Origin of the sequence: Streptomyces sp. NPDC046716 (assembly GCF_040645755.1) — a bacterium.
Lineage (GTDB): Bacteria > Actinomycetota > Actinomycetes > Streptomycetales > Streptomycetaceae > Streptomyces.
In genome coordinates this window covers 1-56,149 of the sequence record NZ_JBEYYU010000007.1, presented here as the reverse complement: position 1 = coordinate 56,149, position 56,149 = coordinate 1, and the positions used below count along the sequence as shown (strand labels likewise).

54 protein-coding genes and 6 pseudogenes (1 of these 60 cut by a window edge) are annotated in these 56,149 nt (G+C 68.1%); 33 read left to right on the top strand and 27 right to left on the bottom strand.

The genetic code is table 11. The features are described from left to right. The 7 genes from ABZ930_RS07590 to ABZ930_RS07560 form a co-directional block, all read right to left on the bottom strand. Positions 1–648, bottom strand: partial view of an SDR family oxidoreductase gene (locus ABZ930_RS07590; RefSeq protein WP_361543051.1) — the 5' portion only. The gene continues 111 nt to the left of window position 1, outside the view; the window shows 648 of its 759 coding nt (coding positions 1–648); the start codon lies at positions 646–648; the stop codon falls past the left edge of the window. Further along, on the bottom strand, positions 645–1,616 hold the full coding sequence (locus tag ABZ930_RS07585) for a fumarylacetoacetate hydrolase family protein (RefSeq protein WP_361543048.1): 972 nt from the start codon (positions 1,614–1,616) through the stop codon (positions 645–647). The genes ABZ930_RS07590 and ABZ930_RS07585 overlap by 4 nt, the downstream gene beginning before the upstream one ends. Before the next feature lie 92 nt (positions 1,617–1,708). Next, positions 1,709–2,647 carry a VOC family protein gene (locus ABZ930_RS07580; protein WP_361543045.1) on the bottom strand — a complete coding sequence of 313 codons (939 nt, stop codon included), beginning with the start codon at positions 2,645–2,647 and terminating at the stop codon, positions 1,709–1,711. A gap of 12 nt (positions 2,648–2,659) precedes the next feature. After that, entirely contained in the window at positions 2,660–3,655 is a 996-nt protein-coding gene (locus tag ABZ930_RS07575) for an amidohydrolase family protein (RefSeq protein ID WP_361543042.1), read from the bottom strand. Beyond that, positions 3,652–4,782 (bottom strand): FAD-dependent oxidoreductase, encoded by a 1,131-nt coding sequence (locus ABZ930_RS07570; protein ID WP_361543039.1) that lies wholly within the window; start codon positions 4,780–4,782, stop codon positions 3,652–3,654. The genes ABZ930_RS07575 and ABZ930_RS07570 overlap by 4 nt, the downstream gene beginning before the upstream one ends. 23 nt (positions 4,783–4,805) lie before the next feature. Next, the gene (locus tag ABZ930_RS07565) at positions 4,806–5,768 is read right to left on the bottom strand and encodes a cyclase family protein (protein ID WP_361543036.1); all 963 of its coding nucleotides are present in this window, start codon (positions 5,766–5,768) and stop codon (positions 4,806–4,808) included. Then, a complete protein-coding gene (locus tag ABZ930_RS07560; protein WP_361543033.1) occupies positions 5,765–6,766 on the bottom strand; it encodes a fumarylacetoacetate hydrolase family protein in 1,002 nt (333 codons plus the stop codon). Before ABZ930_RS07560 ends, ABZ930_RS07565 begins: the two co-directional genes overlap by 4 nt. 121 nt (positions 6,767–6,887) lie before the next feature. Here ABZ930_RS07560 and ABZ930_RS07555 point away from each other — a divergent pair, with 121 nt between their 5' ends. The 3 genes from ABZ930_RS07555 (at position 6,888) to ABZ930_RS07545 (ending at position 12,536) form a co-directional block, all read left to right on the top strand. Further along, on the top strand, positions 6,888–7,805 hold the full coding sequence (locus ABZ930_RS07555) for a LysR family transcriptional regulator (RefSeq protein WP_361543030.1): 918 nt from the start codon (positions 6,888–6,890) through the stop codon (positions 7,803–7,805). Between the two features lie 888 nt (positions 7,806–8,693). After that, a complete protein-coding gene (locus ABZ930_RS07550) occupies positions 8,694–11,165 on the top strand; it encodes a glycoside hydrolase family 3 C-terminal domain-containing protein (RefSeq protein ID WP_361543027.1) in 2,472 nt (823 codons plus the stop codon). Between the two features lie 111 nt (positions 11,166–11,276). Next, a complete protein-coding gene (locus ABZ930_RS07545) occupies positions 11,277–12,536 on the top strand; it encodes an ABC transporter substrate-binding protein (RefSeq protein WP_361543024.1) in 1,260 nt (419 codons plus the stop codon). 63 nt (positions 12,537–12,599) lie between these two features. On the opposite strand, the gene ABZ930_RS07540 is transcribed toward ABZ930_RS07545, so the two are convergent. The 8 genes and pseudogenes from ABZ930_RS07540 to ABZ930_RS07505 all read right to left on the bottom strand — a co-directional run bounded on the left by ABZ930_RS07540 (position 12,600) and on the right by ABZ930_RS07505 (position 20,760). After that, positions 12,600–13,949, bottom strand: a complete 1,350-nt coding sequence (locus ABZ930_RS07540) for an MFS transporter (protein WP_361543021.1) — start codon at positions 13,947–13,949, stop codon at positions 12,600–12,602. 202 nt (positions 13,950–14,151) lie between these two features. Beyond that, positions 14,152–14,868 (bottom strand): IclR family transcriptional regulator, encoded by a 717-nt coding sequence (locus ABZ930_RS07535; RefSeq protein WP_361543463.1) that lies wholly within the window; start codon positions 14,866–14,868, stop codon positions 14,152–14,154. Positions 14,869–15,056: 188 nt separating this feature from the next. Next, a complete protein-coding gene (locus ABZ930_RS07530; RefSeq protein ID WP_361543019.1) occupies positions 15,057–15,503 on the bottom strand; it encodes a MarR family transcriptional regulator in 447 nt (148 codons plus the stop codon). 93 nt (positions 15,504–15,596) lie between these two features. Next, a complete protein-coding gene (locus ABZ930_RS07525; protein WP_361543016.1) occupies positions 15,597–16,451 on the bottom strand; it encodes a fumarylacetoacetate hydrolase family protein in 855 nt (284 codons plus the stop codon). A 41-nt stretch (positions 16,452–16,492) separates the two neighbouring features. Beyond that, a complete protein-coding gene (locus tag ABZ930_RS07520) occupies positions 16,493–17,530 on the bottom strand; it encodes a cupin domain-containing protein (RefSeq protein WP_361543013.1) in 1,038 nt (345 codons plus the stop codon). A 20-nt stretch (positions 17,531–17,550) separates the two neighbouring features. Then, positions 17,551–18,762, bottom strand: coding sequence for an FAD-dependent monooxygenase (locus ABZ930_RS07515; RefSeq protein ID WP_361543010.1), 1,212 nt, complete (start codon positions 18,760–18,762; stop codon positions 17,551–17,553). 474 nt (positions 18,763–19,236) lie between these two features. Then, positions 19,237–19,509 (bottom strand): annotated as a pseudogene (locus ABZ930_RS07510) (gfo/Idh/MocA family oxidoreductase); the annotation flags it as partial. Between the two features lie 144 nt (positions 19,510–19,653). Then, positions 19,654–20,760, bottom strand: a complete 1,107-nt coding sequence (locus ABZ930_RS07505; protein ID WP_361543007.1) for an alkene reductase — start codon at positions 20,758–20,760, stop codon at positions 19,654–19,656. A gap of 61 nt (positions 20,761–20,821) precedes the next feature. On the opposite strand from ABZ930_RS07505, the gene ABZ930_RS07500 reads away from it, so the two are divergent. The 3 genes from ABZ930_RS07500 to ABZ930_RS07490 all read left to right on the top strand — a co-directional run bounded on the left by ABZ930_RS07500 (position 20,822) and on the right by ABZ930_RS07490 (position 23,086). Continuing rightward, complete coding sequence (locus tag ABZ930_RS07500) at positions 20,822–21,211, top strand: MerR family transcriptional regulator (RefSeq protein WP_361543004.1); 390 nt, start codon at positions 20,822–20,824, stop codon at positions 21,209–21,211. Positions 21,212–21,436: 225 nt separating this feature from the next. Then, on the top strand, positions 21,437–21,769 hold the full coding sequence (locus ABZ930_RS07495; RefSeq protein WP_361543002.1) for a hypothetical protein: 333 nt from the start codon (positions 21,437–21,439) through the stop codon (positions 21,767–21,769). 873 nt (positions 21,770–22,642) lie between these two features. After that, positions 22,643–23,086 (top strand): hypothetical protein, encoded by a 444-nt coding sequence (locus tag ABZ930_RS07490; RefSeq protein WP_361542999.1) that lies wholly within the window; start codon positions 22,643–22,645, stop codon positions 23,084–23,086. Between the two features lie 178 nt (positions 23,087–23,264). Here the strand turns inward: ABZ930_RS07490 and ABZ930_RS07485 are convergent, their stop codons facing one another. The 3 genes from ABZ930_RS07485 to ABZ930_RS07475 form a co-directional block, all read right to left on the bottom strand. Continuing rightward, positions 23,265–23,897, bottom strand: a complete 633-nt coding sequence (locus ABZ930_RS07485) for a hypothetical protein (RefSeq protein ID WP_361542996.1) — start codon at positions 23,895–23,897, stop codon at positions 23,265–23,267. Positions 23,898–24,556: 659 nt separating this feature from the next. Beyond that, entirely contained in the window at positions 24,557–24,949 is a 393-nt protein-coding gene (locus tag ABZ930_RS07480; protein WP_361542993.1) for a hypothetical protein, read from the bottom strand. Further along, positions 24,946–25,785, bottom strand: a complete 840-nt coding sequence (locus tag ABZ930_RS07475; RefSeq protein ID WP_361542990.1) for a hypothetical protein — start codon at positions 25,783–25,785, stop codon at positions 24,946–24,948. Before ABZ930_RS07475 ends, ABZ930_RS07480 begins: the two co-directional genes overlap by 4 nt. Positions 25,786–26,968: 1,183 nt before the next feature. Here ABZ930_RS07475 and ABZ930_RS07470 point away from each other — a divergent pair. The 5 genes from ABZ930_RS07470 to ABZ930_RS07450 all read left to right on the top strand — a co-directional run bounded on the left by ABZ930_RS07470 (position 26,969) and on the right by ABZ930_RS07450 (position 31,790). Continuing rightward, positions 26,969–27,850: a helix-turn-helix domain-containing protein gene (locus ABZ930_RS07470; RefSeq protein WP_361542987.1), complete on the top strand. Its 882-nt coding sequence runs from the start codon at positions 26,969–26,971 to the stop codon at positions 27,848–27,850. Positions 27,851–27,879: 29 nt separating this feature from the next. Then, positions 27,880–28,050: a hypothetical protein gene (locus tag ABZ930_RS07465; protein ID WP_361542984.1), complete on the top strand. Its 171-nt coding sequence runs from the start codon at positions 27,880–27,882 to the stop codon at positions 28,048–28,050. 1 nt (position 28,051) lies between these two features. Continuing rightward, positions 28,052–29,050, top strand: a complete 999-nt coding sequence (locus ABZ930_RS07460; protein ID WP_361542981.1) for a peptidoglycan-binding protein — start codon at positions 28,052–28,054, stop codon at positions 29,048–29,050. 996 nt (positions 29,051–30,046) lie between these two features. Then, a complete protein-coding gene (locus ABZ930_RS07455; protein WP_361542978.1) occupies positions 30,047–30,505 on the top strand; it encodes a hypothetical protein in 459 nt (152 codons plus the stop codon). A gap of 55 nt (positions 30,506–30,560) precedes the next feature. Then, positions 30,561–31,790 carry an endo-1,4-beta-xylanase gene (locus tag ABZ930_RS07450; protein ID WP_361542975.1) on the top strand — a complete coding sequence of 410 codons (1,230 nt, stop codon included), beginning with the start codon at positions 30,561–30,563 and terminating at the stop codon, positions 31,788–31,790. A gap of 359 nt (positions 31,791–32,149) precedes the next feature. Here the strand turns inward: ABZ930_RS07450 and ABZ930_RS07445 are convergent. After that, positions 32,150–32,374 (bottom strand): annotated as a pseudogene (locus tag ABZ930_RS07445) (transposase); the annotation flags it as partial. 177 nt (positions 32,375–32,551) lie between these two features. Between ABZ930_RS07445 and ABZ930_RS07440 the strand changes: the two are divergent. After that, a complete protein-coding gene (locus tag ABZ930_RS07440; protein WP_361542972.1) occupies positions 32,552–33,379 on the top strand; it encodes an MBL fold metallo-hydrolase in 828 nt (275 codons plus the stop codon). Between the two features lie 105 nt (positions 33,380–33,484). Here ABZ930_RS07440 and ABZ930_RS07435 read toward each other — a convergent pair. From ABZ930_RS07435 to ABZ930_RS07425, 3 genes and pseudogenes are all read right to left on the bottom strand, one after another. After that, positions 33,485–34,665, bottom strand: a pseudogene (locus tag ABZ930_RS07435) (IS701 family transposase). A 51-nt stretch (positions 34,666–34,716) separates the two neighbouring features. Next, positions 34,717–36,141: a cytosine permease gene (locus ABZ930_RS07430; RefSeq protein WP_361542969.1), complete on the bottom strand. Its 1,425-nt coding sequence runs from the start codon at positions 36,139–36,141 to the stop codon at positions 34,717–34,719. A 62-nt stretch (positions 36,142–36,203) separates the two neighbouring features. Further along, positions 36,204–37,130 carry a flavin reductase gene (locus tag ABZ930_RS07425; RefSeq protein ID WP_361542966.1) on the bottom strand — a complete coding sequence of 309 codons (927 nt, stop codon included), beginning with the start codon at positions 37,128–37,130 and terminating at the stop codon, positions 36,204–36,206. 182 nt (positions 37,131–37,312) lie between these two features. Here ABZ930_RS07425 and ABZ930_RS07420 point away from each other — a divergent pair, with 182 nt between their 5' ends. The 8 genes from ABZ930_RS07420 to ABZ930_RS07385 all read left to right on the top strand — a co-directional run bounded on the left by ABZ930_RS07420 (position 37,313) and on the right by ABZ930_RS07385 (position 43,708). Further along, on the top strand, positions 37,313–37,933 hold the full coding sequence (locus tag ABZ930_RS07420) for an amino acid synthesis family protein (RefSeq protein ID WP_361542963.1): 621 nt from the start codon (positions 37,313–37,315) through the stop codon (positions 37,931–37,933). After that, positions 37,930–38,481, top strand: coding sequence for an amino acid synthesis family protein (locus tag ABZ930_RS07415; protein WP_361542960.1), 552 nt, complete (start codon positions 37,930–37,932; stop codon positions 38,479–38,481). The genes ABZ930_RS07420 and ABZ930_RS07415 overlap by 4 nt, the downstream gene beginning before the upstream one ends. Positions 38,482–38,491: 10 nt before the next feature. Continuing rightward, complete coding sequence (locus ABZ930_RS07410) at positions 38,492–39,238, top strand: alpha/beta fold hydrolase (protein WP_361542957.1); 747 nt, start codon at positions 38,492–38,494, stop codon at positions 39,236–39,238. After that, positions 39,231–40,718, top strand: a complete 1,488-nt coding sequence (locus ABZ930_RS07405) for an aldehyde dehydrogenase (protein WP_361542954.1) — start codon at positions 39,231–39,233, stop codon at positions 40,716–40,718. The genes ABZ930_RS07410 and ABZ930_RS07405 overlap by 8 nt, the downstream gene beginning before the upstream one ends. Positions 40,719–40,723: 5 nt before the next feature. Then, complete coding sequence (locus ABZ930_RS07400; RefSeq protein WP_361542951.1) at positions 40,724–40,954, top strand: tautomerase family protein; 231 nt, start codon at positions 40,724–40,726, stop codon at positions 40,952–40,954. Next, entirely contained in the window at positions 40,951–41,994 is a 1,044-nt protein-coding gene (locus ABZ930_RS07395; protein ID WP_361542948.1) for an LLM class flavin-dependent oxidoreductase, read from the top strand. Before ABZ930_RS07400 ends, ABZ930_RS07395 begins: the two co-directional genes overlap by 4 nt. A 145-nt stretch (positions 41,995–42,139) precedes the next feature. Next, positions 42,140–42,793: a GntR family transcriptional regulator gene (locus ABZ930_RS07390; protein ID WP_361542945.1), complete on the top strand. Its 654-nt coding sequence runs from the start codon at positions 42,140–42,142 to the stop codon at positions 42,791–42,793. 456 nt (positions 42,794–43,249) lie between these two features. Beyond that, positions 43,250–43,708 carry a hypothetical protein gene (locus ABZ930_RS07385; protein ID WP_361542942.1) on the top strand — a complete coding sequence of 153 codons (459 nt, stop codon included), beginning with the start codon at positions 43,250–43,252 and terminating at the stop codon, positions 43,706–43,708. A 6-nt stretch (positions 43,709–43,714) separates the two neighbouring features. Here ABZ930_RS07385 and ABZ930_RS07380 read toward each other — a convergent pair. Continuing rightward, positions 43,715–43,840, bottom strand: a pseudogene (locus ABZ930_RS07380) (IS110 family transposase); the annotation flags it as partial. Between the two features lie 138 nt (positions 43,841–43,978). Between ABZ930_RS07380 and ABZ930_RS07375 the strand changes: the two are divergent. Further along, positions 43,979–44,599, top strand: a complete 621-nt coding sequence (locus tag ABZ930_RS07375) for a dihydrofolate reductase family protein (RefSeq protein WP_361542940.1) — start codon at positions 43,979–43,981, stop codon at positions 44,597–44,599. 325 nt (positions 44,600–44,924) lie between these two features. On the opposite strand, the gene ABZ930_RS07370 is transcribed toward ABZ930_RS07375, so the two are convergent. Continuing rightward, positions 44,925–45,704: a hypothetical protein gene (locus ABZ930_RS07370; RefSeq protein ID WP_361542937.1), complete on the bottom strand. Its 780-nt coding sequence runs from the start codon at positions 45,702–45,704 to the stop codon at positions 44,925–44,927. Between the two features lie 266 nt (positions 45,705–45,970). On the opposite strand from ABZ930_RS07370, the pseudogene ABZ930_RS07365 reads away from it, so the two are divergent. From ABZ930_RS07365 to ABZ930_RS07350, 4 genes and pseudogenes are all read left to right on the top strand, one after another. Further along, positions 45,971–46,190, top strand: a pseudogene (locus tag ABZ930_RS07365) (IS5/IS1182 family transposase); the annotation flags it as partial. 79 nt (positions 46,191–46,269) lie between these two features. After that, complete coding sequence (locus tag ABZ930_RS07360) at positions 46,270–46,773, top strand: hypothetical protein (RefSeq protein ID WP_361542934.1); 504 nt, start codon at positions 46,270–46,272, stop codon at positions 46,771–46,773. After that, positions 46,700–47,239, top strand: coding sequence for a helix-turn-helix transcriptional regulator (locus ABZ930_RS07355; RefSeq protein ID WP_361543460.1), 540 nt, complete (start codon positions 46,700–46,702; stop codon positions 47,237–47,239). Before ABZ930_RS07360 ends, ABZ930_RS07355 begins: the two co-directional genes overlap by 74 nt. A 1,636-nt stretch (positions 47,240–48,875) precedes the next feature. After that, entirely contained in the window at positions 48,876–49,133 is a 258-nt protein-coding gene (locus ABZ930_RS07350) for a hypothetical protein (RefSeq protein ID WP_361542931.1), read from the top strand. Here the strand turns inward: ABZ930_RS07350 and ABZ930_RS07345 are convergent. After that, a complete protein-coding gene (locus ABZ930_RS07345; protein WP_361542928.1) occupies positions 49,103–49,504 on the bottom strand; it encodes an NUDIX domain-containing protein in 402 nt (133 codons plus the stop codon). The genes ABZ930_RS07350 and ABZ930_RS07345 overlap by 31 nt on opposite strands. A gap of 402 nt (positions 49,505–49,906) precedes the next feature. Continuing rightward, positions 49,907–50,518, bottom strand: coding sequence for a TetR/AcrR family transcriptional regulator (locus ABZ930_RS07340; RefSeq protein ID WP_361542925.1), 612 nt, complete (start codon positions 50,516–50,518; stop codon positions 49,907–49,909). A gap of 124 nt (positions 50,519–50,642) precedes the next feature. Here ABZ930_RS07340 and ABZ930_RS07335 point away from each other — a divergent pair, with 124 nt between their 5' ends. Then, a complete protein-coding gene (locus tag ABZ930_RS07335) occupies positions 50,643–51,389 on the top strand; it encodes an SDR family oxidoreductase (protein WP_361542922.1) in 747 nt (248 codons plus the stop codon). A gap of 109 nt (positions 51,390–51,498) precedes the next feature. Then, a complete protein-coding gene (locus tag ABZ930_RS07330; protein ID WP_361542920.1) occupies positions 51,499–51,852 on the top strand; it encodes a nuclear transport factor 2 family protein in 354 nt (117 codons plus the stop codon). Between the two features lie 605 nt (positions 51,853–52,457). Here the strand turns inward: ABZ930_RS07330 and ABZ930_RS07325 are convergent. Further along, positions 52,458–53,081, bottom strand: a complete 624-nt coding sequence (locus ABZ930_RS07325) for a TetR/AcrR family transcriptional regulator (protein WP_361542917.1) — start codon at positions 53,079–53,081, stop codon at positions 52,458–52,460. A 105-nt stretch (positions 53,082–53,186) separates the two neighbouring features. On the opposite strand from ABZ930_RS07325, the gene ABZ930_RS07320 reads away from it, so the two are divergent. From ABZ930_RS07320 to ABZ930_RS07295, 6 genes and pseudogenes are all read left to right on the top strand, one after another. After that, positions 53,187–53,966: a glucose 1-dehydrogenase gene (locus tag ABZ930_RS07320; protein ID WP_361542914.1), complete on the top strand. Its 780-nt coding sequence runs from the start codon at positions 53,187–53,189 to the stop codon at positions 53,964–53,966. 194 nt (positions 53,967–54,160) lie between these two features. Beyond that, on the top strand, positions 54,161–54,625 hold the full coding sequence (locus tag ABZ930_RS07315) for a hypothetical protein (protein ID WP_361542911.1): 465 nt from the start codon (positions 54,161–54,163) through the stop codon (positions 54,623–54,625). Continuing rightward, positions 54,609–54,869: pseudogene (locus tag ABZ930_RS07310) on the top strand (transposase); the annotation flags it as partial. The gene ABZ930_RS07315 and the pseudogene ABZ930_RS07310, both read left to right, overlap by 17 nt. Then, complete coding sequence (locus ABZ930_RS07305; RefSeq protein WP_361542908.1) at positions 54,862–55,455, top strand: cyclase family protein; 594 nt, start codon at positions 54,862–54,864, stop codon at positions 55,453–55,455. The pseudogene ABZ930_RS07310 and the gene ABZ930_RS07305, both read left to right, overlap by 8 nt. Positions 55,456–55,492: 37 nt before the next feature. Beyond that, positions 55,493–55,666 (top strand): hypothetical protein, encoded by a 174-nt coding sequence (locus ABZ930_RS07300; RefSeq protein ID WP_361542905.1) that lies wholly within the window; start codon positions 55,493–55,495, stop codon positions 55,664–55,666. Between the two features lie 210 nt (positions 55,667–55,876). Continuing rightward, positions 55,877–56,149, top strand: a 273-nt coding sequence (locus ABZ930_RS07295) for a class I SAM-dependent methyltransferase (protein WP_361542902.1), incomplete at its 3' end; no start/stop codon positions are given.

Sequence of the window (56,149 nt, the reverse complement as noted above, 5' to 3'; positions counted from 1 at the left end):
GTCCGAGAGCAGGAACGCGACCAGAGCCGCGACGTCGTCGACGTGCCCGGTGCGGCCCAGCGGGGTTTCGCGCACGTTGGCCTCCCGGAAGGCGGGCGCTGCCGAGGCGGTCATCTCGGTCTCGATGAAGCCGGGGTGGACGGTGTTCACCCGGATTCCACGCGGGCCGAGCTCCAGAGCGGCGGTTCGGGCGAGCCCGCGCAGCGCCCATTTGCTGGAGGTGTAGGCGACCGGGTAGTGCGCGGTGAGCGCGGCGGAGGAGCCCACGTTCACGATGGCGGCGCCGGAGCGCATGAGCGGCGCGAGGTGCTGCATACCCAGCAGAGGCCCGGTGACATTGACCCGATGTACGCGCTCGAAGTCGTCCGCCTGCACGTCACCCAGCCGGGCCCGCCAGGTGATGCCGGCGTTGTTGACCAGGCCGTGAACCTGCCCGTAGGCGTCGCCGAGTTCTTCCGCCAGGGCCTGCCATGCCTGCTGGTCGGTGACGTCGAGCAGACGACAGCCCTCGCCCTCGGTCACGTCGACGGCGACGACCCGTGCGCCCTGCGCGGTCAGAATGCGGGCCTGGGCGGCACCCTGACCGCGGGCGGCGCCGGTGACGACGACGACCTTGCCCCGCAGCGGCTTGGGATCCAGGGCGTTCACGGCCGCTCCCTCTCACGGCGCCGACCCACGGGCAGGGGGATGGGCTCTGTGCCCGTCACCACGGGCACGGACAGCGTCCCGATGCCTTCCACGGTGAGCGTGACGGTGTCTCCGGGCTTGAGGGGCGGTGGCGTCTGTTCTCCGCGCACACCCCACAGTTCGGCGAGGCAGCCGCCGTTGCCGCAGGTGCCCGAACCCAGCAGGTCGCCGGGCATCACCCGGGTCCCGCGCGAGGCGTAGGCGACCATCTCCTCGAACGTCCAGCTCATGTTGGACAGCAGATCCCGGCCGACCACCTGGCCGTTGACCTCGGCGGTCAGGGCCAGGCGCAGCAGGCCCTCGCTGTCGCGGTAGGGCTCTAGCTCATCGGCGGTCACCAGACACGGGCCGATGCTGTTGGCGGTGTCCTTGCCCTTGCACGGGCCGAGTCCGACGTTCATCTCGGCGGACTGCAGGTCGCGGGCGGACCAGTCGTTGAGGATCGTGTAGCCGATGATGTGCTCACGCGCCTGCTCAGGGGTGAGGTCGCGGCCCTCACGGCCGATGACGGCTGCGACCTCCAGCTCGAAGTCCAGGGCGGCCGACCCGGGCGGCATCGGCACCGGGTCGTGCGGCCCGAACACGGCTTGGTGGTTGCTGAAGTAGAAGGTCGGCGCCGCGTACCACTGCTCGGGCACGCCGCTGGCGCCGCTCACCGAGCGCCGCACTCCCTCGACGTGCTCCTCGAAGGTCACGAAGTCGCGCAGTGACGTGGGTTGCAACGGAGGCAGCAGCCGCACGTCGGACACGTGCGGGCCGGGCGGCACATCCAGGGCCACAGCGCCTAGGTCGAGCAGCGCGCGCAGGCCGCCGCCGGCCGCGATGACATCGGTCAGGGAGCGCACGCCGGGAAGCGGGAACAGCGTGCCGTCCGCTTCGAGGACGGCGACCCGGACGGACTGACGGTGCTGGTAGGTGACAAATCGCATAAGGAGGGGTGCTCCCTTCACAAGGGCCCGGGAACGCGCCCGCGTTGAGCAGGGCACCACTGGAGCGGGCGCGCTCCCGGGAGTGGGATCGGTCAGACCGGCGGGGCGATGAACACACCGCGGTCGACGTCGTTGAAGGACTCCTTGGCGACCATCTCGTTCATCGCGTTGGCGGTGCCCCACTGGTCGGTGACCTCGGGCTGGGAGAAGTCGTAGACGTGCGGGTGCCAGGTGTCCTCGTCCAGGAGCTCCAGCTCGGTGGTGTACTCCACCGTGTTGCCGTGCGGGTCGAGGAAGTAGGTGAAGGTGTTGTCACCGGCCAGGTGGCGGCCGGGCCCCCACAGCTTGGTGAACCCTGCGCGCATCACGCGGCCGGAGCCGCGCATGTACTCGTCCAGGCCGCGCATCTCGAAGGAGATGTGGTGCAGGGCGGTGTGCGGGCCCTTGGCCAGGGCCATGGAGTGGTGCTGGTTGGAGATCCGCATGAAGTGCATGACCTCGCCCATGTGCGGCGAGGACAGCGTGTCGGACAGGCGGAAGCCCAGGTGCTGTTCGTACCACTGCCGGGTGCGGTCCAGGTCGGGGGAGTTGAGGACGACGTGGGAGAGCTTGACCGGGATGGCCTCCTTCTCCTCGATCTTGCGGTGCCGGCGCACCTCGACGTCGGCCGAGACCTCGATGGTGCGGCCGTCGACGTCGAAGAACCGGAAGCCGTAACCGCCGCCGGGTGTGTCGACCGCGCCGGGCTGCGTGATCAGCTGCACGCCGCCGGCCAGCAACCGCTCGGCGAGAGTGTCGACATCCGTCGGCGATGCGGCGCCGTAGGAGATGAGATCCAGGCGCTTCTCCTCGGCCTTGCGCAGCCGCACCACGTACTGCTCGGGCGAGCCTTCGGCGGCCAGGAACGAAATCCCGGAATCCTCCGCGACCTTGGTCAGGCCCCAGACCCCGGAGTAGAAGTCGAGCTGCTTGTCGTAGTCGGGCACGGCGAGGTCGACGTGCCGCAGATGGGTCAGCAGGCGGGAAGTCATGAGGGTCCTCCTTCAGGAGAGGTCGAGGAGCGCGGAAGCGGTGACGCCGCGGACGGCTTCGAAGTCGGTGGCGCTCAGGCGGGCGGCCCGCAGTGCCCCGAGGGGGTCCGCGGAGCCCATGTCGAAGGGGAAATCGGAGCCGAGCAGGACGCGGTCGGCGCCTGCCACGCGTACCAGCTCGCGCAGCACGTGCGGGTCGTGGACGAGGGAGTCGAAGTACAGGCGTTTGAGGTAGCTGCTGGGCAGGTGGGCGCAGTCGGCGCCGGCGTCCGTGCGGGTCTGCCAGGCGTGGTCGGCGCGGCCGATGTGGGTGGGCAGGTATCCGCCGCCGTGCGCGGCGATGATCCGCAGGCCCGGGTGGCGGTCCAGGACGCCGGAGAAGATCAGGTGGGACAGGGCGACCGCGTTCTCGGCGGGCTGGCCCACCGAGTTGGACAAATACCACTGGTCCAGGCGTTCATCCAGGGTGCAGCCGAAGGGGTGCAGGAACAGCAGCGCCCCGGTCTGCTCGGCCCGTGCCCACAGTGGATCCAGCGCTGGGTCGGACAGTTCGCGGCCGGGTGCGTGGCTGGAGATCTCCACGCCCAGCAGTCCCGCCTCGAGTGCATGGTCCAGCGCCGTGACGGCCAGCTGCGGATGCTGTAGCGGTACGAGACCCAGGCCGCGCAGCCGCGACGGCGCGGCCGAACAATGCGCCGCGGTGGCCTCGTTGGCCAGGCGGAACACCTTCTCGGCGAGGTTCTCGTCGGCCCAGTAGTGGTAGTGCGAGGGGGAGGGGGAGACCAGCTGGACGTCCACCTGCTGCTCGTCCATGGCCCGCAGCCGGGCCGCGACGTCGGTCAGGCGCGCGAACCGCTCCCTGATCATCTCGCCGCTGGCCTTCAGCGCGGCCGGTCCGTTGCGCCGCGCATCCAGCGCGCGGGCCTCATCCAGGCCCGGGTGCCCGGCGACGAGCTGCTCCACTTCGGGCAGCAGCACGTGGGCGTGGACATCGACGGTCGGCGTCACGGGCGCTCCTGCAGCGTGGTCATGGTGCGGGCCATGAGGCCGGGGACATCGGCGTCGCGGACTTGGTCGAGCTGCCACTGGCCCAGCTGCACGGACGCCTCGACGACCGGGCGCACCCGGGCGATGCGCCGCTCGTAGTAGGCGTTCAGCAGCGCGTCGTCCCAGGTGTCGCTGCCGGTCAGCAGCTCGGACAGCACCACGGCGTCCTCGAGGGACATCGCCGCGCCCTGGGCGAGAGTCGGCGGGCAGCAGTGCGCGGCGTCGCCGATGAGGACCACGCGGCCGCGGTGCCAGGCGCCCTCGACCAGCATCTGGTCGAACCAGGTGTAGTTGACCTGCGCCGGGTCCGTGATCGTCTTGGTGATCTCCGGCCAGTGGCCGCCGTAGGCAGAGGCCAGGCGGACCATCTCGTCGGCGTAGCGCTCGGCAGGGATCGTCGCCCGGTCCCGGTTGGCCTCCACGACGTACGCGTACAGCGTGTCCTGGCTGGTGGGGCAGTAACCAGCGATGAAAGCAGGCCCGCCGTAGGCCAGATCGGTGCGCGTGACACCGGCGGGGCGGGGAGCGGCCACGCGCCAGATCGCCATGCCCGTGGGCCGCGGCGTGTCGGTGATGCCGATGGCGGCACGGGTGGTCGAGCCGAGTCCGTCGGCGGCGACGACGAGGTCGTAGCGGGCTTCGTGGCCGTCGCTCAGGTGCACGGTGACGCCGTCGTCGTCCTGGCCCACGATCGTCGCCGTGGTCCCCAGGCGGATGGTGGCGCCGCTGGCGCGGACCGCCTCGATGAGGATCTGCTGCAACTGCGGGCGTTGCATGCCCACGGTGGCGGGCAGGTCGTCGCCGCCGGTGCGCAGGTCGTCCTGGACATGCAGCACGGTGCCGTCGGGCGCGGTGATGCCGACCGAGCCGAAGCCGTAGCCGGACGCTTCGACCCTTTCCCACACGCCGAGATCGCGCAGCACGCGCAGGGCGTTGCCCTGAAGGGTGATGCCGGATCCGGCGGTGGCGTTCCAGTCCTGCTTGGCTTCGACGAGATCGACCGCTACGCCGGCCCGGCGCAGCAGGATCGTCAGGGCGTTGCCGGCCGCGCCGCCTCCGATCACGAGGACGTTGCGAGAGGGGGCCATGGGGAACTCCTTTGTCCCGGTGATTACTTGACGGCGAGCGGGTTGATGGGGGAGCCGACCGCTGCGGTGATGGGCAGCGGGGGAGCGGCCAGGAAGAACTCGTAGACGCCGTCGGACGCGCAGTCCTCGGCGAGGGCCTCCAGGTCCCACATCTCACCGACGAGCAGACCCATGTTGGGGATCACGACCTGGTGCAGAGGCTGGAACGCGGCATCGAACTCGTTGGGCCGGACCTCGAAGCCCCAGGTGTCCGTCGCGATCGCGGCGATCTCGCTGCTGTGCAGCCAGCCGGCCGTGGTGAACGACAACCCCGGAGCGGGGCCGCCCGCGTACTCGCCCCAGCCGCTGCGCTTGACCCGGGCCAGTTGCCCGGTGCGCACCAGCACGATGTCGCCGCGCTCGACGCTCACCTGCTGGGTCCGGGCGGTCTCCTCGAGGTGCTCGGTGGTGATGGCGAACCCGTCGGTGAGCTCGCCGCCGGCGCTGATCGCGCGGCCCACGTCCAGCAGGACCGCTCGGCCGGCGATCTGGGAGGCCATGTGCTCGATGCCGGTGACCAGGTCCCCGTCGGAGGTGACGGTGGTGGCGGCGTCCCGGCCGTTCCAGGCCTTGCCGTGGTCGAAGATGTGCCCCAGGCCGTCCCACTGGGTGGAGCACTGCAGCGGCATCGCCACCACGTCGTCGGCGCCGCCGATGCCGTGCGGCAGTCCCTGGGTGCCCAGCGCGGCATCCGCGCCGGTGTCCAGCATGGTGTGGACGGGGTTGGTGCGCCTGCGCCAGCCGCGTTGCGGGCCGTTCATGTCGAACGGCTGGGCCAGCGAGAAGCTGACGCCGCGTCGGATCAGGGCCGCGCCCTGCAGCCGCTTGGCCTCGGTGAGGAAGTTCAAGGTGCCCAGGCGGTCGTCGGCACCCCAGCGGCCCCAGTTCGAGTAGGCCTTGGCGGCCTCGGCGACCGCACCCTCGGGATTGTTGCGGTCCAGGCTCATGCCGGCACCTCCGCCACACATCGCGTGCGCTGGGCACCGAGCCCGGTGACGGAGGCGTCCATCACGTCGCCGTCGCGCAGCAGCCGGCCCCAGTGCATGCCGTTGCCCGCGGGACTGCCGGTCAGCACCAGGTCGCCGGGCAGCAACTGCACGGTCTGGGAGATGTAGGAGATCAGCCGAGCGACAGGGAAGATCATGTCCTTGGTCGACTCGTCCTGCATGGTCTCGCCGTTCAGCTTCAGCGTGACCTGCAGATCGTCCAGCGCGGGCAGGGACTGGGCGGGCACGATCCACGGGCCGAGCGGCGTGAAGCCGGGGGCGTTCTTGCTGCGCAACCAGTCCGTGCCGATCTGAGGCATGTCCCGGCGGAAGACGGTGGCCCGGTCGGTGAGGTCGTTGGCGATCGTGTAGCCGGCCACGTGCTCAAGCGCCTGCTCGGCGGAGACCTGGTAGGCGGGCCGGCCGATGACGGCGGCCAGTTCCAGCTCCCAGTCCGGCTTCTTCGCCCAGGAGGGCAGCACGACGTCGTCGAACGGGCCGGTGATCGTGCTCGGCAGCCCGATGAACACGTACGGCAGGTCCTCGGCGGCGCGCCGGTCCATGATCTCGGCGGCCTCGGCCCGTGCCTCTTCCTCGCTCAGACCGTCGGAACCGTCGCGGTGGGCGACATGCAGATCGATGACGTGCTGGCGGTAGTTGGCTCCGGACTGCAGGACCTGGCGCGGCATGACAGGCGCGTGCACCCGGAACTCGTTCACGAGCGGGTCGTCGCCGGCGGGACGACCCGCCAGTTCGGCGAAGCCGCCGGACACATGATCCCAGTCCTCCAGGACACCGAGCATCGTGAGCTCGGGCGAGCTGAGAGCGCGGCGCAGATTCACCACTGAGCCGTCGCGGCGGACCAGAGCGGGAAATGCATCCTGGCCGGTGGCGGAAAGAGTTCCCAGAGCGTAGGGACCGGCGAAGAGCGCGGGAGCGGCTTCAGGTTTCACGAACATGTCCTCCTGATTGCGGTGTGACTAATCTGGCCCCCACACCACTGATCAGGGAAATCGATTCTGTGGATATTCTTTATCCACCAGACGAATACCTTGGGCGATGAGCCCGAAGGAAGGCCCCGTGAACCTCTCCAGCCTCGACCTCAACCTCGTCGTCGCCCTGCGCGCCCTGCTCGAAGAACGCAATGTCACCCGCGCCGGAAAGCGTGTCGGCCTGTCCCAGCCCGCCATGAGCGCCGCACTGGCACGCCTGCGCCGCCACTTCGACGACGACCTGCTGGCCCGCAACGGAGCGCACTACGAACTGACCGCGCTCGGCCAGGTCCTGCTGGAGCGCACTTCAACCGCCTGCGACCTCTTGGAACGCCTGTTCAGCAGCCAGGCCGACTTCGACCCCGCCACCGAGAGCCGCACCTTCAGCCTGATCGCCTCCGACTACGCCGTAGCCGTCTTCGGCACGCCCCTGGCACGCCTCGTGCACGCCGAGGCCCCTCACGTCAGACTCCGCTTCACCCAGACACCCACCACAGTCGTCGAAGACCTCGGCGTTCTGCTCAGCACGACCGACGGCCTGCTGATGCCGCACGGCGTAGTCGGCGACATGCCCCGCACCGATCTCTTCCATGACGAGTGGGTCTTCCTGGTCTCCCGGACGAACACCGACGTCGGCGAGCAACTCACCCGCGACCAGCTCGCCCACCTGCCCTGGGTCACCTACCAGCGCACCTACGACGCGCCCGCCGTAAGACAACTGGCCATGCTCGGCATCGAACCCCGCGTCGAAGTCTCCGTCGACAGCTTCACCATGCTGCCCTTCCTCGTCGCCGGCACCCACCGGATCGCCCTGATCCAACGGCGCCTGGCCCACCTGATGCACGACCTCGCGGCCGTACGCCTCGTGCCGCCGCCCTACGAAGCCGTGCCCCTGCAAGAAGCGCTGTGGTGGCACCCCCTGCACACACACGACTCCACCCACATCTGGCTGCGCCGGGCCGCCCAGCGCGTCGCAGCAGAACTCGACCATTCCGCAGGTGGCTAGTGCGCCGTTGCGAGGGACGGCAACGATCCCTCTCTCCCGGCGCCGACTTCTCGGAAGGCTCATCGGCCGAAGCCCACCATTGCGCTGATGGCCGAGAGCGGACACTGCATGACGGACGACACCAGTGTGCTGATCGAGCTATGGAAGGGGCAGAGCGACGAAGCCCGCCAGATGGAGAACCAGCGTGCGGCCCTCACCAGCGTTGTCATCCTCGTGACAGCTGCCGGTCTGGGGTTCCTGTCGCAGCACGGCCACCTGCGGACATCCTCCGTGGGGGTAACACTGCCCATGTTCTCTGTGGGCGCCTTCGACGCTCTGGCATGCACGGAATATGCCGAACGCTGGGCGGTTCCATCTGGACCCTCTGGGTCACCGTCCACGCAGGTATCTCGGCCGGAGGGCTTGCGCTCAGCGTCTGGGCGCTCGTCTGATCTCCCGCCGAAAGTTCGCCACCAGGTGCGGTGCGACCGCACCGCGGATCTGCACGTCATCCATCCCGCGAATGTCCTCTATCTCCGCGGTCGATAAGGCCCCCGGAAGTCCGGGAATTGAAATGCTTCAACGTTGCTGAACGGCACAACTGCTGGTCAGAGCTGTGGAGCGAAGCACTCCATGCCAGCGGGTTGACCCATGGATCAACCTTCAATAATTTCCACTGCGTTGACTGAGTCGTTTCCTCAAGGACTCCTGTCGGCGCGGAAATGTCGTGGGGCGCGACATCTCTCCGTGTGCACGGCAGGTAGAAATACGGCTCGGCATCCTCTGAGCGCTGCTGGAGCAGCAGCGACCCACCCCGGCCATGCCCGGCGGACTCAACGACGCCCCGACCTGACGGGTGCCCGCGGACGCCTACGGCTGATGGCTGCCACTCAGTTCGGAGAGCCGCCAGTGAATCGACGCACTTTCCTGTCCGCAGCCACACTCACCGCGGTCGCGGTCGGCATGGCGCCCGTCCTGACCGGCCCGGCAGGCGCCGCTGCTGACACCCCCCAGAACAGGGCCGACGCACTCCTGGCCAAGATGACCGCCGCGCAGAAGGAATCCCTGATCCGCTGCGACTTCGCCTCGCTGACCACCCTGGGGATCCCGGCCCTGACGATGGTGGACGCCTCCGCGGGACTTCGCGGCGAATCGGGCGTCACCGCCTTCCCCGTTCCCCTCGCCCAGGCCGCCACCTTCGACACCACGCTCGCCAAGGACATCGGCACCGCCATCGGCGCCGAAGGCCGCGCCAAGGGATACAACAACCTGCTCGGCCCCACCGTCGACGTCAGCCGTACCTGGCACTTCGGCCGCCAGGCCGAAGGCATGGGCGAAGACCCACTGTTGGCCGGACAACTCGGCACGGCCGTCACCCTCGGCATGCAGAGCCAGCACGTCGTCGCGACCGTCAAGCACTTCGCCGCCTACACCCAGGAGACCAACCGGTTCTTCACCGACACCAAGGTCACCGACCGTGCCCTGCGCGAGATCTACATCGGCCCCTTCCGACGCATTCTGCAGGCCACTCCCACCACCTCGGTGATGATGGCCTACCCCAAGATCAACGGGACCTTCGCCACCCAGAGCCCGGCCCTGTTCACCCTCCTCAAGACCGACCTGGGCCTCACGGGCTACACGGTGCCCGACTTCTGGGCCGGTGACGACCAAGTCGCCGCCGCCAAGGCAGGGATGGACCTGGCCGGACTCGGCGCTGCCGGTGTGAAGCTCACTGCCGGACAGCTCACCGACGGATCGGTGACCAGCGACCGACTCAACGACGCCGCCCGCCGCATCCTCATCTCGATGTACGCGTGCGGCCTGTTCGACAACCCCCTGCCGACCCCGGCCTCCAACGTCAGCACCCAGGCCCACCAGGACCTCGCGCACAAGAGCGCCATCAGCGCCACCGTCCTCCTCGCCAACAAGAACAAGGCCCTCCCGCTGCCCGCCTCTCTCAAGAAGATCGCGGTCATCGGCCCCACCGGCACCGACACCTACACCGGCATCGCCGGCTCCAGCTACGTGGACCCCGGCTCCTGGAAGACGCCCCTGCAGGCCATCCAAGACCGCGCCGGCACCACCACCATCACCCCCACGCAAGGAACGAAGGGCGACATCCCGCTCACCACCGTGCCCGCCGGCGCCCTGCGCACCGCCGCCGGAAACAGCGGCCTCGACGTCACCTACTACTCCGGCAGCAACACCAGCGGCACACCGATCACCACCAAGACCGTGCAGACCGTCGACTTCACCACGGCACCCCTCGATGGCCTCCCCGCCGTCTGGTCGGCGAAGTGGACCGGCACCCTCACCCCGACCACCACCGGCCTGCACCGCTTCTCACTGCTGCCCGCCGGAACCACACAGCTCAAGATCGACGCCAAGACCGTGATCTCCGGGACCCGGCACAGCCGCCGCTTCTTCCTCGGCCCCTTCGACTACCCCCTGCACGGCACCGCGGACCTGACCGCCGGCCGCGCCGTCACCGTCGAGATCACCTACACCAACGCCACCGCCGACACCGGCACCTGCGGCCTCACCCTCGGCTGGCAGCCCCAGTCCCTGATTCCGGCCGCCGTGGACGCAGCCCGCAGCGCGGACGCCGCCGTCATCCTCGTCAACCGCGTCGCCGGCGAAGACATGGACCACACCCAGCTCGACCTGCCCGGCGACCAGAACCAGCTGATCAGCCAGGTCGCCGCCGTCAACGCCCGCACGATCGTCGTCCTCAACACCGACGGCCCCGCCGCCATGCCGTGGGCCGACAACGTCGCCGCCGTCCTCCAGGCCTGGTACGCCGGACGCGGCATGGGCACCGCGCTGGCCGCCATCCTCTTCGGAGACAGCGACCCCGGCGGCCGACTGCCCATCACCTTCCCCAAGGACGCCACCCAAGGGCCCGGCACCACCCAGGCCACCTACCCCGGCACCAACGCCACCGTCACCTTCGACGAAGGCACCGCCGTCGGCTACCGCTTCTACGACAGCAAGAGCCAAACCCCCCGCTTCCCCTTCGGCCACGGCCTGTCCTACACCAGCTTCGCCCACGGCTCCCTCGAAGCCACCTGGGACAAGGCCACCCAGAAGGCCACACTCGCAGTGACCGTCACCAACACCGGAACCCGCACCGGCACCGACGTGGTGCAGGTCTACGCGACCCTGCCCGGCTCCGCGAACGCCGAGCCGCGACGCCTGGTCGCCTTCCAGAAGGTCTCCCTGGCCGCCAAGGCCTCCACCCGCATCGAATTCACCATCCCTGCCGCCGACCTGACCGTCTGGCAGTCCAACAAGTGGAGCCTGACCGCCGGGATCTACACCCTCGCCGCCGCCCACTCCTCCCGCGACATCACCGCCCAGCGCGCGATCACCGTCAGCTGACCCACCGCCCCGGGGCTGCGCGCACCCTGCCCGCTGCCCCGGGGCCACCGCCACCCACCGCTGCACCACCGCGGCCGCGGCCGTTCATCCACCGCAGGAGCAAACCCCGTGTTGCGCACCAGACCCCTGACCCGGAGCGCAGCCGCGCTCACACTGCTGTCCACCATGGCCGGATGCGCCCTGGGAACCGGCAGCGGCACACAGCTCACCGTCCTGGCCAACGTCACCGACAAGGTCGCCATGACCTCCGTCATCAAGGCCTTCCACGCGGAGCACCCAGACATCAACGTCAAGGTCACCTACGCCGACACCAACACGCTGCAGACCGACCTGCCACGCGATCTGAAAGCCAACAAGGGACCCGACGTCTTCACCGTCTGGCCCGGCAGCGGAAATGCTGCCTCGGCAGTGGTCCTGTCCAACCAGCACCTCCTGATGAACCTTGGCCTGCACCGCTTTGCCTGGAACCTTCCCGACGACGTCGCCTCCGTCGTCGGGCGGCTCGGCAGCGTCGAAATTGTCCCGGCCAGCTACAGCGCCATCGGCGCCATCTACGCCGAACAGACCCTCAAAGACATCGGCGGCACCGTGCCCACCACGTACACGCAGGTCCTCGCCCTGTGCGAGAAGGCCAAGGAGCACGGCAAGGTGCTGTTCGCCCTGGGCAACAAGACGCCCTGGGTGACACAACTCGTCTCATACGCCCTGGCAGCGGGAACCGTCTACGCACAGCAGCCCGACTTCGCCACCAACATGGACCAGCGCCGCACCAGCTTCGCCCAGTCCGGCTGGAAGGACGCCCTGAGCAAGTACCTCCAGATGAACGACCGCGGCTGCTTCGGTACGGCCCCGCTGGCCACCACCTACCAGGACAGCCTCGACCAAGTCGCCTCCGGACAGGCCGTCGGCATCGTCCAGGTCGCCAGCGCTCTTGCCGAACTCAAGGCCGCCGCCCCCAGGATCGATCTGACCCTGCACGCCCTGCCGGCCTCGGACGATCCCCAGCAGACGCGCATGCCCGCCGCCGTCTCCGCCGCGTACGGCGTGAACGCCCGCACCCCTCACCCGAAGCAGGCCAAGGCGTTCGCCGACTTCCTGGCGTCGGCCAAGGGACAGAACCTCTACAACAGCAAGGGCACCACCCTGCCCGCGATCCCCAACGCCACGTTCAAGACCGATTCCGCGGTGGCGGAGGTGGCTCGGCGGCAGAAGAACGGCACCACCGTCCCCTTCATGGACCAGACGTGGCCCAACTCCGAGGTCCAGCAGACGCACTTCCAGCAGATCCGCGCCCTGTTCGCCGGCAAGACCACCGTGGACGGCGCACTCAAGGCCATGGACCGCTCCTTCCGCGACGGCCCGCTGGACTGACCTCTACAGCAAACGGGCGGGCTCCCCTCGATCGGGGGGAGCCCGCCCGTTTGCGATGCTGGGCTAGGCCGCCGCCGACACCCTGGCCGAGGCCACCTGCTGCCCATCAGCCGCCTGCCCCCGCAGGGCGAACAGCAGCACACCCGCAGCCGCGAACACGATGCCCGTGGCCACATACAGGGTCCGCGGAGTCGCCCCGGCGTCCAGCAGCCAGCCCGCCGCCGACGGCGCGATGATGGCGCCCACCCGGCCCACGCTGATGGCGGCACCCACGCCCGTCGCCCGAAGCCGCGTCGAGTACACCTCAGGCGTCAGTGCGTACAGGCCGGCGATGCACCCGTTGACCGCCACTCCGATCACTGCTCCGAGGCAGAAGGCCAGAGCCAGGGTGTCGGTCGACGCAGCGAAGGCGACCACCAGGGCACCGGCCACGAACAGGTAGCTGCGCAACACGCTCACCAGCGCGAACCGTGCCGCCAGCGTCCCCAGCAGTGCCGTGCCGAAGATGCCGCCCACGTTCAGCAGCGTTCCCCCGGTCAGGCCCTGGGACGACGACATCCCTGCCTCGACCAGCAGGGTCGGCGTCCAGCTCGTCACGAAGTAGAAGGCGGCCATCACCAGGAAGAACGCGCCCCACAACACCAGCGTGGGACGACGCAGCGGACCTGCGAACAGCGCCCTGAACCCGGCCGAACGCAGCTGGTCTTTCTCAACCCCCACCGCGGGGAGTTCGGTGAGCTCGGGGTGGCGCATCTGCCGGGCCAGGGTGTTGATGCGCTCCAGCGCGCGGGACGGTCGGCGGGTGAACAGGAAGTCCAGCGACTCGGGCAGGAAGAAGTAGGCGAGCGGGACCACCGACAGCGTGGCGAGTCCGCCGGTCAGGAACACCGAGCGCCACCCGTGGTGGTCGATGAGGGCCACCGAGGACAGGCCGCCGACGGTCGCGCCGATCGCGTAGCCCGTCGAGTTGAGACTGACGGCCAGGCCACGCCAGCGGCGGGAGGCGAACTCGCCGGCGATGACATTGCTGCACGCAAGCACCGCGCCGATGCCCAGCCCGGTGAGGACCCGCAGGAGCGCCAGCTGCTGCCAGTTCTGGCTCAGGGACGACACGATCATGCCCAGCGCGGCGGTGGCCAGCCCGCCCAGGATGACCGGACGCCGGCCGATCCGGTCCGCGCGCGGGGCAATCAGCAGCGCGCCCAGCGCCATGCCGGCCAGGCCACTGCTCAGGAGCAGCCCCAATGTGCCCGAGCCCAGCGACCACTGCCCCGACACCGACTTGCCGGTGAAGGACATCACCAGCACATCGAACCCGTCGAGGGTGTTGAGCAGGACGCACACCGTGATGGCCCGCCACTGAAAACGGGTCATGGGGCCCTCGTCCAGGACCGCACGCAGATCGGCGCTCACCGGATGATCCACTCAGCGGTCCGGCACATGAAAGACAGATACATGGCAGCACTCCGTTGTCGACTGCGGTGTAGCCGGCCGCGCAGAAAGACAGCCCCAAGGGCGGCTCAGCGACCGGCGCAGCCATGGTCTGGCCAGCCCAGCCGGGCGGACAGAGCGTTTTCCGGATGCCGGGAAACGAATCGTGACGAGCGCACACCGCTCAGCAGACGGCCGCCTGAAGCGCCCGCGTGATGGCACGACCACTGGTGCGCACCAGGTCCGCCAGCGCGCCCGTGGGCATGGAACCGTGCCGGACCACCAGCGAAACAGCCGCCACCACCTCGCCGTCCGGCGACAGTACCGGCGCGGCCACCGACAGAGTGTCCAAGGACAACTGCCGGTCGCTGACGGCGTACCCGCAGGCGCGTACCTGCGCCAGAACTCGCCGCAACTGCACTGCGCCGCACAGCGTGAAAGCGGTGTGCGCCTTCACGGGTTCCCCCAGCGCAGCATCCTGGACCTGAGCCGGAGCGTAAGCCAGGAGGACCAGCCCGGCGCTGGTCGCGATGCTGCCCAGACGGCCGCCGACCCGGGTCAGCGTGGGCACTGCGCTGCTGCCGCCCAGCCGTTCCACGAACACGACGTCCGTACCGTCGCGCACGGCGAGCTGCACGTTTTCCCGGGTGACCTGACACAGGTCCTCCAGGTAGGGCAGGGCGCACTCGCGCAAGCCCTGCCCCCGGGGCGCCAAGGCCCCCAATTCCCACAGACGCAGCCCGATGCGGTAGCGGCCGCGCTCATCCTTCTCCAGGGCACCCCAGGCCAGCAGTTCAGTGAGCATGCGGTGCACAGTCGACACCGGCAGCCCTGCCCGGCGCGCGAGATCGCTGAGGGAGAGATGGGAGTGGTCGGCAGAAAAGGCGCCCAGGATCTGCAGCGCGCGGGCGAGAACCGGACCGGTACCCGCTGCCGTCGCCGGCCTTGCTGTGGGCGCGGGCCCCGGGGCGGTCTGCGTAGCCAAAGAGATGTGTGTATTGGGCACCATGCGACTCCTCGTCCGGACACCGGGCTTGCCTTGACGGGTGTGGTGGAACCAGACCCCGGCCGCGGCCCGGTGTGGGCGTCTCAGTCGCTGCTCTCCAACGCCTCGTCCATGAAGGCGATGCGGCGCAGACTGTCGATGGCCAGCCCCCGCTGCGCCTCGGGCAGCAGCCCCAGCAACTGCTGGTTGATCGCTTCGGCCGGTGGGATCAGAGCGGCGAGCAGTTCGCTGCCCTGATCCGTGAGCTCCAGCAGGGTGCGCCGGCGGTCCTCGGCATCACGGACCTGGCTCACATGCCCCTGCCCGGTCAGGCGACGGATCATCTGGTTGACCGTGGACCGGTCCAGCGACGTCAGGCGGGCCAGCGTGCGCTGGTCGATTCCAGGCTTGTGCGACAGCGCATTGAGCACGGCGAACTGCTGGGAGGTGATCTCCCGCGAGACCTGCTGGGACCACAGGGCCGTGTGCACCTGCTCAGCTCGCCGGATCAGGTGCCCGATGTAGTTCTGCAGATCCAGTGCGCGTGCCACGATCTCCGTCTTCCCTGTGCCGATGTGGTGCCGCCCGATGGCGGACGACCGCTGGCGAGTCTATGGGCGTCACCACGCCGGCACCCGATCCGACTAGCGTCCGGGACGCTGCTCGTAGGCCGTCGCCCGGGAGCCGTCGACGCCGACCTCCAGGCGGCCGACGCGTTCGATGTCGACCACCACCCGGTCGCCGTGCTTCAACGGCCCCACGCCCGCCGGGGTCCCCGTGGCGATCACATCGCCCGGGTGCAGCGTCATCACCGACGACGTGTAGGCGATCAACTGGCGGACCCCGAAGATGAGATCGGCCGTGTTGGTGTGCTGGCGCGTCTCACCCGCCACGTCGCACCGCAGCTCGAGCGCGTCCGGGTCGGGGATCTCGTCCGCACTCACCACCCAGGGCCCGATCGGGGTGAACGTGTCGAACGACTTGCGCGTGGAGCGGTCCTCACCGGAACGGACCGTGATGTCCAGCACGCAGGTGTATCCGAAGACGTAGTCCAGTGCGTCCTCGGCCGCCACCTTGGCCGCGGCGCGCCCGATGACGACGCCCAGCTCGCCCTCCTGATCGGTGCGCTTGTCGCTGTAGGGCAGCAGGATGTCCTGGCCGGGGCCGATCACCGACGAGTTGGCCTTGAGGAACACACCGAGATCAGCGATCGACGTCGTGTACTCCATCTCGGCCTTGTGGTCGAGATAGTTGACCGGCGCACCGATGATCTTGCCAGGCCGGGGGAGAGGCGCCTCCATCACCGCCTCGGCAAGGGGTACACGCGCACAGGCCGCGAGGTCGATCTGCGGCGCACCGTCCCGGTCGACGCGTTCGATGTACTGGTGCAGCGCGCCGGACGGCGACGGCGCCGACGGAACGAGTTGGCCGGTGACGTCGACGAGGGCATCGCCGTCGACGAGCCCGAGCCGTCCCTTGTTGAAGAGCGCAAGGCGCATCAGGGTCTCCTTGGGAAAGAGCAGTCGGGAAACGAGGAGGATCAGGCGCCGGGATCGGCGCTCTGACTGCGGTAGAGACCGAGCGAGCGCATGACCGGCTCGTCGTTGTAGGAGAAGAGCACCGCATCCTGGGAGCCGGAGGTGTTCACGTGCCGGTAGGAGGCCCAGCCGGGAATCGCGAACGTGTCGTGCTGGGACCAGTCCAGGCGCACCCCGTCGACGATCGTGGCCCCCTCGCCGCGGACGACGCTGAAGATCTGGGACGCGGTGTGCTGATTTCCCACCCCGTCGAAGCCGGGCCGCAGCCGCTGCACGCGGCACCCGATCGTCGGCATGACCGGCCCACCGGTCCAGGGGTTGGTGTACTCGAGGACGATGCCGTCCACCGCGCTGCCCTCGGCGCTGTCCGCGATCGCGTCCAGGGCACGCTGGGTCTCGGTCCACGTGTAGCGCGTGACGGGGGAGTTAGGGCCTTCCTGCGTCAGCCACGCCGGGGTGAGCCGCCCGTGCAGGAACTGGCGACTGCCCGCGTCGTCGGGTCTCGTGACCGGCTGCAGCCGCTGCGGGTACTTCTCGTAGAAGCCGGCCTCGAGCGCGTTCACGAGGGGGTAGTCGAGAGCATCGAGCCAGATCATGGGGTCGGTGCCCTCATGAGTGTGGTCGTGCCAGTGCCAGCCCGGGGTCAGCAGCAGGTCCCCGGGCGCCATGAAGACGCGCTCTCCGTTGACCGTGGTCCAGGCACCGCTGCCTTCGAGGATGAAGCGGAAGGCATTGGACGTGTGGCGGTGGGCCTGCGCGGTCTCCCCGGGCAGGATGATCTGCAGTCCCGCGTACAGCGTGTTGACCGTGGCCGGCGGGTCGGTGAGACCGGGGTTGACGAGCATCAGAACACGGCGCTCGGCCTCGTCCAGCGACAGCGTCTTGGAGAAGTGCAGCAGCTGCGGGCGCAGGTCCTGCCAGCTCCACCGGTAGGGAACCGCCCGGCTTTTGGGCTCGGCGGGGAACAGGTTGCCGTAGAAGCGCCACAGCGGAGCAGCGCCCAGATTCTCCAGCGCCTTGTAGGCGGGGTCGTCGGTCATGGTGGTCCTCCTGTCAGGTGTCAAAGGGCAGGAACGGCGGCGGTGGCCGGCGTCCACACCCACGCGATGTCGTCGAAGTCCTCGGGCGAGCGGGCAGACAGCAGCTGGTTGCGCAGGGTGGCTCCCATGCCCTCCAGGTGGCAGATTTCGCCGAAGCGCCGGGCGTTGGTCTGGATCTGCGCGGCACGTTCCTCGCGGACCTGGGCGTACGCGGCGAACGCGGCGTCGGGGCCGGTGTTCTGGGCGAGCGCCTGGCCGAGCGCGACGGCGTCCTCCAGGGCTTGGCAGGCGCCCTGAGCGAGGTACTGCAGCATTGGGTGTGCCGCGTCCCCGAGCAGCACGATCCGCCCGTGGACCCAGTTACTGTTGGGCAGCCGGTCGAACAGCGGCCAGCGCCGCTCCCGGGAGACAAGCGGCAGGGCGTCGCGCACCGTCTGGCAGGTGCCGGCGAAGCGTTCCTCGAGCTCGGCCTCGGTGCCCCAGTCGTCTGAGTCCGGCGTGTAGTGATCGCTTTCGAACACGGCGACCTGGTTGTAGAGCTCGCCGCGGCGGACCGGGTACTGCACCAGATGCATGCGGGGCCCGGCCCACACCATGACCGCTTCGGAAGCGGCGTGCTGGGACATCCGGCCGGTCATGCGATCAGTGGGCAGCGCGCCGCGGAAGGCGACATACCGGGAACAGACGGGATCCCCGTCGCCGACCAGGGCCTGCCGCAGGCGCGAGTGCAGCCCGTCGGCAGCGATCGCAGCGTCGGCCGCCAGAACCTCGTGAGATTCGGCGAAGTGCAGCCTGACTCCCGAGGCGTCCTGCTCGGCACGGGTGACGGTGTGCCCGGTATGCAGGGCGATGGCGGGATGGTCCTCGCACGCTGCCAGAAGGGCGGCGTGCAGGTCGGTCCGGTGCGTCACCAGGTACGGGTGACGGAACCGCTGGATGTAGGCGTCGCTGCGCAGGTCGAGCGAGGTGACCTGGTCGCCGGTCAGGGCATCCATCATGACCAGGCGCGGTGGAGCGACGGCGTGCTGTCGGACGGCGTCCAGCACGCCGAGCTCGTCCAGCGCAAGCGAGGCGTTGGGTGCGAGCTGCAGACCTGCGCCGATCTCGCCGAACTGGGCGGCCCGTTCCACGAGCGTCACCTGATGTCCGGCGCGGGCAGCGGCCAGTGCGGCGGCAAGGCCACCGATACCGCCGCCGACGACGGCGATGTGGGACGCGGGAGATGTGGGCATTCGGCCTCCTTGAGTGAACGGGATGGAGGACACGGAGGCGCGGGAGGGGCTACCAAGAGATAGTCAGTACGCCAACCATTGGTGTACGGACGATATTAGGATGCTGTTTCCATGAGGTCAACGGATGTCCCGAGTTCCTCAGCAGGCCCTGCAGGCCGGTGCGGGGCCGGTAGAACTGTCGGGCGGGCGATCTCTGCGCTGCCGACAGGCCACAGACGGTTCGGAGCCGCCTCTGTGGCGGGTGCCGGTCGCAGAGGGCGGGTCGAGGGCGCGGATATCGCCAGTCCATTCGTATGTAGCCACAGCGCCGACACGGCGGATCACTCAAGCGGAAAGAGGGCGCCTGATCGTCCCCTGATCGCAGGGGGAGGAAGCGCCTCGTGGCGACATCTGGGGGTTGTGCCGTGCCGGAAGCGAGGCTCGCGAGGGTGTGCTTCCGGCGCGGCGCCCGCTGCGGTGCGGACGCAGGTCCATGCGCATGGACCGCACCAGTTCGCGGAGTTGGACCAGGTGGGAGCTGGGAATGTCGGGCGGGAAAGACGTCCAGGCCGCGGCCTCGGCGTCATCGACGCCAGGCACGGGCGTGATCCGCCAGTTGTTGGTGGAGTAGCCGTAGAGATGGGGGAGCTCGATGGTGGCGCGTTCGCAGTCGATGCGGATGCGGCTGACCTGGTCCGGACTCAGCGCGCTGTTGACGACGGTGGCCAAGGCCCCACTGCTGAAGCGGACCAGGGCGGTGGATACGTCAGTCGCACTGCTGAACACGCGCGTCTCCAACGCCGACCACCGTTGGCTCCGCGAAGCAGGGCTCGGCACCTGGTCAGGTGGCTCATGAGGCCCGAGTGGGAACCATTTCGCAATTCATTGGGGAGTCGTGGGCCGGGACTCGCGTCAGCTGTGCGGGGGCAGGGCGGGGTAGTCGGTGTAGCCGGTGGGGCCGCCGGTGTACATCGCGTACTTGGCGCGGACGGCGTTGATGGGGGCGCCGGTGCGGATGCGGTCGACGAGGTCGGGGTTGGCCAGGAACGGGCGGCCCAGGGCGATGAGGTCGGCTCCGGCGTTCAGGAGGCGTTCGGCGGCTTCCCGGCCGCCGTCGGCGGGGATCTGGTCGGCGGGCAGGATCGGGTTGGCGATCAGCGTGCCCGTCCAGAGCTCGCGCAGCCGGGCGAAGAGGGGCTTGGCGGGGTCTGCGAAGGCGACGTGCAGATAGGTCAGGCCCTTGCCCGCGTTGGCTTCGAGCAGGGCCGGGTAGAGATCGTCGGCGTCCGTGTCTTTGATGCCGTTGACGGTGTTGCCGGGCGAGATGCGCAGGCCGGTGCGCTCCGCGCCGATGGCCGCGACGACGGCGTCGATCACCTCGGTGGTGAAACGGATGCGGTTCTCCATGCTGCCGCCGTAGGCGTCGGTGCGGTGGTTGGTGTTGGGCGCGAGGAACTGGTGGAGCAGGTAGCCATTGGCGCTGTGGACCTCCACCCCGTCGAAGCCCGCGTCGACGGCGCGGCGGGCGGCAGCGGCGAAGTCGGCGATGGTCTGCCGGATGTCGTCGGCCGTCATCTCGCGCGGTGTGACGGCTTCCTGGAAGCCGGCCGGGGTGTAGATCGGCTCGGTCAGCGGGATCGGTGAGGGGGCGATGGGGGTGAGGCCACTGTTGTCGGGGTGGCCGACCCGACCGCCGTGCTGAATCTGGAGGAACACCGGGCCGCCGCCCGCGGCCTGGACGGCCTTGGTGACCTGGCGCCAGCCGGCGGTGTGGGCATCGGTGTGCAGGGCGGTGATGTTGGGGTAGGTCTGGCCGACCGCGTTCGGGGTGGAGGCTTCGGCGATGATCGCTCCGGCGGTGGCGCGCTGGGCGTAGTACTCGGCCATGAGTGGGGTGGGGGTGCCGTCGCTCTCCGCGCGGTTGCGGGTCATGGGGGCGATGACCAGGCGGTTCGCCAGCTCGTGGCGACCGAGTCGGGCGGAGGTCAGGAGGGGGGAGATCGTCGTTTCGTGCGTCATGTGGTTACCGTAGAACTTGACATCAATGTGAGAATCAAGCTGTGGGGATGTGACCTGCGTCATGCGAATCGGTGAGCTGGCTCGGCGTACGGGTGTCAGCGAGCGCTCGCTGCGCTACTACGAGCAGGAGGGGCTGCTGTCGGCCCGACGCACCCCGGGCGGGCACCGGGAGTACGCCGACACCGCAATCGACCGGGTGCAGCGGATCCAGGAACTGTATTCCGCGGGCCTGTGCAGCTCGAAGATCGCTAAGCTGCTGCCCTGTATGCGCGACAGTGATGGCGGCCCGGCCGAGACGGCCGACGACTTCCTGATCAGCGAACTGACGGTGGAACGGGACCGCATCGATCGCATGATCAACGATCTGCAGCGCTCCCGTTCCCTGCTGAACACGGTCATCGCCAATGCCGCACCTGCGCAGCGGAGGACCGGCCCGGATCCACGTCTCTAGGACAACTGGGCTACTCGGGGGTCTGCGCGAGTCGATCGTAGCGTCCAGGCCGGAGACCAGGTACTGGCGACAGATGGAGGCCGTCCGCGCCGACCTCCGGATTGCGGGCGCCCGTTCCCCGTCGGGTGTGGATCCTCTCTGGGGATGAGTGACCTGGGAAGACGCTGATCGGTGGTGTCGGGGCAGTGGCTTGCTTCTACCGTGTTGGGGTGGAGGTGGGGCGCCATGGTGTCTTTTCCGGAGGACTTCGAGGCGCGGGAGGCTGCGGCCCGGCGCCTCCTCGAGGAACTGCGGGCCGAGACAGCAGAGTTGGCGCTGAGGCTGCAGGCGGCTCAGGAAGATCTGTCGCGGTGGGAGATCTCGCGGGAGACGGTCACGAAGGTGTTGGCCGAGCTGTCGGCCGCGGAGCCGGCCACTGAGGTGGATGTGCCGGTGATGCCTGAGCAGAAGCCGTCGCCGACGGCGGCGGGGAAGGGGAGGCGCCCCTGCGGCCGGTCGAGGGCGCTGAGGGCATCGTCCGGTTCCTGCTGCGCCTTCAGGACCGGCTCCGCGCCTTGACGCTGGTGGAGAGTGCACGGTCAACGGTCATACGGGCCTGATCGCCCCGCAGGGCGGCGCAACCGTGTCGATGTCCGCATTCGAGGTCGCAGGCGGCCGGATCGGGCGTATCTGGTCCGTCCGCAATCCCGACAAGCTGTGCCGGTGGACGGCGGCCGCCCGGATCCGCCGCTGACACCGCCGGCGGCAGCAGTACTTGCCGCCGACTCCACACGAAGTGAGCCGGCCAAGCCTTCAGGACGAGATTACCCCACGTGTGCGCCCCGCTCACGCACCCGGCCGCAGCTGTTGGGCCGCCTGCTCCTGAAGGGCGTCGTCCAGCGTTGGATGGGTCCCAGAGAGGTGCGGCGCCTGACTCCCGAGGGCGCGAAGGCTCAGCCGCTCATTGAGTTTCCGTGTGGCCATATAGCTCATGAGGCCGCTTGTGATCTCTAGCCCGTTGGTGAGGATCGCGACTATCCGGTAGGTGAGGAAGCGCGCGTGCGGTGTGGTGGGGCACGGGATGGCGGTGAAGCGCTCATTCAGAACCCACCGGGCGCCCCCCGAACGGACCGATGTCCAGCCGGTGGGGGGCGAGAGTTCGAATTTTAGGAAGTCCAGCGGTTGCTCCCGATGTGCGTTGACTCTGTTGCCTAGTAGGCCCGTTGGGGTTCCAGTTGCACCGGAAGGGGAGGCGATGTCCCGTCTCAGGGCCCCTGCGCTGGGACCAGTCGACACGATTCAGGTGGGGCCTGTTCGGTACCTCGCGCGCAGGGGTATGCCCTGCCTTGCCGACCGCACGTCGGGACGCGGACCGGATCTGGCTGAGGGGGAATCGTGCGCACTCGCGTGTCCAGGCTGGGCCTCGGTCCGATCCGAGGGGACCACCACGTCATGACCCCGTTCGCGGGCACCCTGCTGCACATACTCCGGGGATTCATGCTGATCGCCTGGGTCGTCATGGCCGGTTTCACCGTGTTCACTCCCGACCAGGTCGACGGGAACCTCGCCTGGACGACAGCGGTGGTGATCGCGGTCTACACCGTGACGTTCGGATGGCGTCTGCTGACCGCCCGGCTCGGCCTGAACCGGTGCTACCTCCTGGCCGACGGGGTGGCCGTGACCAACCGGTTCGGCCGGGTGACCGATTCCGTGGCCTGGAGCAAGGTGACCGGTATCCAGCAGACAACGGTCGTGGACCTCTACATGGGAGCGCACCGCATGGAGATCCACCGGAGCCAGACCGTCAAACCCCTCACGTTCCTGGCGCCGGGCGTGAAATCACAGCTGGTTAAAGCGCTGCTCACCGAGGGCCGCCGCGCAGGAGCCCTGCAGTGAAGGGGCATCCGAGCCCCGGGCCGTGGCGCGTCGTTCATGGCCTGGGGGAGTGCCATGAGTTCCGCGTCGTACAGCTCGGTTTCTCCCGCGGGCCAGATGCCCACCGTGCCGAAGAATCCCGCCGCGGAGCGCTGCTCGGCGGTGTCGCGGCTGATCCGGCCGTCTTCTGCCGCGCCGCTTAGCGCCGTGAGAGAACGCTCTTCACGGCGCGGAGGTAGGCGTTGCGCGCTTCGTCGATCTCGTCGACGGCGTCCCGCCAGGTTGGACGATCTATGACGTGCCCGACCACAGCGATCTCTATGAGAGCGTCTTGCTCTATCGACTGGACGTGGTCCTGCAAGCGGTGCAGTGCGAGACGCGCCGTGGCCATCGCTTCCTCAACTTCCAGTGGGGCGTCCCGTAGTGGAAGAGCTGCGACACCGTCCGGGTAGTTGTCCGCTACCGTGGTCTGCAGCTTTGAGAGTTCAAGCTCGGCGTCGCGAGCGAGATCCCTGCTCGGCTCCTCGGCGTCTGCTGGGGCGTGTGCGAGAAATCGCAGGGCAGCTTCGGCCTGGTCCAAAGCCGCACGGCGCACACCCAGCTTGGAGTACTCGATGGTCGCGTTCATGACGGCGAGTGCTTCTTGCTCGAGTCGGCCATCATCCGGAGCTTCGAGGGCGGCGATGAGGTAGGCGCCCCGCAGGGTTGTCCGTGCGGAAGTGCACTGCTTCACGAAATCGGCGAGCCTTCTGAAACGATCCTCGGATGCTGGGGCGGAGGCGTAGGTCTGGGCTAGCTCGGTCAAGGTGTGAGAGGCCATCAGCAGAGCCACATACGCATCCCGACGCACACTCCTGGCCCATTGCCGATCATTTGCATCAGCCTGGGCGCGAGCGCTGTCGATGGCCGCTCTGTACGTGGCCTCAGCCGTCTTGAGCCCGGCCTGGGCCGTGGCCTCGGCACCCCGGACAGCTGCTTTCGTTTGCCCTCGCCCGATGACGACTGCCGCGGGTACACCTAAAGCCGCAACTGCGGCCGCGGCTATGGCTCCTACGCCCTGAAGGTCCATGAAGTGATGATGCCGCACGCCGCGACCATCGGGGCTGAGGTGATGTGCAGGTGCCGGCGGCCGAGAGGTGCCCGGCGCTACGACTTGCACCCCATTTGCCGACGGGCCTCGGGCGCACCTGCCCGGCCGGTCGCGAACTCGTCCCCAGGGACGTCGACTTGGGCGGCATGACCACCTGGGCAGTCGACTCAACCGGCACCCTCGGCTACGTCGTCTGCCCCTCCCAGTCCCTCCAGGCCATCTCCGACGCCCTCACCGACCTTGACGAGTCCGACTCTTCTGCCCCGACCCGGAGTACGCGGCCCGAACGGCGCTCGACACGGCTAACGCGCCTGCTTGGACTACATCGCCGCATACGACTGCGGCATCGCCTGACCGCCGCTCCCGGAAGCCGGGCAGGACGGCCTCGAGCGGGGTGGCGTTCACCGGGTCTCGATGTGCCACGAGCCATCCGCAGCGAAGTGCACCGGGTAGCCGTTCCCGCCCCACGTCATGTGGATGGAGTTCGCTTCCTTGGCGGTCAGTTTGTGGTCCCGGATGTCACCGCTGAGCGTGTTTGCAGCCCGGATGAGGACTAGGTTTCCGGCGTCTATCGCACGGTCATCCATGGGGACTTTGCTGGGCTGTTCCGAGCCTTGGGGGATGCCTTCCAGACGGGCAATCTCGTCCCGCAGAACGTTGATCAAGCTTGGGGAGCCATCTACTAGCGCCTGGTGTACGCCCTGTCGGTCCTGGCGAACCGCAACGGCGGCGGTCAGGCCGCCGATAGTGACCGCTGCGGCAACACCAGCAGCCACCATCCACCTGGTTTTCATGCTTCCTGCCTCTTCGCCGCGTAGACAGAGCCCGCACCTGCCAAGAGAAGACTGAGAGCCAGAGCGAAGCAGGACAGGCCAGCCGTGCCAGTGTTGGCGAGTGAGGGAGCACCGTTGGTCCCTGCGGCGACACCAACTCGCCCCTTTTCTTTCACGGCCTGGTCGTGCTTGACGGCCGACTGAGGAACGAGAGCGATCGTGTGCCTCTGCGCGTCGGGGAACTGGTTCACGTCGTTCGTGCCCTTGGGGGCAACGGGGAGATTGCTGACCTTCGGGGCCTGGTCGGCAGGGACCTTCGCCCCTGCCGGCTCAGGGACCTTGGTCCCGGGCTTCGTGGTCGGGATGCCCTGCGTCAGCAGCGGCGGAACCTTGTTCGGCGTCTTCTGCACGCTCTTGGGCGGGACGACGGGCGTCTTCTGGTCCAGCTTCGTCGGAGTCTTGGCCGGAACCTTCTGAGTCACCGGAGGCACAGCAAGAGGGAGCGGGGTCTTCTGCGTCGTCTGCTTCGGGGGCACAGCCTGAGGGAGCTTTGGCGGGACAGCCTGACGCGTCGGTGTCTTCTGGCCGAGGAGAAGCGGGGGCGTCTGCTGCTTCATCGGCTGAGGAACCGGGTTGGGGTGCCCGGTCGGCGTGGGAGTCGGAGCAGCCTCCCGGTACGCGGGCACCGGGGGAACATCGATCACCTTCGTGTCCCCGTTGACGAACACCCGCTCTTGCTGGGGCCGGTCAAGGTGCGGAGTGGTAAGCGGCCCATCGTCGTCCGCGAACGCCTGGAGCGGCGCGAGGATGGTGCCAGCGGTCACGACGACTATCGCGGCCTTAAAAGCCTTGTTCATGAGGTGATTTCGCCCTTTGTTCTCCACTGCGGTTGTACCGCTTTCATGGGGTTGCGTTTCTTAACGAGAACTTATGCCTGGCCCTAGTGACTCTTTTACGGGAAAGGGCCCGCCTCTTCGGGCCCTTGGTCCCGCTTCTGCGGGCCCAACCGCACTGAAACCCCCGCGCCGAGGGGAAGGGGCGTCCCGCAATCGGGAGCTATTTAGGTGGCTTGTCCAGATTGGCTTGGTGGTGGACGACACTGTGGGCGGCGTCGAGGAGGGGGAGATCGTGAGTGAAGGCGTAGGCGCGCAGTCGTGCCAAGGCTTGGCCGAGGGGAGGAATGTCGAGTAGGACGGTCAGGGGCGCCGGTGACCTGGTGAGCTGTAGCAGCCGCGCACCGAACAGCCCGCGAGCCCCGGACAGCCAGCAGTCGGGGGCTCGCTCGCGTATCCGCGGGGGTTCGGATGTTCAGGCACACGAAGTGCCATCCCATGACGCGTCGGCGTCTCAGTCACCTGTACCGAAGCAATGCAGGTAGAGCCGTCCGGCGGCTGCTCGCGCCTACTTTCAATGCGGCGGTGCGGAAGGCGAAGGCGTGCACGTAAAGCGGAACTCGTCGCGGTCTCGCCTCTAGCATCGCACCCCTTGGTCACCAGTGGGTGATCTGTGATGGGGGCACATGGGGTACTTGACTAGGCCTTCTCTTGATCGTCTTTGGTGCTCCGCTCGTCGGCCTTATGGGCAACTGGATCGAGGGTGCCGGACGCGCGGCTGCCGGAAAGGTGATCTCCATCGGTGGGTACATAGTGGTGATCGGCGCGGCAGCCTGGCTGATCATCAGCAGTTTGTGAGGCCGATGGACTCAGCCGTGCGTCGGCACCGCAAAGTTCGTAGAGCAGGCCGAGTCCGGCTCCTGGCGGAACGGGCGCGGGCCTCAGTGCGTTTGAGTTTCCTGCAGAGCTCGGTGTCGGCCAGACGGGGAAGGGAAATGCCGACGGCGCGGTGACGGGTTCGGGGTTGCTGGATGGCTGATCTGGCCAGCTTCGTTGACGGTGAGCGATCCGTGCTCCCAGGACCACGTTCCGGTGAAGACATCGCGTCGGCCCGCATTCCGTCCATCGTCCATCGGACGTTTACGCCCCCCTGATATCCCTGGTATCGGGCCGGACCAAGGGAGCTCATCCATCTCGGGGGAGATCGATGGACGCGGACGACTGGACACGGGTTCTGGGCAGACCGGGCAGCACCGGGGAACTGGGCGCCGTGCGGCTGTCCTCGGTGCGCTGCCCGGCAACGGAGTTACCGGGCAGCGGCTCTGGCGCCGTAGGCCATCGCTTCCACCTCGCCCTGCTGCTGGGCGGTGCGCTGGTGCTCGACCAGGAGGACAGGACCGCGCGGACCGGCCCCGGGGACCTGGTGCTGGTGGACGGGGGCCGACCGTTCCGGCTGGCCCTCACCGCGCCCCGGAACACGCTCGTCACCGCCCATCTCCCCGTCGTCCCCGGTGATCCGGCGCGATGCGTGGCCCGCACCCTCGACGGCCGCGAGGGGCTGGGCGCCCTGGTCGCCGGACTCCTGACGGGACTGGCCCGGCACACCACCCCCTACCGGCCCGCCGAGGCACGCCGGCTGGGCGTGGCGGTCCTCGAACTCACCGCGGCGCTGCTGGACGTCGGCCCCGCGGAACCCGTGCCGCAGCCGCTCCTGCCGCGCATCCAGACGTACGTCCTCCAGCACCTGGGCGACGGCCGCCTCACCCCCGACGACGTGGCCGCCGCGCACCACATCTCCACCCGCTATCTGCACCGCCTCTTCCAGCGTCAGGGGCTGACCGTGGCCGCCTGGATCAAGGCGCAGCGGCTGGAGCGCTGCCGCAGCGACCTGGCCGACGCCCGCCTCGCCCACCTTCCCGTCCATGTCGTCGGGGCCCGCTGGGGATTCGCGCAAGCCGCCGCCTTCAGCCGGGCATTCCGCACCGCCTACGGCATCTCCCCGACGTGTTTCCGGGGCCGCTGTCTGTCAACAAACCGTGCGCGCGCTGCCAACGACAGTCACCTCAAGGCTCAGCAGACTCACGGGTAAGCAACGGAACACATCCATGGGGGAGCCGTATGGCCGAGAACCAGGCCGCCGCAGTCGCGGCGAGCGAGCAGAAGCCGGTGGAACCACGGGGCGGGGCCGGGGTGTTCGACGTCGACCCGGACCAGGCCGGGGTGAGCCAGGACCCGAACAAGGCCGTCAAGGGGGACATCTCCGTCTTCCCCGAGAACACGGAGGTCTGACATGGGATCCGTCTCGGGGATGCTCGCGCAGATGCGCGCCCTCATCGGCACCGGTGAGTACCCGCCCGGCTCGAACAGCAACAAGATCACCGACTGGTACGGCTTCGACGACGCGTGGTGCGACATGACCGTCAGCTACGCAGCCGCCCACTCGGGCAACCTCAGCGCGGTCTGCGGCAAGTTCGCCTACACCGTCGCGCACGCCAACGCCTTCCAGGCACGGGGCCGCTGGCACTACGGCCTCGGCGGAATCCGACCCGGCGACATCGTCTTCTTCGACTGGAACGGCAGCCGGTCCATCAGCAGGATCGACCACGTCGGCGTCGTCGAGGCGGTGCACTCCAACGGCACCATCACCACCATTGAGGGCAACACCAGCGACAGGTGCCAGCGTCGCAGCCGAAACTCGTCCTGCGTGGTGGGCTACGGCCGCCCCGGCTATGGCGACGCGAGCCCGCTGCCCTCCAATGACGGCATGCTGCGCAAGGGCTCCAAGGGCCAGGCGGTCAAGACGCTCCAGCAGAACCTCAACACCGTGATGAAGTCCGGCCTCGTCGTCGACGGCGACTTCGGTGCGAAGACCGACACCGCCGTACGGGCCTTCCAGAAGAAGTACGGCCTGACGGTGGACGGCGTGTACGGACCGGCGTCGGCCGCCGTGATGAAGTCCGCGCTCAAGGGCGGCACCAAGCCGACCCGGCCGGCCCCGCGCCCGCCCTCCGCCGGAAAGCTCAAGGTGGACGGCGAGTTCGGCCCGGCGACCTGTGCGGCCATGCAGCGCGCCCTGAACAAGCACGGGGCCAAGCTGAGCGCTGACGGCTCCTTCGGACCGCTCACCAAGAAGGCGCTCCAGGGCTATCTGAAGGTGACGGCGGACGGGGTGATCGGCCCGAACACCGTCAAGGCCCTCCAGAAGAAGGTGGGTTCAGGGGTCGACGGCAAGTGGGGCGCCGACACCACCCGGCACCTCCAGACAGCCCTGAACGCGGGCACCTTCTAGCCTGCCGGCAGCGCGAGCACCAGATGCGGGAGCCGCCGCGGTCGTCGGCGGCCCCGTTGTGGTTGACCTCCTGGCATGGTGCGAGGCAGATCGTCGAGCCTCCGCCCTGCCAGGAGGACGCAAACGCCCGACGTGGTCCTGGGAGCCGTGGCCGGAAATGCCGTCGTTGGCCCAGGACGAGTCCTGGGCGGGGGCGAAGTCCGGCACCCGCTGCTTGAGGCCCCCCGTATAAGGGCCGTCCACGGCTCCCGCGCGAACCGTTGGCCCACTGCCGTCCCCAGTAGACGCTGCTGCGAAGGGTCCAGATCGGGAATGGTCGCGGCTTCAGCCGCGAGGCCAGATCACCGCTGTGGAAGACGCGCTCGCTGAGATCTCGGACCTGGGGCGACGGCGCACCTTCAAAGAGCTTCTTGCTCCGCCAGGGGCGTTTGATAAGGCGGCGAAGTTGAGTAGGTCACGGTCGCTCGAGAGGGTGGCACGTGGGATTCAATGCAGTTATGGAGAACGCCTTGTGGGACCGGCTGTCCGCGGCCGGAGAGGGCAGGAGCCTGCGATGGCACCGAGCCTGCCTGGCTTTCTCGTCAGGCGTGGTGTCGGCGTGCAGGCAGTGCATCACCTATGTCGACACCAACAGCCCCGGCGCCGATCCCGGCCCGGTCGTCATCGCCTGTCGCGACCAGCGCGTCAACTCCGTACGCTCAGCCTCGCTGAGCACCAGTTCTGACTTGTGGCGGCCCGACCGCGGCTCGTCCGCCAGCCCCACCATCCGCCGGTGAACGAACAGTGAGCGTACTTGCGTACCGTCTCCGTGGATACCCTGAAGTCCGCTGGCACACGTGTGTTCGATGCGCCTTCCGCACAGGCCGCAACGATCCGGGCCCGCTACGCCACACGAGCTGGGACGTGCCACACAAGGCCGCCGTACCTCACGTGTGATGAACTGTGGCCCGGTTTCGAGACGTTGATCTCGTCTCGAACAAGAAAGCGGGAGTGGCCGTGGGCCTTGGCCGGGTGACGTGGCAGCGGCTGACCGCCGTGGCTCTCGCCATGGCGGTGGCGGCCGGGTGTACGGGGCAGGGCGAAGGCGCGGGCGGCGGAGACGACGAGGACCTGCTGCGGAACCACGACTGGACGCAGATGCCGGGCACCATCGCACGGAACGACATCCTGCGGGTCAGCGCATTGGACCGGCACATCGTGGAGCAGGACTCCTCCGGCGGCCAGCCCAACCCCCCGCTGAACCTGGCCGGCCCGCATCTCAGGTCCGATGGCGACTTCACCGTCACCGCGCGCATGTCCGGTGTGGGTGATGATGATGGCGGCTCATGGCTGCGGCTGTACGGACGTGCACCGGTCATCTACGACGAGTGGCGGCAGGAGCGGCCCTCACTCCGCGTCGGCGTGACCGCTGACGGACACGTGAAGGTACAGATAATGGGACGGCGAGGGCGATGAACCAGCCACTTCCAAGGATTTCGACTGCGGCTGCTCCGGGACGGTCATGCTCGCCGTGTCGAGCATCGGTGACACCTTCCGCGTGAAAGCCGACGGGCGGCGGCTGGGAACCGTGCAGGACCCGGGTGTGTTCGCCGAGGGCGCCGTCTGGTTCGGTCTGGAGGCGGACGCGGGCGAAGACGAGCGCCGCGAGGGATGGCGTCTGACGCAGCTGACCGCGCGGGCAGAGAGCGGTGACTCGCTCCGCGTGATCAAGGCGCCGCAGCTGCGCCAGGAGCAGTCCGACGACTCGCTGCGTGCGCGGGCCGCAGACGTGGGGCGGCCGTTCGACATCGGCGCGGCCCTGGCCGAGAACCCGCTGCTCACCGACTCACGCTACCGGGCGCTCGCGGGGAGCCAGTTCTCCATGCTCACTCCGGAGAACGCGTTCAAGCCACAGTTCCTCCACCCACGCCGGGGCGTCTACGACTTCCGCGACGCGGACCTACTCGTACGCTTCGCCCGCGCAAACGACATGAAGGTGCACGCGCACACCCTCGTCTGGCACGAGGCTCTACCCACTTGGATGCGGGAGAACGACGACCCCGAGGAGGTGCGCCGCACCATGCTCCGGCACATCGCCACGGTCGCCGGGCACTTCAAGGGAAAGGTCGCGGAATGGGATGTGGTCAACGAGCCGATGTCCGACGACGAGAAGAGCTACACCAACGGGGATCGCGGTCTGCGCTCCGAGCAGAGCCCGTGGTTCGAGGCCATGGGGGAGGAGTACATCGACGAGGCGTTCAGGGCCGCCCACCGGGCCGATCCGAAGGCACGGCTGTTCCTCAACGAGTACGGGGTCGAGGAGGAAGGCGAGCGGTGGGACGCCCTTTACGATCTGGTCGAGCGGCTCAAGGAACGTGGCGTACCGATCGACGGCGTGGGTTTCCAGAACCACGAGTACGCGCCCGGCGACCGCATCGACCCGGAGACCTTCCGCAGCCATGTGCGGGATCTGGCGGAGCTCGGGATTCAGGCGCGGGTGTCGGAGATGGACGTCCCCATAGGTGAGGACGAGGAGGACGGGCAGCAGACCCAGGCTGATGAGATGGCGGGCAAGCTGCGGGTCTGCCTGGAGGAGCCGAACTGCACATCGTTCTCCACCTGGGGATTCACCGACCGGTACGGTTCCACCGCCGACACCAAGATCTACCCACCGCGCACGGCCGATTCCCTGCCGTGGGACGCGGCCCTGCGGCCGAAGCTGGCGTACGAGCGCTTGCTCGAGGCCTTTGACGAGGCGTGAGGAATCAAGGTGCGATCTCTCGGTTTGGTGTCGATGGTAGTGAGAGTCAAAGAGCGTCTTGGTCCGCCAGGCCCTTGATGAGGCGACGAAGTTGAGTAGGTCACGGACGCTCGAGAGGGCGGCACGTGGGATTCAATGCAGGTATAGAGAACGCCTTGTGGGACCGGCTGTCCGCAGAGATTCGCCGGGAGGTCGACAGCCTCGTTTGGGCCGGTCGAAACGTGCAGGCCATTGCCCTGATGCGTGAGCATGCCGGCCTACCGACGCCACATCTGCATGATTGCGTCGATGTAGTGGGCCAGCGATTCAGCGTATTGCGGCATAGGCCGACGAGCTCGTGACAGTGCTCAACACCGTGGTCACGCGTCGCGCCAGTTCACGGTCGATTCGCGAGTGAGCCTACGGCTTATGAGGTCGATCATGGCGAGGTGGACCATGGCTTCGGAGCGGTGAGGGAGGGCCTCGTAGTCGCGGGCCAGGCGGCGATGCATGAGCCAGCCGAAGTTCCGCTCGACAACCCAACGCCGCGGAAACACCTTGAAGCCCCTCTGGGCGGGATCGCGGCGAGTGACTTCCACATCAATGAGCCTCTTCCAACCTGAAGTGCCATCTTCGGGGCCTCAGCTGACGCGGGCCGGCCCCTGAAGAAGCCTCTGTGGACGGTCTCGCCGCAGAGAGTCGCCGTCACACACCGCCGTCCGGTTGTGTTGATGTGTGCCAGGCCCTCTGGCAGGGTGCGGACATCAGACGGGGAGGGACCGATGCTGAAGCAAGTCGCCGAGGGTGTGCTAATCCACCAGAGTGAGTTGCTCGAGAACAACACCGTTGTCGTGCAGGGCAGGGACGGCGTGCTACTCGTAGACGCCGGGATCACCGGTGCCGAAATGACCTGCCTGGCGAACGACCTCCGTGGGTTGGGCCGCCGCGTGGTGGCAGGGTTCTCGACGCATCCTGACTGGGATCACGTGCTCTGGCACTCCGAACTCGGCGAAGCGCCTCGTTTTGGAACAGCTCGCTGCGCGGGTTTCATGCGAGATGTGTTGTCGAAGGCGGACTGGAAGGCCGACGTTGCTGAGGGGCTGCCGCCGGAGATCGCCGAGGACACACCGCTCGACCTGTACGGCCTCATCACGGGTCTGCCTGCTGAAACCGCGCAGCTTCCCTGGAACGGCCCCAAGGTGCGGATCATTGAGCATCCGGCGCATGCCCCGGGCCATGCCGCCCTGTTGATCGAAGAACGCCGAGTTCTCATCGCCGGCGACATGCTCTCCGACGTCTTCGTTCCCATGCTCGACGACACCGATCACCCGATTGAGGACTACCTCGTCGGGCTGGGGCTGCTTGAGGGCGTAGCGGACGATGTCGATGTCCTCATCCCCGGACATGGGTCCGTCGCCAGGAATGATGAGGTATGCGCAAGGATCAAACTGGATCAAGCGTACGTGGAGGACCTACGTGACGCCCGGGTGTCCAGTGACCCACGGGTCGTATCGCCCAAACCCGGCTGGGAGTGGGCAAGCAACATCCACGAAGGACAGGCCCGAAACCTCGTTCGACGAAGCAAGTGGGACGGGACGCCTGACCAGTAGTGCGTCGTTAGGTTCTGGTTCGGGTGAGTGGTTGGCCGCAGGTGATGCAGGTGCCTGTCCAGCACCGCAGGATGTCCTGCAGGGTGTCGAGGACTTGGTAGAAGCTCAGGCTGGAGTCGGCGCTTTTGGGTTCAAGCGCCGGAGGGTGAGGAAGGCCTGGGCCGCGATGATGAGGGTGACGTGGTGGTGCCAGCCGTGCCAGGTCCGGTCTTCGAAGTGGTCCAGGCCCAGGCCGTGTTTGAGTTGGCGATAGTCGTGCTCGATGCGCCAGCGCATCTTGGCCCACCGCACCAGATCGGCGATCGGAGTGACGGCGGGCAGATTGCTGATCCAGTAGCCGGTCGGTGCCCGGGCGTGTTCGGGCTGCTCGATCAGCAGGGTTCGCAGCGGCAGCACACCGTCCCACCGGCTGCGTCCGCCGGCCTGTTGCTGGGCGGCATGGCGGGCGAGTTTGCCCGCCGGTCGCACCTGAAGCACGGCGAAGTGGTTGGTCATGGCGCCTTTGCTGCCCTGGCGCCAGATGACCTCCTCGAACCGGGCACCCGCATCGCTCATGGCTGACAACGGCCGGGGCCGTGTGCGGTAGCAGGGCCGGGTGGGCGGTCCCAGCCCGCAGTAGGGCGGCCGATGGGGTGTGGCCGCCTCGGGCTGGACGATCTCTTTGGGGTCGACGGCCACCACGTAGGACCAGCCGCGATCCTCCAGCGGCTGCCGGAATCCGACACTGCGGCCACAGCCCGCATCAGCCACGATCACCGGGACCGAGCCGAGCCAGCCCGCCAGCCGGTCCAGCAGGCCCAGTGCCAAGTGGGGCTTGGACTGATGGCCGACATCGTCGGGCACCCCGGCGGCCCGGCGCCTGCGGGCATCGTCGGTCCATCCCTCGGGCAGGAACAGCTCCCACTCCAGCGGGCAGGACGCGGCGTCCGTCGCGGCATGGACGCTCACCGCGACCTGGCAGTTGGCCCGCGTGCCCACCGCCCGCAGTACTGACGGGCCACCCCCACCGACGCCCTTCCGTACTTGGGAAACGACACGTCGTCGACCACCCACACCTCGGGCCGGATCACCTGCCACAACCGCTCGGCGATCCGTTTACGCACCGGCGTCCAGTCCCACGGCGACTGGCTGACGAACTGCTGCAGGGCCTGCATGTTCTCGTCCGGCAACCGGGCCGCCATCGGCTGGATCGACTTGCGCCGCCCGTCCAGCATCAGCCCACGCACATAACACTCGGCCCAGGCCCGCTGGTCCCTGCGAGGCACTCGGTCTGTTCGCTGCGGCACCCCTCAGCTGCGATCTCGCAGAAGAGGGTGAGGAACGAGCTGCCTTCCGCGTCACGCTGAGCTTTCAAGTGACATCTCATCTGTGCTTCGCTCGGCCTGCACTTGAGTTGCCGACTCATCGTCCAGCCCAGCTCGCTGCCAGAGCGCCTTCCTGCGGTAGGTGAGCAGGTACAGGACGACGGCGACCGCAGCCGCGACGAACATGCTGAGGTCGCCCGCTCCCGGATGGGCGGCGGCGAATGCGCCGGTATAGAGGCTGGATTGCCAGAACGGGACGGAAGCCACGACACCGCCTGCCCATGCGACCAGACCCCAGTCGAGTACTCGGGACCGGTCGTAGAGTTCGGCGATCCTCCGAGGATCGCTGCGACCACCCAGATAGAAGTCGATGAGGAGGACGGCGGCGAAGGGCGCGATGAAATAGGCGGTCAGATTGAGGAAGACCTTGAACTTGTCCTCGGTGCCGGACGCGCCCCACAGGCTGATGCCGTAGGCGAGCACGCAGATCGCGACCACGGCCTGGGACCGGGTCACCGGGATCTTGAGGGTTTGGACCGAGATCGCGCCGCCGTACACGTTGAGGAAGTTCTGCGCGAGGGCGGACAGCCCGACAGCGATCAGGGCGGGCACGGCGAAGGGGCCAGCCAGCTCGTGCAGCGCGGCGATGGTGTCCTCGCTGGACGCCGAACCGCCGACCACGACGCCCAGGATGCCGAGCCAGCAGATGGTCGCGAAGTTGCCGAGCCCGGTGTACCAGGCTGTGCGCCGGACGACCCGCGGGGTGTCGGGCAGATAGCGCGAGTAGTCGGACGCGAAGGGTGCCCAGGCCACGAGAAAAGCGAGAAACCAGCCGCCCAGGGTGATCGCGCCGCCCGTGGGACCGACATAGCCGGCCGCCGAGGAGTCGGCGGCGAACAAGGTCCCGCCGCGTACCACTGCCACGATCGTGATCAGGAGGAACAGAGGAGTGAGGACGTAGGTCAGCCATCGCTGAAGAAGATTGATCATGTTGTAGCCGTAGACGGCCACAACCACTTCGACCGCGGTGAGCAGCGCGGCGCAGAGCCAGTACGGCAGATGTGTCAGCTCCGCGAACGCCTTTCCGCCCAGGATGACCGTGACCGCGGCCCAGCCCACCCCGGAGAAGACGTTGATGTACGCGACCGGCAGGAAGTTCCCGTAGAAGCCCAGTGGGCCCCGTGCCTGGATCTGCTGCGGTACCCCGAGCCGTACACCCATGCGAGACATGACGGCCATGAGGATCGAACCGACCGCGGCCCCCACGACGATCGCGCCGACAGCGGTGGGAAAGCTCAGACCGAACCAGGCCGCGCTGAACCCGAGCAGGATGACGGGGAAGTTGAGGCCGGCGGCGAACCAGACGAAGAACTGCGAACTCGGTTTGCCGTGGCGCTCGCTGTCGGGGATGTGGTCGACGCCGAACGGTTCGACCTTGGTGACCGAGCTGCCGTACACGGGGCCTGCGGAGTCAGAAGTCATGGCGTGCTCCGGGGGAGTCGGGGCGGGGTGCGAGTCGGTCACCACGGGAGCGGCGCAGTCTGGGAGATGTCGAAGAAGCCGCCGCCGCTGTATACGAGTGGAGCGCGCTCGTCGTGGCGGGCCGACGTCACCCGCCCCGTGAAGACGGTGTGGCTGCCGACCTCCAGGCGCTCGGCGATCTCCACCTCGAGTTGGGCGCTGGAGCCGTCGATCAGCGGTGCGCCGTGCGTGCCCGGCGTCCAGGAGATGTCGGCGAACTTGTTCTCGTTCTTGGAGGCGAAGGTCTTGGCGACGTCGAGTTGGTCGGCGGCGAGGATGCTGATGCCCAGGTGTGTCGAACGGTGCAGAGCGGGGTGGGTCGACGAGCTGCGCTGGACGCAGACCAGAACCATGGGCGGGTCGAGTGAGATGCTGGAGAACGCGTTGACAGCGAGGCCTTTCGGCGTGCCGTTGTCGTCTGTGGTCACCACGGTGACGCCAGTGATGAACTTCCGATGCACCCCACGTACCTGGTCGGGGTCGATCGCGGCTGCGTGACCAGTGGTGATGATGCCAAGAGATTCCAGGAGCTGCCGGGAGTCGAAGGTCACCCACTCCTCGGTGACCGTGTCGCCGTCGAAGCGGGCGAACGTGGCTCCGGACACCTCGACTGTTCGGCCGGTAGGCGGAACCCCGAGGAATGTCCCGGTGTGCCGTCCGGTGCTGTGCCAGCGGACCGCCACGCGGTCGCCGTCCTCCGCGAGGTCCTCGATCTCGGTGCGCAGGTCGGGGAATGCCTCCCGTACGGCGCTGATGGACGCTTTGAACTCGGCACGGTCCTGCTCGGTTCCGGCCGGTCCCCTGCGGCGCAGGTAGGCGGGGCTGAGCAGGTCGTTCAAGGCGTCCACGACTCCGTGGTTCCAGGCCGCGTCCCAAGCGGCTTGGAGGCGTGCGGAACGGTCCGTGCGGTCAAGAGTGCGGCTCATGACAGTCCCCTCGGTCGAGCTGTTGTATGGCACAGGACCGTAGGAATGGAGTGCAGGCACTGTCAATGCCTCTGTCCGAATTCCCTGATCATTGCGGTTCACGGCTACAAACTGTGAGGTCAGAGGTCAGTCGCCGACATCCCCTCTTGACGCACTCGTGAGTGACTCCTAGCCTCACTGCCATGGCACAGCAGCAACGAACGGGCCACATCAGAGGCCTACGCAAGGTGGTGACGGTCACCGACGAGGTATTCCTTGAGCTCGGCCGGCCGGTCGCAACCCCGGTGCGCCGCGTCGCCGCGGCAGCGGTGATCCGCAATCCCTGGGCTGGGCGAGGATTCGTCGCCGACCTGGGGTCCGCAGTGGCGGACGTCGCGCCCGGACTGGGCCGGCTCCTCGCAGACCGGCTGATCGAGGAACTGGGGGGCGAGGACCGCATCGAATCCTTCGGGAAGGCCGCCGTGGTGGGCCTTGACGGGGAGATCGAGCACGGAGCCGCACTGATCCACACCCCCTACTTCGGAAATGTCCTGAGGGAACTGGCCGAGGGCACCTCGATCATCGTCTTCAGCGACGACCGTCTGGCTGCCGGAGAGCCGCTGACCGTCCCGGTGTGGCACAAGACGGCAGCAGCCACCCGCTCCCACTACCAGACGATCCCGGTCCGGGTGGCGGACGCGCCGCGCCCCGACGAGATCGTCGTGGTCGCCGCGGCCGCGTCCGGGCCACGCCCCAACGCCCGTATCGGGGACCGCCGTTCAGACCCTGAGATCCGCCTCGCAGACCTGGAGACCACCCGATGAAGCTCCGTAAGATCGTGACGTACGTCGAAGACATCCATGCCGAGGGCGGGCGAGCCGTCGACTCGGTTGCGCGCACTGCGGTGGTGCTCGCCGTGATCGAGAACCCGTGGGCAGGCCAGGGCTTCGTCGATGATCTGCTTCCCCGAATCGACGAAGTGGCCCCCCAGCTGGGTGAGTTGCTCGCCCCCCGTGTCGTCGAGGCGCTCGGCTCCTCCGTCGAGGCGTACGGCAAGGCCGCGATCGTGGGCCTCGACGGAGAGATCGAACACGGCAGTGCACTGATCCACACGCTGAAGTTCGGTGACCACTTCCGCAAGGCGGCGAACGCGACCACGCTGCTTCCCGCGGTGGAGAAGCGGGCCGTCGCCGGTGCCGTCTTCGACATCCCGCTCAAGCACATCACGGACGCGACGATCCGTTCCCACCACCAGAGCATCGAGGTACGCGTCCCGGACGGCCCGCGCGTCGACGAGATCGTGATCGGTCTCGCCGCCGCGGCCCAGGGGCGCCCGCAGGCCCGCCTCGCCCCCCTGTCGACCGAGCAGTAGGCGCAGCGCCATGGACAAGCCGCCCCTCGTGCTACTGCACGGCGTCGGGCTCGACCGCACCATGTGGGACCCTGTCACCGCCTTGCTGGCCGATCGGTTCACTGTCATCGCGCTCGACCTGCCGGGGCACGGTGATCTACCGCCGGTTCGCGGCGAGGTAACTCTGGCGTCGCTCGCCGCCGGCGTTGCCGATCACGTTCCCGTCGGTTCGCACCTGGTCGGGTTCTCGCTCGGCGCGCTGGTGGCGCAGCAACTTGCCCTTCATGGGCCAGAGATGGTGCGAACACTCACCTCGGTCAGTTCCGTCTGCCGTCGGACGGCCACTGAGCGGGAGGCCGTCCGGGCCAGGCTGCACATGGCGGAGAGCGACTTCGCGGCGAGCACCGCGGCCTCCCTCGAGCGCTGGTATGCGGACACTGCCGTGCCGAGCGATGTGATCGGCAAGACCGAAGCCACCTTGCGCGCCAACGACATCGAGTCCTTTCTCGACTGCTACCGGGTGTTCGCGAACGCTGACGCCGAACTTGCCCCGCGCCTGGAGGAAATCACCGTGCCGGCGCTCGCAATCACCGGCGAGAACGACCCCGGATCCACACCAGCGATGACGCACCGCCTTGCCGCGGCGCTGCCCTCATGCCGGGCAGTGATCGTTCCAAAGGCGCGCCACATGCTGCCCGTCGAGTGCCCGGAGACATTCGCCGAGACCCTGACCACTTTCATCGAGCAGAGCGCACATGGAGAGAGCGCACATGTCTGAGCTCACGACCTGGAAGCACTTCATCGACGGGCGGTGGGTTGAGCCCGCGTCCGGAAAGTACTTCGAAAGCACCGACCCCGCGAATCGCCGCACCCTCTACCGCGCGGCCCGCGGCACCGCCGCCGACATCGACCAGGCCGTCACCGCCGCCCGCAAGGCCTTCGACAGTCCGGCCTGGCGCGACTTGAGCCAGACGAAGCGCGGTCATCTGCTCCGTCACCTCGGCGAGCTGATTGCCGAGAACGCGGACGAGCTCGCGCTCATGGAGTCACGGGACAACGGCAAACTGCTGCGCGAGATGCGCGGCCAACTCGCCACGCTGCCGGAGTACTTCTACTACTACGCCGGTCTCGCCGACAAGATCCACGGCGAGACCATCCCCACGTCGGACCGGGCCGTCCTGAACTACACGGCTCGCGAACCCCTCGGCGTCGTCGGTGCCATCACGCCGTGGAACTCGCCGTTGACCCTGACCACCAGCAAGCTGGCGCCCGCCCTGTGCGCGGGTAACACCGTGGTCATCAAACCATCCGAGTACACCTCAGCCAGCTGTCTCCGTCTGGCCGAGCTCACCCTGGAGGCCGGGTTCCCGCCCGGCGTCGTCAACGTGGTCACTGGCTACGGCGTCGAGGCAGGGCAGCCCCTCGTGGACCACACTTCCCTCGCCAAGATCTCCTTCACCGGGTCCACGGCTACCGGCTCGCGGATCGCAGCCTCGGCCGCGGGCCGCTTCATCGGCTCCACCCTCGAACTCGGCGGCAAGTCACCGCAGATCGTCTTCGAGGACGCCGACTTGGCGAACGCTGCGATGGGAGTCATCGCCGGTGTGTTCGCCGCCGCCGGACAGACCTGCATCGCAGGCAGCCGTGTCTTCGCCCACCGGTCCGTCTACGACGAGCTCTTGCAGCGAGTCTGCGAGCGCGCGAAGTCCATCCGAATCGGTGACCCTCTCGACGAGGCCACCGAACTCGGCCCGCTTGCCTTCGAGGCCCAGAGGGACAAGGTCGCCGCATACGTCGACCTCGGCCGCGAAGAGGGAGCCAGAGTCCTGACCGGCGGCGCCGCAACCGATGGTGGTACGGGCGGCTTCTACTACGAGCCCACCGTGCTGGTAGACGTCGACAACACCATGCGCGCCGTTCGCGAGGAGATCTTCGGCCCTGTCGTGGCGATCATGCCTTTCGACACAGAGGACGAGGTCGTACGTCTCGCCAACGACACCGAGTACGGCCTGGCCGCGGGCATCTGGACCACCAGCCTGTCCCGCGCACACCGAGTGGCAGGGCGCCTTGACGCGGGTACCGTCTGGGTCAATACCTATCGGGCCATGTCCCCGATGTCCCCGCGCCAGGGCTTCAAGAGCAGTGGCGTCGGAGTCGAGCACGGCACGGAGACGATCAAGGAGTACACCCGGCTCAAGAGCATCTGGATCAATGCGAACGAGGAGCCTCTCGCTGACCCGTTCACGATGCGGAGCTGACCGACATGCCACAAGTCACCATCACGCTCTCCCAGGGCCGCACACCCGAGCAGATCCGGGCCCTGCAGCACGAGGTCCACACGGCCGTGCTGCGTTCCGTGGACACCAGGCCCGAATACATCCGGGTCATCGTTCACGAGGTCCCCGCGACGCACTGGTCCACCGGTGACGTCACGATCGCCGAGATGCGCAACGCGCCCCTTTCCCTCCCCACCGCAAAGAAGGAACTGCCATGAGGTTTTCGCTTTTCGTGCACATGGAACGCTGGGACGAGCAGACCAGTCACCGGCAGCTCTTCGAGAACCTCACCGAACTGACGCAGATGGCCGAGGCCGGCGGCTTCAGCACGGTGTGGGTGGGCGAGCACCACGCGATGGAGTACACGATCTCGCCCAGTCCTATGCCGATCCTGGCGCACCTGGCGGCCAAGACCTCGACCATCCGCCTCGGCGCGGGCACCATCATCGCCCCGTTCTGGCACCCGATCCGGGCTGCGGGGGAGACCGCGCTGCTCGACGTGATCAGCAACGGCCGGGCCGAGGTGGGACTCGCCCGAGGCGCCTATCAGATCGAGTTCGACCGTCTGGCCGCAGGCCTCGCCGCGAGCGACGGCGGCAAGCACCTGCGCGAACTCGTGCCCGCCGTCCGTGCGCTGTGGCAGGGCGACTACGCACACGACGGCGAGATCTGGCAGTTCCCGACGTCGACCAGTGTTCCCAAGCCCGTGCAACAGCCGACCCCGCCGATGTGGATCGCCGCCCGGGACCCCGCCTCCCACGACTTCGCCGTCGCTCAGGGCTGCAACGTCATGGTCACGCCACTCATGAAGGGCGACGAAGAAGTCGTTGCGCTCAAGGCCAAGTTCGACTCGGCTGTGGCCAATCACCCGGAAGTGGCGCGCCCGGACCTGATGGTGTTGCGCCACACCCATGTCCACGCGCCGGAGGTCCCCGAGGGCTGGCGTCCTGCGGCTGAGGGGATCAACCGCTTCTACCGCACCTTCGACGCCTGGTTCGGTAACAAGAAGGCCCCGGTCAACGGATTCTTGGAGCCCAGCCCGGAAGAGAAGTTCGCCGAGCGGCCCGAGTTCGCACCGGAGGCTCTGCGCAAGACGGCGATGATCGGCACACCCGCCGAGGTCGTCGAGCGGCTGCGCGCGTACGAGGAGCTCGGTGTCGACGAGTACAGCTTCTGGATCGACAACGGCCTTTCGCACGAAGAGAAGCGGGCCTCGCTGGAACTGTTCATCAAGGAGGTCGTGCCGGCCTTCCAATGAGGCCCTTGGCGCATCACTGATCGTGGGCCTTGTGTGGCAATGGAGCCTCCTGGCGGAATGTTGACGGCTTCATCCCCGTTCACTACCGTCTTGTGCCATGCAAGAACCCACGGGGCGATCGACTAAACGGCTACCCAAGGCCAGCATGCAGGCCCAGGTCGCCGGCGAACTACGCCAGATGATCATCAGCGGTGAGCTGCCACCCCGCTCCAGCCTGTCGGAAATGGCTCTCTCGGAAACCTTCGGGGTGAGTCGGACCCCCATTCGGGAGGCCCTCAAACAGCTCCAGACCGAAGGGCTGGTCGAGGTCCGCCCGCGGGTCGGCACCTTCGTCGCCGTTCCCTCGCACCGTGACGTCGCCGAACTCTTCCAGATGAAGGAACTGCTGGAGGGCGCTGCCGCCCGCCTGCTCGCACTGCGCGGTCGGGTGGCCGAGACGGACCGACTCCAGTCCGTCATGGCGGAGGCCGACGAGGCGAGCCAGGCGGGCGACACGGAACGCTACGCGCAACTCGTGCACGAGTACCACGAGTTGATCGTGGTGGGCGCCGACAACGGCAAATTGGAGGCGCACTACCGCACGCTGATGAACCAGCTCGCCTATGCCCGCCTCGTCCGTACCACACTCGCCCAACCGGGTCGTCTCGGCGAGTCGGACCACGAACATCATCGGGTCCTCGACCTCATCCTTGCCAAGGACGGCAACGGTGCAGAACGCATGATGCGTGAGCATGTCCGCCGTAGCCACCAGGTCCTCCTCGACAGCTGGGACGCGGAAGAGGACGCCGAGCAGAAGTAGAAGCGCCGCGAAGTGGATGGACTGGACCTGACGCCTTTGTCCCGAGGGGGGGCGCTCAGCGCTGCTCGGTGCTCAGCAACGTGCCTGCCCCATCCGCCACCGTCCCCGTGCTGGGGCTTGCTCTCCGCACTCGGGTTCCGGCGGACCATCGCCGTCCCTTCGTTGACGATCGGTCCAGGCACGAGCGACAACGCGGTGGGCTGATCTCGACCCTGACCGCAGTCAGTCTGGCTCTGGCGACCCTAGCTGTCGGCGAGTGGGGCCTTTGCACCGGCGACCGCGTGCCGCAACTTGGTCTGTTCACCCAAGGGCACTGGCAGATCGCGTTCCGGCCCAGCAGCGACGCGGCCGGGACGGTGATGCAGCCGAACTGGGTCGTCACCAAGACACCTCAGGCACATCGTTCGTCAAGGCGAGCTGATGGTTGTTCGATTGCAGGTGGCTAACATCGTCCGCATGCCCGATGTGTGGATTCGCTTCAACTCCGAGGACCGCCGGCGGTACTGGTGGCGGAACGGCATCGTTGCGTTTGCTCTTACGGGTGCGATGGTGGCAATGAGCTTGAGCGTGCAGGGACCGGGTGGCTGGTGGCTGGTCTGGGGCTTCGGAGTGTTCTGCGTGACCATGGTCTGCGGCGCCATCAGATCGATCTACGGGCGGGTGCTCCTCACCGCGACGGGTCTGGAGTTCCACACCCTCCTCCGAAAGCGATCGATCCCCTGGAGCGAAGTCGCGGGTATTGAGAGGCGGTCGCGAGTGGTGCGGAGCGGAGTCTGGTGGGATCTTCGGGTCGTGAGAGTTGATAAGCGTTCGCTCACGGTTCCGGGAACCTTCACCAACCGGGTGATGGATATGGAGCTTGAGCGGAAACAGGCCGTCATCCACGCGTACTGGTCGAGCGCAATCGATGGCTGAGGGGTGTCACGCGGCGAGCGCCTCGCTTGGTGTGGGGAAGGCGGCGGCCTCGTCGAAGTGTTGTCCGTGCTGAAGACAGTGGTAGAGCTGGCCGTGCATTCGGCTGAAGAGGTTGCGCTGAGCGGCCGCGTGAAGAGCCGCCTGGCGCCGGGGAGGGCGGTGCGGCTGGGGCGATGAGTTTGTGGGCCCGGGTCGGTCTACGCCAGTAGCGAATGGATCAGACGGCTCACCGCGAGGGCGGCGGAAGGCCGCCACCAGGAGGACGGCACAGTGACTGAGCATGTGGGCAAGGTGACCTGTGACCTCTCGATCTCCGTCGACGGGTACTCGGCCGGGCTCAACCAGGCGGAGCAGCGTCCGTTCGGCGACGACGCCGGCGATGGCTGGGGCGACCGGCTGCACGCCTGGATGTTCGAAACCCCGGAGCGGCGGCAGGCTGAGCTCGACCGGCTGGCGGATGTCGGCGCCTTCATCATGGGGCGCAACATGTTCGGCCCCGTGCGCGGAGCATGGGACCGACAGTGGAAGGGATGGTGGGGCGACAATCCGCCGTATCACGCACCGGTCTTCGTGCTCACCCACCACTCCCGCGACCCGCAACCGATGGACGGCGGCACGACGTTCCATTTCGTCACCGACGGCATCGAATCCGCGCTGCGGCAGGCTCGCGAGGCCGCAGAGGACCGCAACGTGTCGGTCCACGGGGGCGCGACCACCATCAACCAGTACCTCGCCGCAGGCTTGATCGACGAGCTGCGCCTGCACATTGTGCCCTTCACGCTCGGCGCCGGCACGCGGCTGTTCGACGGTGTGCCGTCCCTGAACCTTGAACAGGTGGAGTCGCGAGCAACGAACTCGGTCACACACGTGACCTACCGCGTGCTGTCCTGAGCAAAAGGGCAGTGCCACGCACAACCGCATCCACACCCTCGGACACAGCAAGGCGGCAAGGCGGCACTGCGGATCACCGCCGCCGACCCCACGGTCGCTGGCCTGGTGCTGCTCGCCGCGGACAGCCAGCCGATGCACGGGGCCGCCGTGCGCGTGGCCCGCTACCTCGCGGGGCTCGCCTCCGGCCCGGGGGCGGCCGAGGCGGTGGCGGCACTGGTCCGGCAGGCTGCGGCGGTGAGATGGCGCGCTCGCCGAGACCGGGTGCGGCGGGAACCGGCGTAGGGGAGGCGCGCAAAGGAGGCACGTCTTGGTCTGGCCGGGCGGTTCACCGTGGAGGAACGTGTCCGGTGAGTTCCTCCCAGTCCGTGAGTGCCGCCGCCAGCTTCTGTTCCAGCACCTTGCTGCGGGGATCCTGCCGATTGCGTTCCCGTACCTCTTCAAGGCGCTCGCGCGCGGCATCTGCTGCGCTGGTGTCGTTCTCGGCTTCTTCGAGCTCGGACTCCACCACCGCGAGCTGGTGCGGCAGTTGCTCGCGGAAGCTGTTCTCTCGTGCGACTGCTTTCTCGATGTCCCTCACGAAGTCGCGCACGGTGCTTTCGTCGAAGCGCCGCTCCTCCTGTGTCTCGGGGGCGGGAGGAAGGTGACGGTACTTGGCCTGGAGCGACTGTCCGCCGGAATTGATGCAGTAGATGTAGTGGTACGTCTGGTCCGTGGTGAAGTGGACCTCCATCTGTGCCAGTTCGGCGGAGCTGATCTCTGAGTCCGACTTCACCATGAGGCGGTGCTGGAACAAGGTCAGCGCTCCGAGAGACCCGGTGCGTTCGCCGCTGCCGGGATGGCGCAGCCGTGTCTGCTTCTGGCCGAGCTCCCGCAGACGGCGCTTCCGGCTGGTCTCGGCTGCTGTCACCGCACTGCGGGCCAAGGACACGTCCCGGTCGGCCTTGCGTGTCTGCGCCCGGACTTCGCTGCGGGCGTTTGCCAGGGCGTCCCGGTCGCTCTCGTACCGCAGGCCGAAGGCAAAGGCCCAGCCGCCGGGATACCGGTGCAACCGGCGCCCCACCCAGAATCCCACGCCCGCCAAAACGATCACTCCCAGCCACGCCATCTCCGAGCCCCCCTGTCGCGATGGGACTGTCATACCGGCCCCGGGGGCGCGGCGGCAGTGTTCCGGCGCAGACGTCAGCAACGCCACATCCGCATCCCCTCTGTGGGGTGGCCCGAGCCGTGGTTGTTCGTCCTGAGCTGGTCAGGCGTGGCGCTTGGTGTGCAGCGTTTTGAGCGGCACCGGCGGCGCGCCCAGCGGTGCGCCACCGTCGGGCAGCTGCGCGCGGCGGGTGTCAGCGTTGCGAACCGGGCTACTGCACCACCGCCATCAACCACGGCGCCCGACTCGGCATTGACGTCCATCCCGTCCAACGCCCGCCCGGCGCCCGCGGGTTCACCATCATCCCGCCGCGGTGGACCTTCGAACGCATCATCGGCTGGCTCATGCACCACCTCCGACTCGCCCGCGACTACGAAACCCACCCGCACCGATCCGAGGCCATGATCCGACTTGCGATTGATCGACCTTATGGTCCGCCAGCTCACTGGTGGGACCATCGCCTCCAAGGGCGGTGATGCCGGGGCGATCGCTGCTTTGTCCATCAGGTGCAGGGGGTGGGGCTGTCATGCCGCAGGTCTTCGAGACCGCAGATCTGGAGGAAATTGATGACCTCTTCCGGCAGCAGTACGCGTCGACGCGGTTGAGGCTGACAGGTGACAGACACCGCCTTCGTATCTCCCAGGAAGATCTCGGCCGGGTCCGGCTGGAGCACCTGTACATGCCGATGGAACTGGACACACGCTCCGAGCCACTGGGCGCTTTGGCCGTCGGCCGGGTCCTCCACGGACAGCTCCACTACCAGTTCCGGCGCGCGGAGCAGCATCTCGTGGGTGGCGACGTCTTTTTGGCCGTGCCGCCGCACCTCGGATTCCGGGCGACCCATCGCGACGTGGACGTGGAGTACGGGCTTCTGGATCCGGGGCTGTTGGGGGAGGTTGCGCAGAACGCGCCCGGTGTGTCGGGGCCGGTGCGGCTCCTGGCTCTGCGGCCCCTGAATCCGCTGGCCGCCAGTCAATGGGCCCACACCTTCGGCTGGTCCGGGAGCTGGTTACCAGCCCCCTGGCGGTGAAGGGCTCGCTGGTTGCGGCGCAGGCGGAGCGGGTGCTGGCCGCGGCCACGCTGGCGGCGTTCCCGAACACCACCTCGACGGATCCGACGATCGAGGACCGGCGCGACGCGCATCCGGCGACGCTGTACCGGGCGGTGGCCTACATCGAGGAGCACCCGGACGAGGACCGGTCGTCGAGATCGCCCGTGCGGCCCGGGTCAGCGTCCGCGCGCTGCAGCTGGCGTTCCGTCGGCACCTGGAGACGACCCCGATGCGCTATCTGCGGGAGGTGCGCTTGCAGTACGCGCACGAGGAGCTCCGCGAGGCGGTGCCGGGGCAGGGGGTGACGAGTGTATCCGCCCGGTGGGGGTTTTCGACCCCGTCGAGGTTCGCCACCCTCTACCGCCAGAGGTTCGGCTTCCCGCCCGTCCAGACGCTGCTGGGGGAGCGCCGCCTGATCCCGCCTGACGGGCACACCCTCAACTGACCGCCCTCTGTGGCCGTACGTCTACGCCCAACTGGACACCCCAAATGGGCCGTTGTCCAGCACGGTCGCCTACTGGTACCAGTGAGTGGGGAGCACGCTGATGCAGGCGGCTGGCTCTTGTTGAACGGCCGGGGCCTGCAGCCTCATGTCCGCTTGGGCGCCGGTCGAGCCCGCCCCGTCGGCCTCGTTGAGCGACCGGGACGACGGGGCAGGGCTCACTTTGTAGAGGCGAAGAGCGCATATCCCGCACACGCCACCGCCCGCCGGATCCGCCGTCGCCGACCTCCGGCGGATCCGGCCCTCATGCCGAACCGGGTGAGGACATCCAGCATCGCGCGCCCAAGCGCCGGCCCCCTTCCGGATAACGCACCACGTTCCGGTAGGTCAGCGCACCGCCCCCCCCACAGTAAACGAAGTACTGCGATCGACCTGACACACGAGAGCGGTTCCGGGCCCGGCCGGTCGCGGGAAACCCTGCCGCACAGCAGTGCCGACTGTCCTGCGGCATACCTGTTACGACATCCAGCGCGTGTGCTGGCGGTTGATTTCACTTGCTGGTTGGGACCTGTGAGGAGCAGGCGGCGCGGACGACCGTCCCGGTGTGCTCCCTCATCAATCGACCGAGGCGTGTGATGCGGGCGTGGGGCCGCGTCGGCCATATCGCCGAGGCTGCGGCACGGCTCGCACGGAGTCGTGCCCGCAGCGCACGGTTCGACTCGATCCTTTCCGCGGTCTTGCGCCGCGGTTCGCGCGTGGCCTCTCGTGTCGCCTCGGCGCGTTCACAGGCCAAAACCCGGCGACCTGGCTGCCGCCATTCGCCGGGGACCGCTGCCAGTACGTCACCGACGGGTCGCGACGAAGATGCGCTGGCAGCTGGCTGTCGGCCCCGCGGAGAAGGCCGAACTGCACGACGAGCTCGCGCAGTGCCCGAACAAGCCGGTGAAGATCACCCTCGCCCGGTAGCGCCAGCATCCCGACAGCTGCGTGGCATCGTGACCAGAGAGCTGCTCTCGCGCCTCTGCCCTGCCTGGCGCAGTGCCCCTTGGCGGTGGGCGAGTTCACGTCGGTCATACCTTGGGGTTGCTAGCGTCCGTCGCGAGGGCGGTTGCCTCCGTGTGGAAGTAGGACCGGGGCAGGGGTGTTACGTGTCGCTGGAGCTGAGCCAGCCCAGGCGCGGCAGTGGTCGCCGTCCCCCGACACCGTGGTCGAGGTCTGGTGGGGTGGCTCATAGCTTCAGAGAAGTTCCGCCAGAACCTGAGAAAGGACAGCAGATGTCCACGACCTCAGGAGGCGCCAGAACGCACGGATGCGGGTGGCCTGTCACTTCGGGGCCAGCGCGTGGTCGAGGACCTCGGCGAGCTGGGCGGGGTCGGGCCACCAACACTCGCCACGGTTCGGCCGAAAGCCCAGCGACATCGGAGGCGGCGCATCCCACGAGCCTCACCTCGTTGACCGGTGCCCCACACAGCCCGCGCAGCGAGGCCGGACAGTCGCTCTGGACAGGGAGCTCCTGTCCACCCGTGGCCCCCTGCCGGTCGATGCATCGAACACGTATGCTTCCCCGGATCACAACCGGGGGGCAGGCATGGACTGGGTCGCATGGGGAGCCAGCGGGGCGGGAGTACTCTTCCTCGGCTTGGCCGTCTACGGATGCCTGAGCCGCCCCGGTGCGCCGCAGGACGCCGCCGCAAAGCACGCCATCTACCGCATCTTCCTGCCACTCCTCATGGCCTGGCACTTCCTCTGGCGCGAACTCCCCAACGCCCTGCACGCATCGTGGGCCGTCGACGACATATGCGATTTCGTCGCCCTCGCACCAGTCGTCATTGTCGCCATCGCCGCGCGCCGACACCGGCGCGCAACTCAAGACGGCAGCGCAGGCCCCGTCAAGTAGTTCCACACCGGCTCGTACACGCCGGCCGGGATGTAGTCGACGAGATCGAAGAACGGCACCCAAGCGACCTCCGCCACCTCCCGCGGCGACGCCGGATGTGCCTCCCCCGACAGCCAGTGGCAGACCACGTACACAACTCGCCGGCTTGTCACCGGGTGGAAGCGCTCGCCGACCACCAGCAGCGGCTCAACGACGACGCCCGCCTCCTCCAAAGCCTCGCGCGCTGCCGCTTCCGAGACCGACTCGCCTGTATCGACCTTCCCCGCCGGGAACTGCCATACCAACGTGCCCTCCGGGACAGCGCGACGAATCAGCAACACCTCACCCTCCCGAGCCACGACGGCGCCAGCAATCACAGCAGCAACGTTCATTCTCAACTCCAGCTCTGAACAACGGTGATCGCTGCGTCCGGCGCTGTGCATGGGGGTGTGGTCATCTTCTTCAACCGCCTGGCGCGGCCGCCCTTTCAGGGGGCTGCGGAGGGGAGTGGTGCAGCGCCTACGGCAACCAGTACCTCGACGAGCTCGGCAATTTCGGCGTATGCGACCTGGAATCAGGCGGCGTCCCGGAGGGCGGGCAGTCAGCCCTTGCGGCCCGGCTCGCGCAGTGTGTCGCCCGCCCCGTACCCACGCCCGAGATCCCCGCCCTGTACGACGGTGGCCTTCCGTGGGGAGGAGTACGCGACCGGCGGCGAGGTGGTTCATGGCGAGGCTGAAGCAGTGTTGCCAGGCGGTGTCCCGGGCGAGGCGGAAGGCGGGGTGGTGCTTGCACTGTCAGGTACGCGGATCTGCTTGTGTGCGAGGTATCGCTTGCAGTGCGATGTCGACGGTGGTGTGGAGGTCTGCGCGGGATGAGCCGGCGGCCGCGTGCACAGCGTTGCCCTCGCTGACCACCATGACGTAGCGGGCCAGTGCGCGAGGGTCGGCTCCACTGGGCAGGTCACCTTCCGCGACGGCGCGGGCCAGTCGTTGTGCCAGGGCGCGCTCGCCGACCAGGCGGCTGTCGGCCAGGAACCTGGCGATGCGGCCACTGTCGCCGCCCTCGGCCAGGCCGCCCTGCACGGACAGGCATCCGGAGGGGCGGTCGGCGCGGGTGAGCGCGTCGGCGTTGGCCCGGAGGAAGGATTCGATGACCTCATAGCCGGTCGGCTCGGTGAGGGACTCGCGGGCGTAGGCCATGTCGGCCTCGGCATAGCGGGCGACGGCCCGGTGGAACAGCTCTTCCTTGTTGCCGAACGCCGCGTACATGCTCGTGCGGTTGATACCCATGGCTTCGGTGAGGTCGGTGAGCGACGCCCCCTCGTAGCCCTGGCGCCAGAAGACCTCCACCGCACGGTCCAGCGCGGCATCCGCGTCGAAGCCCCGGGGTCTGCCGCGTGCCGCCATGCCACCCTCCCGATGTCAGTTCCCCAAATTTTAACCGAGCGGTACGGAATAGGTGTGCCGGTGCCGTGGTTCTCCACCACAGAACCACTTAAGTACCGAACGGTACGGAAAAGGAGAGCCCATCATGGGACAGCTCGACGGCAAGACCGCCCTCGTCACCGGCGCCACATCAGGCATCGGCCTGGCCGCCGCGCGACGACTCGCCGCGGAAGGCGCCCACGTCTTCCTCACCGGCCGCCGACAGGACGCACTCGACGAGGCGGTGGCCTCCATCGGCGAACGCGCCACCGGCGTACGGGCCGACGTCGCGAACCTCGACGACCTCGACCGTCTCTTCGCGCAGATCGAACAGCACGGCAGCCTCGACATCGTCTTCGCCAACGCCGGCGGCGGCGAGTTCGCAGCCCTGCCCGACATCACCTGGGACCACTACGCCGACACCTTCAACACCAACGTCGGCGGCACCCTGTTCACCGTGCAGAAGGCACTTCCCCTGCTCACCCCGGGCGCATCGATCATCCTGACCAGCTCGAACATCGACACCAAGGGCGCCGGCTCCTTCAGCGTCTACGCCGCGACCAAGGCCGCGCTGCGCTCCCTGACCCGCAGCTGGGCGGCGGAACTCGTCACCCGCGGCATCCGCGTCAACAGCATCGCGCCCGGACCCATCGAGACGCCCGGTCTCAGCGGCCTCGCAGGCGACCCCGAGGCCGCAGAGCAACTACGCCAGGGCCTGGCAGCCGGAGTCCCCATGAAGCGGCTCGGCCGCCCAGAGGAGATCGCCGAAACCGTCCTCTTCCTCGCCGGCGAGACCAGCAGCTACATGACCGGCGCCGAAATATACGTCGACGGCGGCGCCAGCCAGATCTGACCACCACAACCACCCCCCGAACCACCGCCCCCGACACGACCACACCGGGACGGCCGGCCCGAGCTCCCCGAGCCGACCGGCCGCCCCGGACCCCCTCGAAGGAGTCACCATGTATCCCGTCACCGACTTGCTCGCAGCCAACCTTCACGAAGTCTTCGGCAACCGCGACCCCGCATCCCGCCGCGCAGCCATCGACCGCATCTACACCGAAGACGTCGTCTTCACCGACCCGGAAGGTGTCACCACCGGCATCGACGCCCTCGAGGACAAAGCCGCGACGCTGCTCACCAACGCCCCCGCAGACTTCGAGTTCACCGAGGACGGCCAGCGATACGCCGGCCCCCTCACCGGAGCCCTCGCCTGGACCTTCGGTCCGCCCGGCACACCCGCCGTCCGCGGAATCGACGTGATCACCGTCCGCGACGGAAGGATCGCGACCATCCTGACCATGTTCACCGCCTGACCTCCCGCACCGCGTAAGGACGAGGTCAGGACTAGGCACCATCTCTGGTCTGGTTCGCCGAGCGCGGAGCGCGCGGACGGCGAAGGGAGGGACGGGCCAAAGTGCAAAGGAGTGACATCAAAAGTCATCGCGATTGACCGCATCGAGAGCCACCCGGTGTCTCCCACACGCCTGGAAACCAGACCTCCATAGCCAACATTTCGACACTCAACGTCGTCTCCATGCCGCACGAGCCCGCCGGGTATGGACGCCCTTCCACGAACCGACTCGGAAGGCACGTCCTCCCAGGGTGAGCCCGTGCGGTACTTTCGCGCGATCGCCTCGACTGCGCGGGCACCCCGCAGTAGCGCACAATCGACCTCGCCCGGGTCGACCACCTCGCCAACGGCGCCCTGCCAACCCTGATCGCCATGGCCCGCAGCCTGTGCGAGCCGCCGCACCTGCGCCTCAACGCTGGCCCCGGACTCTGCCTCGCCGCGGTAAAGCGGCACACCTGCCAGGTCGGCCGCTCCGTCGTGAGAGTGACGACAGGACTGGCTTCAGCCATCTACCCCGCAGCCATTGCCTGGCCACACTCGTCGCCCCGGCAGGGAAGCGGTGGCACTTCAGGGTTTCGCGTACCGTGCCGTCATCATCTCGACGGCCTCGTCCACGACATGCCGCAGGGCCGCGTCGTCCGGGGCCCAGTGCGGCAGGAGCATGCGGGGCCAGAACGCGTAGTTGGAGATCATGCCGAGAAACTGGGTGGCGGCCAGCTCCGGGTCGTCCAGCACCACCGTTCCGGCGTCACGTTCGGCTTCCAGGTAGCGGCGCACCGAGTCGAAGTACGGCATCTTGCCGCGGTTGAACTGCAGCTCTGCCAGCTCGGGAAACCGCGGCAGTTCGGCGATGACGATGCGGAACAGGTCGGTCATGTCCGGCCGCGTGAGCAATGCGACATAGTTCTGGCCGATCGATGTGAGGCCGGCGCGCGGATCGCCCGGTGCCGGGGCGTCTTCGTCCTCGTTGCTCGACCGCCAGGAGGCGGTGACGATCGCGTCGAACAGTGCGGCCTTGGTCGGGAACTGCTTGAAGAGCGTCGCCTTCGACACTCCGGCCTCGTCGGCGATCTTCGCCAGCGACGTCCGGTCGTAGCCGGAGTCCAGGAACAGGCGGCTCGCCGCCTGGAGGATCGCTGCCCGTTTCTCTTCGGCAACGCGCTGGTGATAGGCCGACGGCTCCGTGGTCATGGACACCACTATAGGCGAGGTGAGTTACTTGACTCACCTCTCGCGACGTGCGTAACGTCGAGGCAAGGCGAGTCACTCGACTCACCACTCTTAGGGAGACCGACCATGGGACGTTTCGACAACCACACCGTGCTCATCACCGGCGGCACTGGCGGCCAGGGAGCCAGTCACGTCCGCGCCTATCACGCCGAAGGCGCCAACGTCGTGATAGCCGGCATCTCGGACGGCCGCGGCCGCGAACTCGCCGCCGAGCTCGGCGACCGCGCCCTGCACGTCCACCTCGACGTCACCGACGAGGACTCCTGGAGCGCTGCTGTACAGAGCACTGAGCAGCACTTCGGCCCGCTCGCCGTCCTCGTCAACAACGCCGGGGTGCAAGCGCCGGCCGCGCCGATCGAAACCACCGACCGCCGAGTCTGGGGCCGCCTAATCGACGTGAACCTGACCGGCACCTTCCTCGGCATCAAGCACGCGACCCCCTCCCTGCGCCGCAACGGCGGCGGCGTCATCGTCAACATCGCATCGACATCCGGCGTGGGAGGCACCCCGATGTACTCCCCGTACGTGGCGAGCAAGTGGGCTGTCCGCGGCCTGACCAAGACAGCAGCTCTGGAACTGGGCCGCGACGGCATCCGCGTCAATGCCATCCACCCCGGCGTCATCGCCACCCCGTTCATCACCGAGCCCGCAGCTGGCAGCGAGACCCCCATAGCCGACTTCTACTCGCCCGAACCCTTCGCGATCCCGCGCCTGGGCCAGCCCGCCGACATCACCCAGGCCCTGCTGTTCCTCACCTCGGACGACGCCTCCTTCGCCACCGGTTCGGAGTTCGTCATCGACGGCGGCCTCCTGCTCGGACCGGCCCTCCAGCACGAAGCCGCCTGACCCTCACGCGCGTCGAGGTCGCCCCGGCTTCCTTCCGGGTTCTCTCCGGCTGTCGCCAGCATTACGTGGCGGCCTGCCCACGGACGGACCACCGCGAAGGGCTGACCTGTCCCGCAATCATGGTGGCAGGAGTGGTCCGCGAGTGACTGGACCTCCTCGCTCAGTCACGAACATGGTGCTGAGAGACTCAAGTCATGGGATCTTGGGGAACTTTGGGGCCGGCGTTGTTGTCGTTGGCTGGTGTTGCGCTCGGCGCGGGTGGATCGCACTTGGGCCAGTACCTACTGTCACGAGCAAGCACCCGGCAGCTCGAAATACAGGAGTCAGCCGCGCACCGGGCAGAGCTCAAGAACGCGGTTCTGAAGTTCCTGGGCCTCGCGTCGCAGGTGGAGAAGTCTGCGCTTGCGCGGTCGGGCGGTGGCGACCGCACCGCGGCCGATGCCGAGCTCGACCAGCTCGTCGATGATCTGTGGCTGGCACATGCGGAGATCGATCTGGCAGCGAGAAGCGAGCCCCTGCGAGGTGCCGCCTATCGTTTTGCAGCCCGCCTCGCGGAGGCAGCCAAGGGCGGTATATCCGACGGGTCCGTGCTGCGCGGATCGCAGGCGCAGTTCTTCGACGCGGCGTATGACGACATGTGGCCTGGTCATCGACGCTGACACCCAGCTCGTCGTGGTGGTCGGCCGGCCTACGCCCGGCAACCGCAACGACTGCACGGCGTGGGAGGAGTCCGGAGCCAAGACAGCCGTCGGCAACACGACAGTGATCGCAGAGGGAGGTTACCGGGGCATCGGCCTGATCATCCCGCACCGTCGCGAACGCGGTCAGAGCGACCTTCCGGCCTGGAAGGAGGACCACAACCGCTCACACAGACAGGTCCGAGCTCGCGTCGAGCATGCCTTTCGCGGCACGGTCGCGCGCTGCGGCCGAAGTGCACGACGCGACCTCCGTGAGCCTGGCACGTCAGACCATCCCCCCACCGCTCAACACCGGCCTGGCACCCGTCGGGAGCCCCGCAACGGCGCCTGCACCCGTCATGCAGGTCGTGAACTTCAACGGAGCCCGGCCCATGGCCCTCACGGACTCCATGCTCATCAACACGCACAACGCCGGTCTGACGCACATCGACGCCCTCTCGCACATTCCTGTCGGCGACAAGGTCTATCCGGGCGTCCCGATTCAGGACGCAGTCACACCGACCGGGGTACGTCATGCTTCCGCCGACCACGCCGCCAAGGGCATCGTCACGCGGGGCATCCTCCTGGACCTGGCCCCCGATCACGGGAGTCTCGATGCGGACCACCGTGTCAGCGGTACGGATCTCGACGCGGCGCTCGACCGAGCAGGGACGTCGGTGCACCCGGGCGACCGCGATCGTCGTCCGCGGTGGCTGGGACGTGAACCAGCCCATGACGCAGCCCGTCCCAGGGCTAGACCTCAGTGCCGTCGACTGGCTGGACGAGCACGGTGCAGCTTTCTATATCGGTGATATCAGCGACGCCCGCCCGCCGAGCTTCCCGATGCCGATGCACCAGGTCGCACTGGCACGGCTAGGTCTGCCGCTGGTGGACGCCGCCAACCTCGACGACCTCGCCGACCGGTGTGTCTCCCTGCAACGGTGGAGCTTCATGCTCGTCCTCGCGCCACCGCGCATCACGGGGACCACGGGGCTCGCGGTCAATCCGATCGCGATCTTCTGATCACGAATCGAGCTCGGGTCCACTGCAGGTCTCTCGGAAGGAGGCGAGCGCCAGGCGGTCCGCGCAGTGGCAGCAGGACCGCCTACCAGAGCGGCCTGGTGCGCGCCGAACCTCCCCAAGAACCCCGCCCCTGACGCCCCGGCGCCGGTGGGCAGTGGACGACCAACGGGCCGCGCAGCGCTGCACCGAGGACGGGTCTAGGCTGGCGAGGTGACTGAGGGGCAAGAGCGGGTGCAGCCGTCGGGAGTGTGGGCCACGGCGGTGGGGGTGGCCCGGGTGCGAGCACTGGAGACTGAGCGGGACGACGCGCTGTTCCGCGACCCACTGGCACAGGCCTTCGCCGCCGCCGGCGGCCTGTGGCCCTTCTCGCCGCCGCCCGGTGACGAGTCCGCGCGACGCCGCCGACTGGCCGTGTCGCTCTCCATCGTCATCAGGACGAAGTTCCTCGACGACCTGTTGGAGCGGGCCTCCGCGTCCGGGGTC

Coding starts and splice junctions, on each gene's coding strand:
- ABZ930_RS07585 (WP_361543048.1), bottom strand. CDS start 1,616: ATGCGATTTGTCACCTACCAGCACCGTCAGTCCGTCCGGGTCGCCGTC.
- ABZ930_RS07580 (WP_361543045.1), bottom strand. CDS start 2,647: ATGACTTCCCGCCTGCTGACCCATCTGCGGCACGTCGACCTCGCCGTG.
- ABZ930_RS07570 (WP_361543039.1), bottom strand. CDS start 4,782: ATGGCCCCCTCTCGCAACGTCCTCGTGATCGGAGGCGGCGCGGCCGGC.
- ABZ930_RS07565 (WP_361543036.1), bottom strand. CDS start 5,768: ATGAGCCTGGACCGCAACAATCCCGAGGGTGCGGTCGCCGAGGCCGCC.
- ABZ930_RS07560 (WP_361543033.1), bottom strand. CDS start 6,766: ATGTTCGTGAAACCTGAAGCCGCTCCCGCGCTCTTCGCCGGTCCCTAC.
- ABZ930_RS07525 (WP_361543016.1), bottom strand. CDS start 16,451: ATGCGCCTTGCGCTCTTCAACAAGGGACGGCTCGGGCTCGTCGACGGC.
- ABZ930_RS07520 (WP_361543013.1), bottom strand. CDS start 17,530: ATGACCGACGACCCCGCCTACAAGGCGCTGGAGAATCTGGGCGCTGCT.
- ABZ930_RS07515 (WP_361543010.1), bottom strand. CDS start 18,762: ATGCCCACATCTCCCGCGTCCCACATCGCCGTCGTCGGCGGCGGTATC.
- ABZ930_RS07505 (WP_361543007.1), bottom strand. CDS start 20,760: ATGACGCACGAAACGACGATCTCCCCCCTCCTGACCTCCGCCCGACTC.
- ABZ930_RS07500 (WP_361543004.1), top strand. CDS start 20,822: ATGCGAATCGGTGAGCTGGCTCGGCGTACGGGTGTCAGCGAGCGCTCG.
- ABZ930_RS07495 (WP_361543002.1), top strand. CDS start 21,437: ATGGTGTCTTTTCCGGAGGACTTCGAGGCGCGGGAGGCTGCGGCCCGG.
- ABZ930_RS07490 (WP_361542999.1), top strand. CDS start 22,643: ATGACCCCGTTCGCGGGCACCCTGCTGCACATACTCCGGGGATTCATG.
- ABZ930_RS07480 (WP_361542993.1), bottom strand. CDS start 24,949: ATGAAAACCAGGTGGATGGTGGCTGCTGGTGTTGCCGCAGCGGTCACT.
- ABZ930_RS07475 (WP_361542990.1), bottom strand. CDS start 25,785: ATGAACAAGGCTTTTAAGGCCGCGATAGTCGTCGTGACCGCTGGCACC.
- ABZ930_RS07470 (WP_361542987.1), top strand. CDS start 26,969: ATGGACGCGGACGACTGGACACGGGTTCTGGGCAGACCGGGCAGCACC.
- ABZ930_RS07465 (WP_361542984.1), top strand. CDS start 27,880: ATGGCCGAGAACCAGGCCGCCGCAGTCGCGGCGAGCGAGCAGAAGCCG.
- ABZ930_RS07460 (WP_361542981.1), top strand. CDS start 28,052: ATGGGATCCGTCTCGGGGATGCTCGCGCAGATGCGCGCCCTCATCGGC.
- ABZ930_RS07440 (WP_361542972.1), top strand. CDS start 32,552: ATGCTGAAGCAAGTCGCCGAGGGTGTGCTAATCCACCAGAGTGAGTTG.
- ABZ930_RS07425 (WP_361542966.1), bottom strand. CDS start 37,130: ATGAGCCGCACTCTTGACCGCACGGACCGTTCCGCACGCCTCCAAGCC.
- ABZ930_RS07420 (WP_361542963.1), top strand. CDS start 37,313: ATGGCACAGCAGCAACGAACGGGCCACATCAGAGGCCTACGCAAGGTG.
- ABZ930_RS07415 (WP_361542960.1), top strand. CDS start 37,930: ATGAAGCTCCGTAAGATCGTGACGTACGTCGAAGACATCCATGCCGAG.
- ABZ930_RS07410 (WP_361542957.1), top strand. CDS start 38,492: ATGGACAAGCCGCCCCTCGTGCTACTGCACGGCGTCGGGCTCGACCGC.
- ABZ930_RS07405 (WP_361542954.1), top strand. CDS start 39,231: ATGTCTGAGCTCACGACCTGGAAGCACTTCATCGACGGGCGGTGGGTT.
- ABZ930_RS07400 (WP_361542951.1), top strand. CDS start 40,724: ATGCCACAAGTCACCATCACGCTCTCCCAGGGCCGCACACCCGAGCAG.
- ABZ930_RS07395 (WP_361542948.1), top strand. CDS start 40,951: ATGAGGTTTTCGCTTTTCGTGCACATGGAACGCTGGGACGAGCAGACC.
- ABZ930_RS07390 (WP_361542945.1), top strand. CDS start 42,140: ATGCAGGCCCAGGTCGCCGGCGAACTACGCCAGATGATCATCAGCGGT.
- ABZ930_RS07385 (WP_361542942.1), top strand. CDS start 43,250: ATGCCCGATGTGTGGATTCGCTTCAACTCCGAGGACCGCCGGCGGTAC.
- ABZ930_RS07370 (WP_361542937.1), bottom strand. CDS start 45,704: ATGGCGTGGCTGGGAGTGATCGTTTTGGCGGGCGTGGGATTCTGGGTG.
- ABZ930_RS07360 (WP_361542934.1), top strand. CDS start 46,270: ATGCCGCAGGTCTTCGAGACCGCAGATCTGGAGGAAATTGATGACCTC.
- ABZ930_RS07345 (WP_361542928.1), bottom strand. CDS start 49,504: ATGAACGTTGCTGCTGTGATTGCTGGCGCCGTCGTGGCTCGGGAGGGT.
- ABZ930_RS07340 (WP_361542925.1), bottom strand. CDS start 50,518: ATGGCGGCACGCGGCAGACCCCGGGGCTTCGACGCGGATGCCGCGCTG.
- ABZ930_RS07335 (WP_361542922.1), top strand. CDS start 50,643: ATGGGACAGCTCGACGGCAAGACCGCCCTCGTCACCGGCGCCACATCA.
- ABZ930_RS07330 (WP_361542920.1), top strand. CDS start 51,499: ATGTATCCCGTCACCGACTTGCTCGCAGCCAACCTTCACGAAGTCTTC.
- ABZ930_RS07325 (WP_361542917.1), bottom strand. CDS start 53,081: ATGACCACGGAGCCGTCGGCCTATCACCAGCGCGTTGCCGAAGAGAAA.
- ABZ930_RS07320 (WP_361542914.1), top strand. CDS start 53,187: ATGGGACGTTTCGACAACCACACCGTGCTCATCACCGGCGGCACTGGC.
- ABZ930_RS07315 (WP_361542911.1), top strand. CDS start 54,161: ATGGGATCTTGGGGAACTTTGGGGCCGGCGTTGTTGTCGTTGGCTGGT.
- ABZ930_RS07305 (WP_361542908.1), top strand. CDS start 54,862: ATGCCTTTCGCGGCACGGTCGCGCGCTGCGGCCGAAGTGCACGACGCG.
- ABZ930_RS07300 (WP_361542905.1), top strand. CDS start 55,493: ATGCACCAGGTCGCACTGGCACGGCTAGGTCTGCCGCTGGTGGACGCC.